A 55181-nucleotide genomic window follows, 5' to 3' on the forward strand; every position below is an offset into this window, starting at 1 on the left:
CCCGAGGCGGCTCTATATAACCGGCTGAGCGCGGCGTGCAACCCCATTCGCGCGCCCATTCCTCTCCTCCGGAGAGGGATTCGCGCCCCCTCCCTCCCCGGAGGGGAGGGTGGCCCCTGGCGCGGAGCGACAGGGGTCGGGTGGGGCCCGGGTGGAGATCATGCTTCGAACCACGGACCCCACCCGACCTCGTTCGGCTGCGCCTCCGAGGCCACCCTCCCCTACGGGGAGGGATTCGCGCCCCTCCCTCCCCGGAGGGGAGGGTGGCCCCTGGAGCGGAGCGACAGGGGTCGGGTGGGGCCCGGGTGGTGAGCTTGCTTCGAACCGCAGGCCCCACCCGACCTCGTTCGGCTGCGCCTCCGAGGCCACCCTCCCCTACGGGGAGGGATGTCACCCCTCCGCGCGCAGCAGTCTCCGAATCACCTTGCCCGTCGTCGTGAGCGGCAGGCTGTCTCGGAAGGCGATCTCGCGGGGATATTCGTGGGCGGAGAGGCGGGTGCGGACGAAGGCCTGGATGTCGGCGGCGAGCGCGTCGGAGGGCGCCACGCCCGCGCGGGGCACGACGAAGGCCTTGACGATCTCGGTGCGCACCGGGTCCGGCTTGCCGATCACGGCAGCGAGCGAGACGGCGGGGTGGCGCAAGAGGCAATCCTCGATCTCGGTAGGGCCGATGCGATAGCCGGCGGACGTGATCACGTCGTCGTCGCGCCCGACGAAGCGGACGTAGCCGTCCGCGTCGGCGATGCCCTGGTCGCCCGTCGTCATCCAATCGCCGACGAATTTGGCCGCCGTCGCCTCGGGGCGGTTCCAATAGGAGAGGAACATCACCGGATCGGGCCGCATCACCGCGATCTGTCCGGCCTCGCCCGGCGCGCAGACGGAGCCGTCCTCACGGATGATCGCGACGCGATGGCCCGGCACGGGCTTGCCGATCGCGCCCGGCCGCACCACGCCGATCGCCGCGCAGGCGGAGAGGACGAGGTTGCACTCGGTCTGGCCGTAGAACTCGTTGATCGTCAGCCCCAGGGCCTCGCGCCCCCAGGCGAGCGTCTCCTCGCCGAGCGCCTCGCCACCGGAGCCGACGGTGCGCAGCCGCAGATCGTGGCGGCCGACGGGGCTCGCGCTCGCGCGCAGCATCCGCAGCGCGGTCGGCGGGATGAAGGCGTTGCGGATCGCGAAGTCCGCCATCAGCCGATAGGCCTCGTCCGGATCGAACTTCTCGAACTTGCGCGCCACCACCGCGACGCCGTGATGGAGCCCCGGCAGGAGCACGTTGAGGAGCCCGCCGGCCCAGGCCCAGTCCGCCGGCGTCCAGAGCCGGTCGCCGGGAGCGGGCAGGAATTCGTGATGCATCGCGACGCCGGGCAGGTGGCCGAGGAGCACGCGATGGGCGTGCAGCGCGCCCTTGGGCATGCCGGTCGTACCCGAGGTGTAGATCATCATCGCCGGATCGTCGGCGAGCGTGTCGACCGGCGCGAAATCGGGCCGCCCGGAGGCGAGCGCCGCCTCCCACGCGATCACCTCCGGCCCCGGCCCGCTCGCCGCGCCGTCGAGGCAGATCACGGTCTCGAGCGCGGGCAGATCGGCGAAGGTGCCGTCGAGCTTCGCCAGCCCCGAGCCCGTCGTGACGAGGACGCGCGCGCCCGCGTCCTGCAGCCGGTAGGTCAGCGCGTCGACGCCGAACAGCATCGCGAGCGGCAGCGCGATCGCGCCGAGCTTGTAGATCGCCACATGCGCGATCGCCACCGCGGCCGATTGCGGCATGAGGATCGCGACCCGGTCGCCGCGCCCCACGCCGCGGGCGGCGAGCGCGCTCGCGAGGCGGTTCGAGGCCTCGCGCAGCATCGCGTAATCGACGACGCTCGTCGCGCCGTCCGGATGCGCCTCGATGATCGCCGGCCGCCGCGGATCGACCGCCGCCCAGCGGTCGCAGACGTCGACGCCGATATTGTAACGCTCCGGAATCGCCCAGCGGAAGGTCGCGGTGAGCGTGTCGTAGTCGCGGGCCTCGCCCAGCATGGCGGCTCTCTTCGGATGGTGGCCGAGTGGGATCCGGGATGTAGCAGAGCCGCGCTCGCGGCGCGAATCCACCGCTCAGCCGGCCCGCCGCAGCTCCGCGAGCGCGGTCGCGAGCGCCACGAAGCCCGCGACCGGGATCTCCTCCGCCCGCATCGTCTCGGAGAGCCCCGCGCGGGAGAGGAGCGTGAGCGGGTCGACGGAGAGGCCCTTGAGGCTCTGGCGCAGCATCTTGCGGCGCTGCCCGAAGGCGGCGCCGGTGACCGCCTCGAGCAAAGCCACGTCGCAGGGCGCGGGCTCCGGCCGCGGATCGAGCCGCACCACGCTCGAGACGACCTTCGGCGGCGGCACGAAGGCCGAGGGCGCGACGTCGAACAGGATGCGCGCGCGCGTGCGCCAGCCGCACAAGACGCCGAGCCTCCCGTAATTCGCCCGGTCCCCCTCGTCCGCGACGATGCGCTCGGCGACTTCGCGCTGGAACATCAGGGTCAGGCTCTCCCACCAGGGCGGCCAGACGCGCGCGCCGACCCAGCCGACGAGGAGCTGCGCGCCGACATTGTAGGGCAGGTTCGCGACGATCCGCGCGGGCCCCTCCGGCAGGTGGGGGCGCGGATCGAAGGCGAGCGCGTCGGCCTCCACCACCTCGAGGCGCCCCGGATAGGCCTGCGCGATCTCGGCCAGCGCCGGCAGGCAGCGCGCGTCGCGCTCGATCGCGACGACCTTGCGCGCGCCGCCCGCGAGGAGCGCGCGGGTGAGGCCGCCGGGACCGGGACCGATCTCGACGACGCTCGCGCCCTCGAGCGGACCGGAGGCGCGGGCGATCCGGCTCGTCAGGTTGAGGTCGAACAGGAAATTCTGGCCGAGCGTCTTCTTCGGCGCGAGCCCGTGGCGCGCGACCACCTCGCGCAGCGGGGGAAGCGCGTCGATCGCGCTCATCGCTCCGCCGCGCCGCCCTCGGTGCCGGCGAGCCTTTCGGCGAGCCGCAGCGCCGCGATCAGGCTGTCGGGCCGCGCGAGCCTGCGCCCGGCGATGTCGAAGGCGGTGCCGTGGTCGGGCGAGGTGCGCACGAAGGGCAGGCCGAGCGTCACGTTCACCGCCTCGTCGAAGGCGATGGTCTTGATCGGGACGAGCGCCTGGTCGTGATACATCGCGAGCGCCACGTCGTAGCCCGCCCGCGCGCGCGCATGGAACATCGTGTCGGCCGGATAGGGCCCCCGCGCGTCGATTCCCTCGGCGCGCAGGGTGGCGATGGCGGGGGCGATCGTCTCGATCTCCTCGCGCCCCATCGCCCCGCTCTCGCCCGCATGGGGGTTGAGCCCGGCAAGCGCGAGCCGCGGCGCGGAGAGGCCGAAGCGGCGCGCGAGATCGCGCGCGACGATCCGCGCCGTCTCGACGATGGTCCCTTGCGTGAGCGCGGCGGGGACGTCCGCGAGCGGGATGTGCACCGTCACCGGCACCACCGCGAGCCCCTCCGACCACAGCATCATGACGGAGCGCGGCGGCGCCTCGCCGGGTGCGACGGCGAGGGTCGCGAGATATTCCGTGTGGCCCGGATGGCGAAAGCCCGCCTCGTAGAGCACGGCCTTGGCGATCGGGTTCGTCACCACCGCCCCGGCGCGACCGGAGCGGGCGAGCGCGACCGCGCGATCGATCGATTCGAGGATGGCCGGCGCGTTGGCGGGATCGGGCCGGCCCGGTTCGGCGCCGACGCGCGCCGCGAGCGGCAGGACGGGCAGCGCCCCGTCGAACAAGGCGGGCGCCTCGCCGATGTCGGAGATCGCGGCGATCGGCGCGTCGGCGCCCCCGAGGCGTTCGGCGAGGCGTGCGAGATGGTCGGGATCGCCGATCAGGGCGAAGGGCGGTACGCCCGCCTGCCTGCGCGCGGCATAAGCGGCGAGCGCGAGTTCGGGGCCGATCCCGGCGGGATCGCCCAGGGTCAGGGCGAGCGGCGCGCGGGCCATCATCGGCTCGCGACGTCCGAATCGAGCGATTGCTGCAGCCCGATCTCGCCGAGGCTCACGAGTTCGAGCCGGAACATCACGGTGCGGTTGTAGCGATCCTTGCCGGTCGCGCCGCGGATCGGCGCGGCCGTCATCGACACGGTAAAGGTGGTGCACTCGTCGGCATAGCCGGCGCCCACGGACAGGCTGGAAATGCGCGGATTGCCGGTGCCGGTCGGGGCGCCGTCGCGGAAGCGGGCGAGATCGAGCGCGATCGAACCGTCGAGGAACCAGTTCTCCGTCAGGTCGATGCGACCGGTCGCGCTCAACCCCTCGCGGGCCCGGTCGAAGCCGAGCTGCGGCTGGCGGGCGAAGTGCGCGTAGGCGAGCGTCGCGCGCGCCGCGCCGATCCGCGCCGTCGCGTTCGCCTCGATGCGGGTGAAATCGAGCGTGTCGCGGTCCAGACGCGCCCGCGCGCCGACCTGCAGCCCGCGCCAGGGCTGGACCGTGATGCCGCCCACGTAATCGGAGAGGCGCTTGTCGAGGCCGCTGCCGGCGCCGGCATCGACGAGCCCGGTCTCGCGGTAGGAATTGCGCCCGGCGAGGTGCGCCGACTGGCCGACTATGGCGTGGACGAACACGCCGTTGTCGCCGTTGAACGTGTACTGGAGCGCGTAATTCGCCCGCACCCCGCCTTCCGCACGGTCGAAGCCGGCGAACTTGTCCCAGGCGAAGAGCGACGAGGTGTCGAAGGCCACGCTCTGCGCGTCCTCGTTCGGGAAGCGGCCGACGAGCGTCTCGTTCGGGCGCGCCACGATCTGCACCATGGGCTCGATCACGTGCGTGCCGCCGAGCCCGCTCGCGGCGAGCGGGAAGCGGTAGTCGAGCCCGACCGCCGGCATCACGCGAGCCGCCGTGTCGTCCCGTCCGGAGACGAAGGCCCGCGCGTCCGCGTTCTGGAAGCCCGTCAGGTTCGGCGAGAACCAGAAGCCGTCGAGCCGGGCATAGGCGAACGGCGTCCACGCCTGGCCCAGACCGTCGATGAAGCGGCGGCGCCAGGAGAGTTCGGCCGAGGCGCGCGCGTAATTGCCCGCGAGCCCGAGCGCCGCGCGTCTGCCGTCCGGCAGATCGAGGAATTGCGCCCGCTCGCGGCTGAGGCTCGTCACGTTCGCCCGCAGCCCGATCTCGCCGCCGAGGAAATCGGGGCCGGTGAAGCGCCGGTCGTAGTCGATCACCGGGTGGACGATCGGCTGGCTCTTCTGGACTTCGTTGCTCGTCAGCACCTTGAAATAATAGCCGCGCGCCTCGAAGAACGAGCGCTCGCCGCGGCCCTGCAGGAAGACGGTCGAGATCGCCTCGCTCAGGCCGGCGCCGCCATAGCCGTAATCCTCGAGGAAGTGCCTGTCGGAGAGGAACGTCGCGTTCCAGCCGAAGCTCCAGCGCGGATTGATCGAGAAGCGCCCGGCCGTGCGGATCATGCCGCGGGCGCCGCCGGCGGCGCCGGCCCGTTGCGGCCGGTTGAACGCCGACGAATCCTGCTCGAAGATGCCGGCCGCGCGGATCGAATAGGATCCCGTCATCAGCCGGTGGCGCCATTCGACATCGCCGAGGAAGCCCTGCCGCGACAGATAGGCGGGGCGGAAGGTGAGATCGTAGTTCGGCGCGAGATTCCAGAAGAAGGGGATCTGCGTGCCGAAGCCGAGCTTCTCCGAGAAGACGAAGGTCGGGGCGAGAAAGCCCGTCTTGCGCCGCACCGTCGGGTCCGGCGACCAGAAATAGGGCACGTTCGCGATCGGGACGCCGAGGAATTCGAGCGAGGCGTTCTCGTAATAGATCGTCTGCTCTTCGCGGTCGTGGATGATCCGCGCCGCCTTCACCTGCCAGAGCGGCGGCCGCAGCGGGTTTTCCGCGCAAGGCTCGCAGGTCGTGTAGGTGCCGCGCTGAAAGACGGTGATGTCGCCCTCGATGCGCTCGGCGCGCGGGGCGGTGAAGCGCCCCGTCGCCGGCCGCGAGCCGGTCAGCACCTCCTGCTCGACGCGCAGCGAATCGATGAAGCCGGTCCGGAAATCGTCGGTGAGCTCGATCACGGAGCCGGTGACGACCGCGCCGTCGGGATCGAGGAGGCGGGCATTGCCCTCCGCCCGCACCCGGCCGGTGCGCTGGTCGTAGACGACGCGGTCGGCCTGCAGCGTGCGGCCGTCGTAATTGATCTCGACATTGCCGACGGCGGACACGGTCTGCGCGACGTTGTCGTAGACGAGCTCGTCCGCCTCCACGAGCATGCGCGCGTCCGGATCGGCGGCGGCGATCGCCGGCTGCGCGTGCGCGCTCGGCGGCCCCGACAGGGCGGCCGTCATGGCGCCGATCGCCGTCGCCATCGACAACGCCAAAGCGATGCGCGCTACGCTCGTCCTCACACGTCCCACTCCGGCCTTCTGCCGATTCGCCCCGCTGGCCATCAGCCGTCTTCCTGATGGAGCAAGGCGAGCACTCCGAGCAAGCTCCCGACGACGGCCGGGAGCCATGCGGCGACGGTTGTCCCCACGAGACCCGAAGCCCCGAGATCTTCCATCACCTCGGTCGCCACATAAAGCAGGAATCCCGCTGCCACGCCACCCAGAACCATCTGGCCGACGCCACCAAACCGGAAGAATCTTAAGGAAACGGAAGCCGCCACGAGAACCATGGCGACGAACAGCAACGGTCGCGCCGTCAGAGCCTCGTATTGCAGGCGGTAGGGCGTCGCGTCGAGCCCCGCGCGCTCGGTCTGGTCGGCGATCGCGCGCAGCTGCCAGAACGGCACCGAGGCCGGCGGGGTGAAGCTCGTGCGCAGCTGCGACGGATCGAGGCTCGAGGGCAGTTCGTAGCGCGCATGCGTCGTCGGCTCGATCTCGGGCCCGAACACCACCGCCTCGTCGAGCGCCCAATAGCCCTCCCGCAATTCCGCCTCCGCCGCCTCGATCCGCTCCTGGAAGCGACCCTCGCGGTCGAAGGTGAAGACCGTCACCCGCGCGATCCGCGTCGAGCCCTCGACGCGCGCCTCCGCCCTCAGGATCGCGGTACCGTCGGGGCTGCGTTGGCGGATCCAGACGATCTCCTCGCTCACCCGGCCGAGCTCGTTCGCGAACAGAGCGGCCTCGCGCACGCTCGCCTCGCGCTTCATCGTCGCAGCGAGCGGATTGTAGGCGAACACCGCGAAGAGACCGATGCCGATCGCGACCGCGACGCCTGGCTGGAGGAATTGCCAGGCCGAGACGCCCGCCGCGCGGGCCACCACGAGCTCGAGCTTGCGCGACAATTGCAGGAGCGCGATCATCGCCCCGAACAGGACGGCGAAGGGCAGAACCTGTTCCGTCACCGTCGGCGTGCGCAGGAGCGAGAGGAACGCGATTTCGCCCGCGCCGACGCCCTCCGTCTCCCCGGCCCCGCGCATCAATTCGACGAAATCGACCGTGTAGACGAGCAGGAACACGGTCGCGAACACGCCGCCGATCGCGCGCAGGAAGCGGGTCGCGAGATAGGTGCCGAAGGTCGCCCCCACGAGCATCGCCGTCAGCCTCCGGCAGCGTCGAGGCGCAGGTGCCCGCCCGACGCGCCCTGCGCGAACGGGCGGCGCTCGCGCCCGCTCCGGCTCGCGGCGAGCACGATCCCGAGCGGCAGCAGGATCGCGAGGATCGGCGCGCCCCAGACGCCGATCAGCCCCCAGGGCGAGCCGACGGCGGCGCTCGAGGCGGCGAAGCCGGCGACGCGCGCGAGCGCCATTCCCCCGACCGCGGCGGCGATGGCGGCCCCCCTCCCCTGTCGCGTCGTCACGGCCTGGCCGAGCGCGGCGAAGGCGATGACGATGCTGCCGAGCGGGTAGAGCCACGCGGTCAGCCGGTCGTGGAGCTCGGCGCGGAACCGCCCGGGCGCCGCCTGAAAGAACGGGTCGGCGGGATCGGGCGCGAAGAGCGCGGCGGTCGATTGCTCGCGCGGCTTGTAGAAGATCGTACCCTGCTCCCCCGCGAAGGCCGCGAGATCCACCGCGTAGCGCTCGAAGGTCACGATCGAGCCGTCCGCGCGCCCCGGCACCAGCCGGTGCACCGAGCCGCGCTCGAGCAGGAGGAAGCTCTGCTCGCCGACATCCGCCGCGATCCCGCGTTCGGCGATGTAGACGAGGATGCGCTCGGGGTCGCGCCGGTCCTGCAGGAAGACGCCGAGGAGCGCGTCCCCCGAGCGCTCGCGGAAGGAGAAGGTGATCCCGCGGTCGAGATCCGTGAACTGGCCCTCCCGCACGAGATTGGCGACGAAGTCGGCGCGGATCTTCGTGATCATGTGGCGGAGCTCGTTGAAGCTCGCCGGCATCAGCCATAGCGTGTTGATCGCCACCACGACCGCGACCACGCCGCCGAGCGCCAGGAACGGCCGCATCAGCCGCAGCGGCGAGGCGCCGGCGGCGGTGGCGACCACCCATTCCGAATCGCCGTTGAGCTTGTTGAGCGTGTAGACGGCCGCGATGAACAGCGCGACGGGGGCGATCACGGTCACGAGCGCGGGCAGGGTCAACCCCGTCACGGCGAGGAAGACGAGGATCGTCTGCCCCTTGCCGGTGACGAGATCGAGCTCCCGCAGCGCCTGCGTCACCCAGATCACGGCGGTCAGGCCCACGAGCACGGCGAGGAAGGCGCCCGTGGTCGTGCGCAGGATGTAGCGTTCGAGGAGGGTCATGCGGCTGTCTGTGCTCCGGACCCGATGCCTACCCCGCCCCGATGGCGCGAGCAAGGCAGCGCGGGGTCGCGGGGCACGCCGCTCGCGCGTCCGTGATGGGCGGCCGAACGCCGAGCCGGCTATTGAGCGGCGTCAATGCGCGCGGCGGCGGCCGGGCGCATGCTCTCGCGAAATCGCCAAGGAGGAGACGCACGCATGATCACGATCACGGACATCATCGGGCTCAGCGACCTCAGCGAGGAGGAGGTCGCGGCGCTCGCCGAGCACGAGCACGTGCCGGAGGTCTTCGCGGCGACGCTCGGGGCCTATCTCCTGCACGAGGCCCACGGCGCCGAGCGCATCCGCGACATGATCCTCGACGACGTGCGCGGAGCGATCCGCCGCCACGACGTCGAGCACGCGCGGCAATTGATCGGGGCGCTCAGACATTTCATGACCGAGCACCCCGAGGCGGCCTTCAAGCCGAGCGCCGCCTGAGCCTCACGCGGCGCGCACCGAGCCGACGAACGCCTCGACGCGGGCGCGGATGGCGCGCGCCTCCTCGGCGAGCGCGCGCGAGGCGTCGATGATCGAGCCGGCCGACGAGCCCGTCTCGTCGGCGAGCGTGCCGACCTGGTCGACCGCGCCGGACACGGCGCGCGCGCCGGTCGCGGCTTCCTGGACGTTGCGCGAGATCTCGCTCGTCGCCGCGCTCTGCTGCGTGACGGCGGCGGCGATCGTCGCGGCGATGCGGTTCATCTCCTCGATCGTCGAGGAGATCTCCCGGATCGAGCCGACGGAGCCCTCGGTGGCGGCCTGCATCTCGGCGACCTTGGCGGCGATGTCCTCGGTCGCCTTCGCGGTCTGGCTCGCGAGCGTCTTCACCTCGGACGCCACGACAGCGAAGCCCTTGCCGGCTTCGCCCGCGCGGGCGGCCTCGATCGTCGCGTTGAGCGCAAGCAGGTTCGTCTGCTCGGCGATCGAGCGGATGAGATCGACGACCTCGCCGATCGAGCGGGCCGCGCCCGAGAGGTCCTGCACGTGCCGGTCGGTCGCCCGCGCGCCCGCGACCGCGCGGGCCGCGATCTGCGAGGAGGCCTGGGCCGAGCGGCCGATCTCGGAGATCGAGGCGGCGAGCTCCTCGCCGGAGGCCGCGACGTGCTGGATGTTGGCCGCCGTCGCCTCCGAGCGGCCCATCGCGTTCGAGACGCTGTCGCGGGTGCGCTCGGCGATGGCCGAGAGCCCGTCGGCCTGCGCGCGCATCGTGCGGAACGCGTCCTCCAGGCTCGCGAGCGCCGTGCGGATGCCGCTCTCGAACTCGGCCGCGAGCCGATCGACGGCGGCGGCGCGCTCGGCGACGCGGGCGCTGTCGCGCTCCTGGGCCTCGGCGAGCGTGCGCTCCTTGGCGGCGGCCGCCTCGGCGGCGGCGATCCCGGCGCGCGAGGCCTCGATCATGCGCTCGAGGGTGAGCACCACGGCCACCAGCACGCCGGTCTCGAGCACCACGATCACCGCGTGCAGGAGAACGCGCGCCAGGCTCGCGCCCTCGGGGAAGACCGCGAGCGGGAGGGCGAAGTTGAACGACAGGTGATGCAGCGCGGTCACCGCAGCCCCCGCGATGAGCGTCCGCCAGTCGCAGAAGCCGGCCAGCATCGCGAGCGCGGCGAAATAGTACATGTGCACGTCGATCTGCCACGGATGGCCGGAGAGCTGCCACACGAACAGCGAGATCTGGCCGACGAGGCCGATGGCGATGGCGATGCGGGTCTCGAGCGCGTCCGGACGGGCGAGCGTCAGGAGGATGCCGGGCGCGGCGAGGGCGAGCGCCACGCCGAGCGCGGCGAGAAGCGAGCCGCCGAGCCCGATCGCGATGCCGGCCGAGACCGCCACATGGGCGGCCATCAGCCCCGAAAGGGCCTTGGCGGTGCTGATCCGCAGGGTGGAGACGTCGAGAGACATGGGTTTCCTCGGCTTTCCTCGGGGTTCTCGAGGCTAGGGCATGCGGTCGGGGGTGGTGCAGGGGGCGAGCGCGCGGGGATCGAGGAGGGCGATCGCGCCCGCCTCGCGCACCGCGGCGGCGAAGGAGCGGGCATCCTCCGCAATCGCGATCGCGATGAAGGGGACGTAGCCCGCGCGCACGACCGCGCCGCCCGCCTCGCCGATGCGCGCGAACGCCTCCGCCTGGCTCGTCCAAGGCGCGAACACGATCGCCGCGCCTTCGCGCGGATCGGCGGGCTCGGCGAGGGCGAGGGCGAAGGGGAGCGCGAGGCTCGCGAGCGCGAAGAGGACGAGGAGGAGGCGCGCCATCGGATCTCCGTCGCGGCCGGAATGCGTCCTCCTACGGTACGCGCACGTGAATTGACTTTAGGTAAACGGGCGCCGCACGGTCGGGCGCCCGCAATCCCTCGTCGGCCTCACCCCTGCGCGTAGCCGCGCTTGCGCAGCTCGCCGGCGATCTCGTCGAGGATCGCGGGGTCGTCGATGGTCGCGGGCATCGACCAGGTGTCGCCGTCGGCGATCTTCTTCATGGTGCCGCGCAGGATCTTGCCCGAGCGCGTCTTCGGCAGGCGCCCCACCGTCATCGCGAGCTTGAAGGCCGCGACCGGGCCGATCTTCTCGCGCACGAGGCCGACGAGTTCCTTCTCGATCTCGATCGGCGAGCGGTCGACGCCGGCCTTGAGCACCACGAAGCCGCACGGCACCTCGCCCTTGAGGCTGTCCTTGATGCCGATGACCGCGCATTCCGCGACCGCCGGATGTCCCGCCAGCACCTCCTCCATGCCCCCCGTCGAGAGGCGGTGGCCGGCGACGTTGATGATGTCGTCGGTGCGCCCCATGATGAACAGGTACCCGTCGGCGTCGACGAAGCCCGCGTCGGACGTGTTGTAATAGCCCGGATAGGTCTCGAGATAGCTCGACCGGAAGCGGTCGTCCGCGTGCCAGAGCGTCGGCAGGCAGCCGGGAGGCAGCGGCAGGCGGATCACGATCGAGCCCATCGTGTCGGGCCCGACCTCACGCCCGCCCTCGTCGACGATCCGCACGTCGTAGCCCGGCATCGGCACGGTGGGCGAGCCGTGCTTGACCGGCAGCGCGCCGAGCCCGATCGGGTTCCCGGCGATCGCCCAGCCGGTCTCCGTCTGCCACCAATGATCGATGACGGGGACGCCGAGGATCTCCTCCGCCCATTCCACCGTCGCCGGGTCGGCCCGCTCGCCCGCGAGGAAGAGGGCGCGGAACTTCGACAGGTCGTAGCGGGCGAGATGCTCGGCGCGCGGATCCTCCTTCTTGATCGCGCGCAGGGCCGTCGGCGCCGTGAACAGGGTCGTCGCCCCGTGATCGGCGATCACGCGCCAGAAGGCGCCGGGGTCCGGCGTGCCGACGGGCTTGCCCTCGTAGAGGATCGTCGTGCAACCGGCGATCAGCGGCCCATAGACGATGTAGGAATGGCCCACCACCCAGCCGACGTCGGAGGCGCACCAATAGACCTCGCCGGGCGCCATGCCGTAGAGCGCCTTCATCGACCAGGCGAGCGCCACCATGTAGCCACCGCAATCGCGCACGACGCCCTTCGGCTTGCCCGTCGTGCCCGAGGTGTAGAGCACGTAGAGCGGATCGGTCGCGGCGACGGGCACGCAATCGGCGAGCGCGCCCTCCGCCTTCGCCGCCGCCACCGCCGCGCTCCAGTCGCGATCGCGGCCGGGGACGAGATCGGCCTGCGCCTGGGGACGCTGGAAGACGAGGCAGCCGTCGGGCTTGTGGTCGGAGAGCTCGATCGCGCGGTCGAGGAGCGGCTTGTAGGCGACGACGCGGCCGGGCTCGAGGCCGCAGGAGGCGGAGAGGACGACCTTGGGTCGCGCGTCCTCGATGCGCGTCGCGAGCTCGTTCGCCGCAAAGCCCCCGAACACCACCGAATGCACGGCGCCGATGCGCGCGCAGGCGAGCATCGCGAACACCGCCTGCGGGATCATCGGCATGTAGACGATCACCCGATCGCCCTTCTCGACGCCCATCCCGCGCAGCACGCCCGCGAGCGCGGCCACCTCGTCGCGCATCTGCCGATAGGTATAGGTCGCGACCTCGCCCGTCATCGGACTGTCGTAGATCATCGCCGCCTGGTCGCCGCGGGTCGCGACGTGGCGATCGAGCGCGTTGTGGCAGACGTTGCAGGTGGCGCCGACGAACCAGCGCCCGAAGATCCCCGCCTTCGCGTCGAAGACATGCTCGGGCGGTGTGTACCAGTCGATCGCCTGCGCCGCCTCGCCCCAGAAGGCCTCGGGATCGGCCTTCCAGCCGGCATAGACGTCGCGATAGGAGCTCGTGGTCGAGGCGGCCATGGGTCTCGTTCCTCCACTCGTTCTTCGTCGTCGTCGCGGCTTCGGGGGCGTCCGCGCTCTCTCGCGCTTACCCCTTTTCGCGCACGCTTGTCCTTGAGACTTTCGGCGTTCGACCTTACGAGAAGACGGGGCGCCGGTGGAGGATTGGAGGAATACCGATCCCCGCGCGAGGCCGAGGAAGCGAGGGGAGGAAGGGCGGCATGCGCGCGAAGACGGGAAATGCGGCGATCGGCCTCCTCTTCGGCCTGCTCTTCGGCCTCCTCGCGACCTCACCCGCGCGGGCCGCGCAGAGCGCCCCCGAACCCGGCCCCGAAGCCGCCCCCGCCCCGGAGGCCGCCGCGAGCGAGCCCGCCCCGCCCGCCTTCGATCTGCGCGGCTATCGCGGCGCGCGCGGCCTCGCCCCGGAGAACACCCTCGCAGGCATCGACCAGGCGCTCGCGGTTGGCGTGACGACGCTCGCGCTCGACATCGTCGCCACCGCCGACGACGTGCTCGTCGCCTATGCCGAGCCCCTGCTCGTGCCCGAGATCACCCGCGATCCGAGCGGCGCCTATATCGAGGAGCGGCTGCCGGTGCGCGGCTTGACGCTGGAGGAGCTGCAACGCTTCGATGTCGGCCGTATCCGGCCGGGCACCGAATATGCCCGCGCCTATGCCGAGCAGATCACCCGCGATCGCGCCCGCATCCCCACCCTCCAGGCCGCCTTCGATCGGGTCGCCGAGCTCGAGGCCCATCACGTGCGCTTCGCGCTCGACATGCGCATCCGGCCCGACCGACCCGATCTCGCCCCCGAGCCGAAGGATCTCGCCGCCCTCGTCGCCGCCCTCGTGCGCGAGAACGGGCTCGAGCAGCGGGTCGTCGTGGAGAGCTACGATTGGCGCCTCCTCGACGCGCTCGCCGAGATCGCCCCCGAGATCGCCCGCGGCTGCCGAACGGCCGAGATCGCCTTCGACACGCTGCGTGCCGGCGAGCCGGGGCCCTCCGCCTGGCTCAACGGCCGCGACATCGACGATTTCGGCGGCTCGGCCGCCCGCGCGGCGGCGGATGCGGGCTGCGTCGTCTGGGCGCCGGACCATCGCGATCTCGATCTAGAGGCCCTCGAAGAGGCCCGCGCGCACGGCCTGAAAGTGGTGCCCGGCCTCGTCAACGAGACCGCCGAGATGCGCCGGATGCTGGCGCTCGGCGTCGACGGCCTGACGACGGACTTCCCCAACCGCCTGCGCGCCCTCCTCGTCGAGCGCGGTCTGCCCGCCCCGCCCCAGGTCCGCATCCCGACCCGCTGAGCCGCGCCCGGCTCCTGGCGGAGGCGACGGCGGCCGAGCGTGTCACGGACCCCGTGCTGTGGCGGCAGCAAACGAGAAATCGGAAAGAAAATCTCGTTTCGCCTTGCAATTTCGCGAGGGAGCGCGTACGTTGAATGACGATCTTTTGGCCGGACAATCGGGCCGTGTCGCGCAGGTTTCAGCCGCGCGGGCGTTCAGAATCTACCGAAACATCGATGGAAGCGAAAGGACGCGCAGCGAGCGCGGCCGCCTATTCGCGCAAACTGAAGACTGGACTACCAAATGACGAACGGCACCGTGAAATTCTACAACGACCAAAAGGGCTTCGGCTTCATCCAGCCCGACGACGGCTCCAAGGACGTCTTCGTGCACGCCACCGCGCTGGAGCGCGCCGGCATGCGTGGGCTCGTCGAAGGCCAGAAGGTCGCCTTCGACACGGCGGAAGACCGCCGCACCGGCAAGATCGCCGTGAGCAACATCCGGGCCGCCTGAGGCCCGGTTTCGTCGACGGACGCGACCCTGGAAGCCACCCGGTCGAACGGGTGGCTTCACGCATTTTCGCTGGCGCTCGCCGCCGGCTACGACCAGAGGACGACGGAATGCATCGCTTCAAGATCGGACAGAGGGTAAGGCTCGTCCGCGGCCCCGTTCCGGACGGACGTTTCGGAGGTGCCGACACCTACGAGATCGTTCGCCTGATGCCGGCCGACCAGACCGGCGAGGTCGCCTATCGCGTCAAGTCCGGCGCGGCCGAGCTCGCCGTGCGCGAGAGCGAGATTCGCCAATGACGGGGTTCCGCGAGAAGAGCTTCACCGATCGCCGGACCGACGCCGCGAGCGCCCGCAAGGCCATGCTCGAGCGCGCCAAGGCCACCGCGAGCGACCCCGCCGCGGCCGAGCGCCGCGCCGAGCGCGAGGCCGCTGCACGGGCGCGCGACGCCCGCCTCGCCGAGCGCGATGCGCTGCGCGCCGCCGAGGCCGAGCGTGCCGAGGCCGAGCGCACCGCGCGGGAAGCGGCCGAGCGCGACCGCGCCGCCGCCGAGGAGGTCGACGCGGCCCGCCGCGAGGCCGATCTCGCCGCCCAGCAGAAGGCGGCCCGCGACGCCCGCTACGCCGCCCGCAAGGCTCGCAAGTAGGGATCGCGGTGCGCGCGCCCCCCGCGCGCACGTCTCCGCATCTCGCCCGGCGTGCCCTTCAGAGTTTGAAAATCTGCCGCTGACTCCTCCGAGCCGTCATTCCGGGGCGCGATAGCCAAGCCCGAAACCTAGATCCACGACGTCGGTTCGAGCGCGCATGCGCGCTCGTTGCGCAGCTTCAGACACACTCACGCGTCGATGGACGCAGCCTATAGGCTGCTCATCCAACGTCGGGAGTCTGGGTTCCGGGCTTGGCTATCGCGCCCCGGAATGACGGGCGGGGAAGGGTTCACGAGCTCTCACTCGAAGAATGGGCGCATGCGCTCGAGGCAGGCGGTGTCGACGGGCATATTCGGGTTCTCGATGAAGTTCGCGGTCAGGACGCGGGCGCACATGAGGGTGCCGAAGAGGTCGTGCGCCTGGCCGCGGAAGGAGACGAGCTGCGCGCGCGGCAGCGTGCGGGCGATCTCGTGCGCGCCTTGCGTGGGGGTGAGCGGATCGGCGTCGCCCGTCAGGATCAGGACGGGAATGTCGCTCGCGACCGGTTCGCCGAAGGCGTCGGGCGCGGTGCCGACGTCCCAGATCGGGCACAAAGCCGCGTAGAGCCCATCGGGCTCGCCTCCCGGAAAATAGAGGTCGTGCGCGGCCGTGACCCGCGCCTCCGCCTCCGCGCTCTCGAAGGGCACGTCCTCGCGGCAGCGCACCGAGAGGTGCATGCCGATCGCGATCCCCTCGACGATGCCCTCGTGCGCGGTCTGGAAGATCGCGGCCGTCTCCTCGTCGGTGATGCCGAGGCGCCCGCGCGCGACCTCGGCGAGTTCGAACAGGAAGCGGGGCACCGCACGCGCCGACGGGCCGAAGGACATGTGCTGGTAGAGTGCGGTGACGACGTCGTCGAAGAAGACGTCCTTGCGCACCACCTCCCCGGACGTGGGCTCGCGGAAGGTCAGCACCATCGGCTCCTCGCCGAGATGCTCGGCGAGCCGGCGCATGGCCGCTTCGAGATCGCCGTAGCGCGCGGCGCAGGCGGGATCGGCGGCGCAGTCTCGGTAGAGCGCCTCGAACAGAGCGGGCCGCGCGGCGGTGCGGCGGGCCTCGCGATCGGGCACGTTGGACAGGGGCGAATCGAGGACGACCGCGCGGATGCCGTCGGGGTCGACGCGCATGGCGTCGAGGGCGAGCCGGGCGCCGTAGGAGGTGCCGAGGAGGTTCCAGCGCGGGATGCCGAGCGCGGTGCGGATCGCGTGCAGGTCGCGCGCGGCGGCACGGGTGTCGAACGCGTCGAGCGCGACGCCGTCCGCGACGAGGCGGGCGCGGCAGGCGGCGAAGCGGGCGGCGAGCGGGTCGGCCTCCGCGAGCGTCGGATCGTTGAAGCGGTTGTCGTCGAGCTCGGTCGCGGCGATCTCGGGACAGGCGAGGCTCGGCTTCGAACGCCCCGTGCCGCGCTGGTCGACGAGCAGGACCGCGCGATTGCGCCTCAATTCCAGCGCCGGGCCGAAGAGCGGGATCAGGTCCGAGCCCGCCTGGCCGGGCCCGCCGGCGAGGACGACGATCGGGTTCGGATCGCTGCTGCGGGTCGGGTTCTCGAGGACGACGACGTGCACGCCGACGCGCGGCGCGTCTGCGGGCAGCCGCCCCTGCGCGTCGAGCGCGTCCCACGACATCGGCAGCCAGGCGACGAGGCAGGCGACGGAATCGTCGGGCGGCGCGCCGATCGTGCAGGGCACGGGTTCGATCGCCACGACGGAGGGGTCGAGCGGGGCGAGCGCCGCGGCCGGGCCCGCGAGGCCGACGGCGAGGGCGAGCGCGCCGAGCGCCGGAAGGCCGATTGTGGTCGCGTCTCGCGGTCGGATCATGGGCTTCCCCCTCTTGGCGCATCGTCGGCGCGCAGGATGGGCGACGCGATCTTAACGGAACGAAACCGCGCCGGCTTTTTCGCCCGCTCCTTGTGTCAGGAGCCCGGTTCCGCCGCGGCGAGCCGCGCGATGTCGTCGATCAGGCCGCGGATGCCGACGGCGCAGGGATCGTCGTTGTCGGATTCCGTGAAGAGATGTTCGAGGAGCCAGGATCTGAGGAGATGGGCCTTGAGGCATAGCTCGCGGATATTTCTGGCCGGATAGCGCGCGATCTCTACGGAAAGCTCTTCGATATAGGACGCGACATCGTCGTGCTGCTCGAGCGGGACGTTCGCCCGCTCGATCGATGCCCACATGGCCCGTGCTTCGAGGAATTGCTCGCGGAGCTCATCCAAGCGCGACCCAGACATGGACACTCCGCTCCGGCATAATCGCCGCACACGCGGCGGATGGGCAGCCTCTCGTTAGGGGATATCAAAGTCCGCTCAGTATTGTAAAGATCCCGCTTCGCTTTATCGTAAAGACCGGCGCCGCCGGGCGGGATAGGAATACAAGTTGTCCCGTGCCGCACGAACGAATGTTGGCCGGTCGACACAACGGGAGCCGCGAACAGGCTCGCCGCGGGCGGTAATCGATTACTCCATTCCCCGAATGGTATAATGTCTCGAAAACAACATAGTAATCGTGCGTTTTGCGGCCGGCCGCTCGACGACCGCCTCGGCGAGGATCGCGCGCGCGGGCTCCTGTGGCATAATGGCGGGCATGACGATTCTCTCGCAGGCAACGACCCTCGTCGCCGGCGCCTCGCGGGGCGTCGGGCGCGGCATCGCGCTCGGCCTCGGCGAGGCGGGGGCGCGCGTCGTCGTCACCGGCCGCTCGAGCGAGGCGGGGCCGCGCACCGACGGCCGGCAGGAGAGCGTGGAGGACGCCGCGCGCGCGGTCCACGCGATCGGCGGGGCGGGCTATCCTTATATCTGCGACCATCGCCGGGAGCGCGAGGTGGACGGGCTCGTCTCCTGGATGCTGCGCCGCTTCGGCGGCATCGAGCTCGCCATCTGCAGCGTCTGGCCGGGCAACGAGGGCTTCGACGGCGAGACCTATGCGGACGGCTCGACCTGGGGCACGCCGTTCTGGCGACGGCCCGCCGCCCATGTCGAGGCCTCGTTGACGGGCGGGCTCGTGCCGGCGCTCTTCCTCGCGCGGGCGGTGGCGCCGGCGATGGTGGCGGCGCGGCGCGGGCTGATCGTGCTCGTGTCCTTCGACACGGCCTCCTATCTCGGCGACATCGCCTACGATCTCGCCAAGGACGCCCTCAACCGCCTCGCCTTCGCCGCCGCGGAGGAATTGGCGCCGCACGGGGTGGGCGTCGTCGCGCTCTCGCCGGGCCATGTCGCGACCGAGCGCGTGGTCGAGGCGGGCCATTCCGAGCACGCGACCGAGACGCCGCTCTTCGTCGGCCGCGCGGTCGCCGCCCTCGCCGCCGATCCCGATCCGCTGCGCCACACCGGCCAGGTGGTCGCCACCGCCGACCTCGCGCGGCTCTACGGCTTCACGGACGTGGACGGGCGGGTTCCGGAGCGGTTCCGAATAGGGTGAGGCCGCTTCAATCGAACAACGTCCCCTGCCGCGTCGCCCCTTGCGCGGGCGCCGGGGGGCGCTCGCGGCGGGGGCGGGCGGGAGGCGGCGCCGTGCGGGAGCCGTCGTCCCCCTCCCCGTCCGCATGGGCGGCGACGCGGCCGTCGGCGAGCTCGATCTCGAGCGCGGCCCCTGGCGCGATGCGGGCGGCCGAGCGCACGGGCCGGCCGTCGGCATCGCGCACGAGGGCATAGCCGCGGGCGAGGACGGAGCGGTGGCCGAGGCTCTCGACGAGCTGCCAGGCGCGCTCGAGGCGCTCGCGCTTGGTCGCGAGGATGCGCGTGGCGCACGGCGCGAGCCGCTCCTCGGCCGCCTCCACACGATCGCGCCCGGTGGCGATCCGCTGGACGATGCGCCCGCGCCCGCCCTCGAGCCGATCGGCGAGGGCGGCGAGGCGGTCGCGGCGGCGCTCGAGCCCGGCGACGAGGGCCTGGCGCGGCCGCTCGGCGATCGCGGACAGGCGCGCCTTGGCGCCCGCGAGGCTAGCATGGGGCGAGCGGCGCTGGAGACGGCGATCGAGGGCGGACAGACGCTGGTCGTGCGCCCGCAGATTCGTCCGCGCCGCCGGCGCGAGCCGCGCCTCCACGAGATCGAGCCGCTGGCGCTGGCGCTCGAACAGGGCCTCGGGCCGCGGCAGCGCGCGCTCGGCCGAGCGCAATTCGGCGCGCAGGCGCTCGACGAGCCGGCGGATCGCCTCGCCGTGGCGGCGCGCGAGATCGCCGGTCGCCGCCAGGAGATCGGCGCGCACCGGCACCACCATCTCGGCGGCGCCCGTCGGGGTCGGCGCGCGCCGGTCGGCGACGAGGTCGATGAGCGTCCAATCGGTCTCGTGGCCCACCGCCGAGACGACCGGGATCTCGCTCTGCGCCACCGCGCGGACCAGATCCTCGTCGTTGAAGCCCCATAGATCCTCGATCGAGCCGCCCCCGCGCGCGACGATGATCACGTCCGGCCGCGGGATGCGACCGCCGGGGGGGAGCGCGTTGAAGCCGCGCAGGCCCGCCGCCACCTCCTGCGCGCAGGTCTCGCCCTGCACGCGCGCGGGCCAGACGAGGACGTGGCGGGGGAAGCGGTCCTCCAGCCGGTGCAGGATGTCGCGGATGACGGCGCCCGTCGGCGAGGTGATCACGCCGACGACGGCCGGCAGGAAGGGCAGCGCCCGCTTGCGCTCGGCGGCGAAGAGGCCCTCCGCGGCGAGCTTGCGCTTGCGCTCCTCGAGAAGCGCCATCAGCGCGCCGACACCGGCCGGCGCGAGCGATTCGACGACGATCTGGTAGGAGGACTTGCCGGGGAAGGTGGTGATTCGCCCGGTCGCGATCACCTCGAGCCCCTCCTGCGGCTTCGTCTTCAGCCGCGCGTAGGTGCCCTTCCAGACGACCGCGTCGATCTTGGCGCCCTCGTCCTTGATCGAGAAATAGCAATGGCCCGACGAGTGCTGGCCGCGAAAGCCCGAGATCTCGCCGCGCAGGCGCACGAAGCCGAAGGCGTCCTCGATCGTGCGCTTGAGCGCGCCCGAGAGCTCGGAGACGGTCCATTCGGCGGCGTTGGAGGTGGGGACGGGCTCGGCCATGGCGGGGACATTGGACGAGGCGGCTGCGCAGGTAAAGAGCGCGGCGGAGCGACGGCGAGACCCTACGAACGAAAAGGGCCGTCCCAGAGGGACGGCGAGACCCTGCAAAAGAAAAGGGCCGTCCCAGAGGGACGGCCCGCCTCGGCAGGTATCGCGCGCGACCCCGATGAACCGGGGGGCTGGGGGGCTGACGTGTCCGGAAAACCGAAGCCGTGCGCCACCGAGGCATGGTTGCTTTTCGCAGCCTATCGGGGCCGGCATTTGGCCCAATCCAGGCGAAAGTGTGATTTCGGAGAAAAACACGCCGATTTCGGTAGCCGCTTGATCCATGTCATCGCAGCGCGCCCATAAACCGGTGTTTCTTTCGATTCATGACTGGCGATGTCGCTCCCCCGATCGTCTTCAGAACCCGCGCGCTCGCGAAGGTCTACACCTCCGGCGAGGTCGCGGTGCACGCTCTGCGTGGTGTCGATTTCGAGGCCCGCGCGGGCGAGTTCATCGTGCTGCTCGGGCCGTCCGGCTCGGGCAAGTCGACCTTCCTCAACATCATCGGCGGGCTCGACCGGCCCTCCTCCGGCGAGGCCTGGTTCCAGGACCGGGACCTCTCCCATGCCGACGACCGCACGCTCACCCGCTACCGGCGCGACCATGTCGGCTTCGTCTTCCAGTTCTACAATCTCGTGCCGAGCCTGACCGCGCGCGAGAACGTGCGCCTCGTCACCGAGATCGCCAAGCGCCCGATGCGGGCGGAAGAGGCGCTCGACATCGTGGGGCTCGGCGCGCGCATGGACCATTTCCCCGCCCAGCTCTCCGGCGGCGAGCAGCAGCGCGTCGCCATCGCCCGCGCCATCGCCAAGCGTCCCGAGGTGCTCTTGTGCGACGAGCCGACGGGCGCGCTCGATTCGGCGACCGGCATCCGCGTTCTCGAGGCGCTGATCCGCGTCAACGAGGCCTTCGGCGCGACCACTCTGGTCATCACCCACAACGCCGCCATCGCCGAGACCGCCCACCGCGTCATCCGCTTCGCCGACGGCCGCATCGTCGCGAGCGAGACGAACCCGACGCGCCGCCAGCCGGCCGAGATCGAGTGGTGAGCGCGATGGGGGTTTCTCACGGGAAAGCAGACTCTCCGGCCTGTCATCCCGGACGCCGAAGGCGATCCGGGACCCATACACTCGACGCCTCGGTCGCAGCCTGCAGGCTGCGTTTCTCCGACGAGCGACGACGCTGCACCGTCGGCGAACGAGCGCGGCATGCGCGCTCGATCGGCCGTCGTGGTTATGGGTCCCGGGTCCGCTTCGCGGCCCGGGATGACAGCCTTGCGCCGAGGCTCGCCCCGGAGGCGTCGCCATGAACGCGCTCGACCGAAAAGTCCTGCGCGATCTGCGGCGGCTCTGGGCGCAGGCTCTGGCGATCGCCCTCGTGATGGCGGCCGGCGTCGCCACGCTGATCCTGGCGGTGGGCGCACACGATTCGCTCTACGAGACGCGCGAGGCCTATTACGAGCGCAACCGCTTCGCCGACGTCTTCGCCGGCGTCACCCGCGCGCCCGAAGCCCTCGCCGACGAGATCGCGCGGATCGACGGGGTGGGGGCCGTCGAGACGCGGATCTCGAACATCGCGCTCCTCGATCTGCCCGACATGCGCGAGCCGGCCTCCGCCATCCTCGTCTCGCTGCCCGATATCGGCGAGCAGCGGCTCGACCTCATCACCTTGCGCTCCGGGCGCCTGCCGCTGCCGGCCGACGAGCGCGAGGTCGTCGTCTCCGAGCCCTTCGCGAACGCCCACGGCTTCTCCATCGGCTCGACCTTCTCGGCGATCCTGAACGGCCGCAAGCGCGAATTGCGCGTCGTCGGCACGGCGCTCTCGCCGGAATTCATCTACACGCTCGGGCCCTGGGACCTGATGCCGGACGATCGGCGCTTCGGCGTCGTCTGGATGTCGCGCGAGACGCTCGCCTCGGCCTACGATCTCGCGGGCGCCTTCTCGAACGTGCATCTGCGCCTCCTGCGCGGCGCCTCGGAGGCGGCCGTGATCCAGGAGCTCGACCGATTGCTCGCGCCCTATGGCGGCGCGGGCGCGCACGGGCGCGAGGACCAACTCTCCCACGCCTTCCTCGATTCCGAACTCACCCAGCTCGAGGCGATGAGCCGGATCCTGCCGCCGATCTTCCTCCTGGTGGCGGCCTTCCTCGTGAACATGACGCTCGCGCGGCTGATCACCCTCGAGCGCGAGCAGATCGGGCTCCTCAAGGCGCTCGGCTATTCGGACATCGCGGTCGGGCTGCATTATTTGAAGTTCGTCTCGGTGATCGCGCTGATCGGGGCCGCCATCGGCGCCCTCGCGGGGACCTGGCTCGGAACCTCGCTGACGCGGCTCTACGGCGACTTCTTCCACTTCCCCTTCCTGATCTTCCGCATGGATCCGGGCGTCTACCTCGTCTCGATCGGCGTGACGCTCGCCGCCGCGATCGTCGGCGCGGTCAAGGCGGTCGCCGACGTCGTGCGGCTCGCCCCGGCGGTGGCGATGACGCCGCCCGCGCCCGCGCGCTACCGGCGCACCCTCCTCGATCGCATCCACGACGCGTTGCGTATGCCGCAATCGGGCGTGATGCCGCTGCGCCATCTCGTGCGCTTCCCCGTGCGCACGGGAGGGGGGCTTCTGGGCGTGTCGCTCGCGACCGCGATCCTGGTCGGCTCGCTGTGGTCCTACGGCTCGATCGAGCACATGATCGACGTCACCTTCCACCAGGCGGAGCGGCAGGACGCGACCATCAATTTCGCCGGCGAGCGCCATCCCTCGGCAGTGCAGGCGGTGGCGCGGCTGCCGGGGGTGATGAATGCCGAACCCTATCGCGCGATCGGCGTGAAGATGCGCCGCGGCCATGTCGAGCGGCGCGTCGCGATCACCGGCAAGCCGCCCGGCGCCGACCTCTCCCGCGTCCTCGACGAGGATTACCGGCCCGTCACGCTCCCCGAGAGCGGCATCGCGATCTCGGACGCGCTCGCGCAGATCCTGAACGTGCGCGCGGGCGACCTCGTCGAGATCGAGCTGCTCGAGGGCACGCGCCGCACGCTGGACGTCCCCGTCGCCATGGTGATCCAAGGCTATCTCGGCCTGATGGCCTATGCCGATCTCGACTATGTCGACGCGCTCGCGCGCGAGGGGCAGCGGGTGACGGGGGTGCACGTCGCCTTCGACCCCGACCAGGCGGACGCGCTCTTCTCCGCGCTGAAGGACATCCCGGCCGCGCGCTTCATCGCGTTGCAGGGCGTCTCGCTCCAGAAATTCCGCGAGACGCTCGCCGAGAACATCCTGATGATGGTCTCGATCTACGTGGTGCTCGCGGCGATCATCGCCTTCGGCGTGGTCTACAATTTCGCGCGCATCTCGCTCTCCGAGCAGGGGCGCGAGCTCGCCTCGCTGCGGGTGCTCGGCTTCACGCGCGGCGAGATCTCCTGGATCCTCCTCTCCGAACTCGCGCTGATCACGATCCTCGCCCAGCCGCTCGGTTGGCTGATCGGCTACGGCTTCGCCGTCGCGATGGTGTCCGCCTTCGATTCGGAATTGTTCCGGGTGCCGCTCGTCGTCGGGCCGGAGGTCTATGCCTACGCGTCGCTCGTCGTGATCGCGGCGAGCCTCGTCTCGGCGCTCGTCGTGCGCCGACGCATCGATCGCCTCGATCTGATCGAGGTCCTCAAGACCCGCGAATGAGCCCGCCCGCCTGCCAGAGACCAGCCCCATGACCCGCCTCCTCGCCGCCATCGCAATCCTCGCCATCGCCGCCCTCACCGCCTGGGCGCTGTGGCCGCGCCCGATTCCCGCCGATCTCGTCACGATCGGCACGGGCGCGCTGACCGTCACCGTCGACGACGAGGGCGTGACGCGCATCGAGGACGTCTACACGGTCTCGGCGCCCACCGGCGGCACCGTCCAGCGCTCGCCGCGACGGGTCGGCGACGTCGTGCAGGCGCGCGACACGGTGCTCGCGGTGATCGAGCCCGCCCAGCCCGCCTTCCTCGACGTGCGGGCCATGCGGGGCGCACAGGCGGCGGTGGCGGCGGCGCAATCGGGCGTGGGGCTCGCTCAGGCGCAGGTCGCCCAGGCGCAGGCCGAGCTCGACTTCGCGCAAGCCGATCTCGACCGGGCGCTCGAACTCGCGCGGCGCGAGACGATCTCCGCGCGCGAGCTCGACCGCATCCGCCTCCAGGTCGCCACCGCCCAATCCGCGCTCGCGAGCGCGCAGGCGGCGCAGGAGGTGCGCGTGCGCGAATTGGAGAGCGCGCAGGCGGCCCTCATCCAGCCCGGTCTCGACGAGGGCCGCGGCACCGGCTGCTGCATCGAGGTGCGCGCGCCGGTGAACGGGCGGGTCTTGCGCATCATGGTCGAGAGCGAGCAGGTGGTGCAGCCCGGCACGCCCCTCGTCGAGGTCGGCGATCCGGGCCGGCTCGAGGTCGTCGTCGATCTCCTGTCGCGCGATGCCGTGCGCGTCGAGCCCGGCGCACCGGCGATCGTCGACGGCTGGGGCGGACCGGCGCTCCAGGGCCGGGTGGTGCGCGTCGAGCCGACCGCCTTCACCCGCGTCTCCGCGCTCGGCATCGAGGAACAGCGCGTGCGCACCGTCATCGCGCTCCTCGAGCCGGAGGCCTATCGGGGACGGCTCGGCCACAATTTCCGCGTCGTCGCGCGCATCTCCGTCTGGCAGGCGAACGACGTCGTCCAGGTCCCGCTCGGCGCCCTCTTCCGCGAGGGAGGCGAATGGGCGGTCTTCGTCGTCGACGGCGAGGACCGCGCCCGCACCCGCCGCGTCGCGCTCGGAGAGCGCACGATGCAGACGGCTCAGGTGCTCGAAGGGCTCGAACCCGGCGAGCGCGTGGTGCTCCACCCGAGCGACCGGATCGCGGACGGCGTCGCATTGGAGCCACGCAATCCCTCCCCGTAGGGGAGGGATGTGCTCCGCGCCAATTACATCACGCCGGAGGACATCTATGGATACAACTTTATGAGAGCAGTTCTATTATTTTATGAGCTGTTAGAACTTCCGCAAACTCTCCATCCAAATTTGCCAATGTCATTTCGTGAACGCATTCTGCTGGTATTGTTGTTCCATCTCTACAGGTTAGATCAAATGTCCACGTTGCGTCTGAGGCAAACAAAGTCCTGTAGCCCATATTGCCAGCCATCCTGGCCGTAGTTTCGCAACAATGATTTGTTGTAGCTCCGCATATGATCACGGTATTTACTCCAGAAGCCCGCAAGATTGAGTCGAGATTTGTGCCAATAAAGCTGCTATTCGTCGACTTTAAAATAACAGGTTCACCTGTAACTTCTTTAGCCTCCGGGATAACAGAAAATCCCTCATTATTGTATCGAAATAAAGAGTTTTTCTCGACAGATGAATGCCGTATGTGAACCACTTTAGAGTTTCTATGGCGAAATGCGTTCAATAATTCACCTATAATTTGAATCGCATCCAAATTGTTCCTCCGTCGTCCTCGCTTTTCCATAATTGTGAAGCCTTGCTGAACGTCGATAACCAACAAGGAAGCACTTGCACAAAGAATCGGCTGCGGCATCCTTTTTCCTCTTCTAGCTCGTGTTATCTTGCTGACGAAAGCGTTCTGGAGTGGTTGTGACGTTTTCGGCTGTATCTCTTCCTGACGGGAGAGCGCCTAGCGATAACCCTTCTCGGCAACTGTGCAATGGGGTTAGGCACTACGCCGGCGGCACAGGCGCGCTCGATCTAGCACCGCTGAAATGGTGCAATTCGAGCAGAGTCGGCGAAAGCCGCAGAGCAACGTCATTTCGCCTTTTCTGAAGGTCTCCGCGAGCGTACCAGGCGACTTCCATTTCTGCCTCTCATTGTTTGCGTTTCCCGCTCGTCTGTTCTCATAGCAGCGTGCGCAAAGCACCCCTTCGAATTGCAGGACGGCTTGCAAATCGGCGAGCTTGTCCTATGAAAGGTTTCGAGGGGCGGGCCGATGCCTCCCCCGCTGCCAGTCGGGACCATCGTCATGAGCAGGGATGATCGCGGACCGCTCCCCATGCAGCTCACGGAGACCGACCGGAGCATTCTCGCGCTCCTGCGCCTCGACGCGCGACGGACCGTCTCGGAGATCGCGGGGCTCGTCGGCGTCTCGCGGACCACCGTGAAGGACCGCATCGACCTCATGCGCGAGCGCGGGATCATCCGGCGCTTCACCGTCGAGCTCGCCGAGGCCGATGCGCCGGACCAGCACGCCCGCGCCTTCTTCCAGCTCCGCCTCCACCGGCCGATGTGCAAGCTCGTCCACGCGACCATCTCGGGCTGGCCGGAGGTGGTCGGCTTCTGGTCGACCGCGGGCGATCTCGACGCCATGGTGCTCGTCGCCGCCGCGTCGGCCGCGGAGATCGACACGCTGCGCGAAAAGCTCGGGCGCCACCCCGAGGTGCGTTCGCTGACGACGATCGTCGTCCTGCGGGAATGGATCAACCGCGGCTCCGGCCTGGGCGGACACCTCGCGAAGGAAGGGATGATGAACGGCGCGGAGGTCTGATCGGCGCTTGCGCGAGATCAAGGACGCCGCGCCTCCCGCGCGCCATTCTCCCTCCATGCGCAAGACCTCCCCCTCCCCCCGCTCCTCCTCTCCTCGCCCCACCGTTCCGCCCGCCTACGCGCTCGAGACGGTGCCCCGCTACACGTCCTATCCGACGGCGGCCCAGTTCGGGCCGGGGGTCGACGAGGGGGCCTATCGCGATTGGCTCGCGGGGCTCGACGGGGGGACGCCGCTGTCGCTCTATGTGCACGTGCCCTATTGCCGGGTGCTGTGCTGGTATTGCGGCTGTCACACGAGCGTGCTCAACGACGATGCCCGCATCGCGCGCTATGCGCGGCGGCTCGAGCGGGAGGCGGAGCTCGTGGCGGCGGCGATGCCGAACAAGGGGCCCGTCGCCCATCTGCATTTCGGCGGCGGCACGCCGACCATTCTCGCGCCTGAAGACTTCGAGGCCGTGATCGCGCGCCTGCGGGCGCTCTTCCCCTTCGTGGAGGACGCCGAGATCGCGGTGGAGATCGATCCGCGCACGCTCACCCCCGCGATGGCGCAAGCGCTGGCGCGGGCGGGCGTGAACCGGGTCTCGCTCGGCATCCAGGACATCGACCCGGAGATCCAGCGTCTCGTCAACCGCATCCAGCCGATGGAGACCGTCGCGGCCACCTTCGCGCTGCTCCGGTCGGTGGGGATCGAGCGGATCAACGTCGACCTGATGTACGGGCTGCCGAAGCAGGACGTCGCGCATGTGCGCGCCTCGATCGCGGCGGTGCTCGCGCTCGAGCCGGAGCGCGCGGCGGTGTTCGGCTACGCCCATGTGCCCTGGTTCGCCAAGCACCAGGCGGCGATCGACGCCGCGCTCCTGCCCGGCGCCGCCGAGCGCCTCGCGCAGGCGCAGGCGGCGGCGGACGCCTTCGCGGAGGCCGGCTGGACGCAGATCGGCTTCGACCATTACGCCCATCCCGACGATCCGATGGCGAAGGCCGCGCGGGAGGGCACGCTCAAGCGCAATTTCCAGGGCTACACGACGGATCAGGGCGAGGTGCTGATCGGGCTCGGGGCCTCCGCGATCGGTGCGCTGCCGCTCGGCTACGCGCAGAACGAGCCGCATCTCGGCAAATGGGCGCAAGCGATCGACGAGGGCCGCATCCCGGTCGTGCGCGGCATCGCGGCGACGCCCGAGGACCGGATGCGGCGCGATGCGATCGAGCGGCTGATGGGCGCCTTCGCGGTCGATCTCGGCGCCCTCGCCCGCGCCCACGGATTCCCCGAGGAGACCTTCGACGCCGATCTCGCCCGGCTGGCGCCTCTGGCCGAGGACGGGCTGTGCGCGATCGAGGGGCGGCAGGTGCGCGTCCTGCCGCATGCGCGCTTCCACGTGCGCAACGTCGCCGCCCGCCTCGACGCCTATTGGGCGCCGGCCGCGACGCGGCATTCGCGGGCGGTTTGACGCGGACGGATCGACGACGCCGATCTAGCGCGGCGCAGCCGACACACCCATATTGGCGCCATGACCAGAACCCGCCTGTCTCGAGCCCTCGTCCTCGGCCTCCTCGCCGCCGCGATCGCGGCGCCGAGCCTCGTCGTGCCCGCCGCCGCGCAGATCGCGCTGCCGCGGACGAGCGACGCGGAGCGCACGGTGGACCAGCTCAACCGCGCCGGCGCGATCCAGCGCCAGATCGGCGAGATGGAGCGCCACCAGCGCTTCGAGAACCAGATGATGCGCGAGCGTCTCAACCGGCTCGAGACGATGCCGCCGATCGCGCCACCGCCCCCGCCGCCCGCCATCCACCGCTGAGAGTCTGCGAGACTTTCTAGTGTTGTCATCCCGGGCCGCGAAGCGGACCCGGGACCCATAACCTCGACGACCGTACGAGCGCGCATGCCGCGCTCGCTCCGCTCCGGTTGGGCAGCTTTCGTCGGAGAAACGCAGCCCACAGGCTGCGACTGACACGTCGTGGTTACGGGTCCCGGATCGCCTTCGGCGTCCGGGATGGCACCGCAACGAAAGATATTCAAAATCTGAGCGCTGCGCTCAGAGCTTGGCGAGGATCGCCTGCGCGCCGGAGGTCTCGGCCTTGCCGGGGGCCTCCTCGACCGCGATCTCGCGCACGACGCCGTCCTCGACGATCATGGCGTAGCGCTTCGAGCGGATGCCGAGCCCGAAGCCCGAGCCGTCGAGCTCGAGGCCGATGGCGCGCGCGAACTCGGCCGAGCCGTCCGCGACGAATTCGAGCTTGCCCTCGTTGCCGAGCGCCTTCTCCCAGGCGCCCATCACGAACGGGTCGTTGACCGCGGTCACCACGATCGCGTCGACGCCCTTGTCCTTGAAGGCGGCGTGGTGCTCGAGATAGCCGGGCACGTGGTTCATGCTGCAGGTGGGCGTGAAGGCGCCGGGCACGGCGACGAGCACGACCTTGCGGCCCTTGAACACGTCGTCCGTGGCGCGGACCTGCGGCCCCTCCGCCGTCATCGCGCGGAAGGTCGCCTCGGGCAGGCGATCGCCGACCTTGATCGTCATCACGTGGTCTCCGAATGTCGGGAGCCGCGGCGCTCGGTGGAGGCCGCGGCGTATCGAGGGGATGCCGCAGGAGCGCGGCTCATCCGGAGAATTGCTTAGGTCCGGCGCGGGCGCAAGTCGCGATCGCGTCGCAGCCGCTCAATAGGTGCGCGCGCTGCGCGCAAGCGCGATCTCGTCGAGGGCCGCCTGCTCGCGGGCCCCGGCCGCGGCGCGTTCGACGCCCCGCTCGCGGTCCTCGAGGATCTCGACCTTCTTGAGCTCCTCGACCGCCTCGGCGAGCTCCGCCTGGGCCCGGTCGAGCGTCTCCTTCAGATCGTCCGCGGAGCGCTTGAGGTTGTCGCGACGCTGCGCGGCCGCCTTGGCATAGGTCGGATAGGCGAAATGCGCGGGATCGGTGATCCCCGCCTTCTGCTCCTCCGATTGGATCTCGCGCTCGAGATCCACCGCCATCCGATCGAAATCGGCGATCATCATCTCGATCTGCGCGACCTTGCGGCGCTTCTCGTCGAGCTGGAAGCGCTTCAAGCGGATGAGCGTTTCACGCGACTTCATCGCAACTCACTCCAGGGGATCCTCTCAACCACGCGGCGTGCCCAAGATCGCCGCGAGACGGCGGTAACCATCGCCGATGGAGGTTGACTCTTCCTTACCCTGCTGGAGAAACCTGTCGAGGTCCGGAACCACGGCGATCGCCTCGTCGACTTCCGCAGAGGAACCCTTGCGATACGCGCCGAGCCGGATCAGGTCCTCCATGTCCGCGTAGGTCGCCATCAGGCGCCGCGCCTCGACGACGGCGTCGAGATAAGCGGGGTCGCAGGAGCGCGGCATCGTGCGCGAGACGGATTTGAGCACGTCGATCGCCGGATAGCGGCCGCGCTCGGCGATGGCGCGCGTCATCACGACGTGGCCGTCGAGAATGCCGCGCACCGCGTCCGCCACCGGCTCGTTGTGGTCGTCGCCCTCGACGAGCACCGTGAACAGGCCGGTAATCGTGCCCGTGCCGACGGGGCCGGGCCCGGCGCGCTCGAGGAGGCGCGGCAATTCGCCGAACACGGTCGGCGTATAGCCCTTCGCGGTCGGCGGCTCGCCGGCGGCGAGCCCGATGTCGCGCTGGGCCATGGCGAAGCGCGTGATCGAATCGATCATGCACAGGACGGACAGCCCCCGGTCGCGGAAATATTCGGCGAGGGCGAGGGTGAGCCAGGCGGCGTTGCGGCGCATCAAAGCGGGCTCGTCGGAGGTCGCGACGACGACGATCGAGCGCGCGAGCCCCGCCTCGCCGAGATCGTCCTGCAGGAATTCCTGCACCTCGCGCCCGCGCTCGCCGACGAGGCCGATGATCGCGACGTCGCAGGCGGCGTTGCGGGCGAGCATCGAGAGCAGCACCGACTTGCCGACGCCCGAGCCCGCGAAGATGCCCATGCGCTGGCCCTCGCAGCAGGTGAGGAAGGTGTTGAGCGCGCGCACCCCGGTGTCGAGCGGGGGGCCGAGCCGGGCGCGCGTGTGGGCGGGGGGCGGCTCGCCGCGGAAGGGCTGCAGCGCCTCGCCCGCCGGCAACGGCCCGCCGCCGTCGATCGGCCGCCCCAGCGCGTCGACGACGCGCCCGAGCCATTCGGGGGAGGGTCGCACCCCCGGCACCGCCGCGCGCACGCGCGCCGCGCAGCCGCGCCGCACGCCCTCGAGCGAGCCGAAGGGCATCGCGAGCGCGCGCTCGCCCGTGAAGCCGATGACCTCGCAGGGCACGAGGCTGCCCTCGCCGATCTCGACGTCGATTCGCCCGCCGAGCGTCATCGCCGAGATCGGCCCGGCGATCTCGACGAGGAGTCCGCGCACGGCGGCGACGCGGCCGTAGACGGAGAGCGCGTCCACGCTCTCGATCGCGCGCCGGGCGGCGACGAGCCGCGAATCGGAATCGGCAATGTCCCGCACCGGCGTCAACCTTCTGTTTACCCGCTTCGTTAAGACTGCACGAGCCGTGAGGTGACCCGCAAGGGCGCTGCACGCGGACAGCGAGTCGAAAGAGTCGCTTGGACGGATTTCTTCATGTGCGACGTGAGCTGTGCAGAGGTGCGAATCCGACGTGCGTTCAGGAATTTATCGGAACTTACGTATGTTCCGCTCTTATTTCCTTGCGCGACGGAATCAGTTCGTTAACCATTGCGGCGTAGCGTCGATTGAGTCGGACGGGTGAGAGCGTTTTTCGGCGGGGGAGACCCCTCGGGAGCGGGCAGCCTCGGCTTGCCTATCGCTCGACAACCAGGCTGGGGATAGAAGGATGCGCGTACTTCTCATCGAAGACGACAGCGCGACGGCGCAGAGCATCGAGCTGATGCTGAAGTCCGAGAACTTCAACGTCTATACGACGGACCTCGGCGAAGAGGGTGTCGACCTCGGCAAGCTCTATGATTACGACATCATCCTGTTGGACCTGAACCTGCCCGACATGTCGGGCTACGAGGTCCTGCGGACGTTGCGCGTCGCGAAAGTGAAGACACCGATCCTGATCCTCTCCGGCCTCGCCGGCATCGAGGACAAGGTCCGCGGGCTCGGTTTCGGCGCCGACGACTACCTGACGAAGCCCTTCCACAAGGACGAGCTCGTCGCCCGCATCCACGCGATCGTGCGCCGCTCGAAGGGCCACGCGCAATCGGTGATCACGACGGGTGATCTCGTCGTCAATCTCGACACCAAGACCGTCGAGGTGGCCGGCGCCCGGGTGCACCTGACGGGCAAGGAGTACCAGATGCTGGAACTCCTCTCCCTGCGCAAGGGCACCACGCTGACGAAGGAGATGTTCCTCAACCATCTCTACGGCGGCATGGACGAGCCCGAATTGAAGATCATCGACGTCTTCATCTGCAAGCTGCGCAAGAAGCTCGCCAATGCGAGCCAGGGCAAGAACTACATCGAGACCGTTTGGGGCCGCGGCTACGTGCTGCGCGAGCCGACCGACGGCGAGGAGCGGATGGCGGTCTGACCGCCCTCCCCGCCTTCGCGCGAGCACGATGCGCCGAGAGCCCCGCCCCGAGCGGGGTTTTTTCGTGCGCCCCGCCGACGGGGCGTCTCGCGCCGAAAGGAGCATGCCCGCACGCCCCCTCGGCGACCCCGAACCCCTTCACCGGGGCGTGAATATCCGGTACGAGCATGCGCTCGCCACGCATCCGGCGGGTGTCGTCGCCGGAGCCTCGATGTTCGATCTCGTCGCCGCCAACCTCACCTCGCCCATCGTCCTGTTCTTCGCGCTCGGCCTCGCGGCGGCGCTGGCGCGCTCGGATCTCGTCGTGCCGGAAGCGGTTGCGAAGGGGCTCGCCCTCTATCTGATGACGGCGATCGGGTTCAAGGGCGGGGCGAGCGTGGCGGCCTACGGCATCGACGCGCGCCTCGTGGGCGCGATCGTCGTGGGCGCGCTCCTCTCCTTCGGCATCCCGGTTTTGGCCTATCGCCTGCTCTCGCTGACGACGAAGCTGCCGCGGGTCGACGCGGCGGCGATCGCGGCGCATTACGGCTCGATCTCGATCGTCACCTTCGTCGCCGGCTCGGAGGCGGTGCGGCTCTCGGGCATGAGCGCGGAGGGCTATCTCGTCGCGGTGGCGGCGGTGATGGAGGCGCCCGCGATCCTCTCGGCGCTCTGGCTCGCGCGCGGGGCGCGCAAGGCCGCGGCGGCGCGCGAGGCCGAGCTCGGGCTCGAGAACGGGCACGGCGGCGACGGCACGCTGATCCGCGAGATCCTGCTCAACGGCTCGATCGTGCTCCTCGCGGGCGCCTTCCTGATCGGCTGGATCACGGGGGAGCGCGGGCTCGCGGTCGTGGCGCCCTTTTTGGTCGATCCGTTCCAGGGCGTGCTCTGCCTCTTCCTCCTCGACATGGGCCTCGTCGCGGGGCGCGGCCTGCGCACCGGCTGGCGCGAGCTCGAGCGCCCGCTCCTCGCCTTCGGCCTCTACATGCCGGTGCTTTCGGCGCTCATCGCCGCGATCGTCTCCTTTCCGCTCGGCCTCTCGACGGGCGGCACGGCGCTCCTCGTCACCCTCGCGGCGTCGGCCTCCTACATCGCGGTGCCCGCCGCGATGCGCCTCGCGCTTCCCGAGGCGCGGCCCGCGATCTACCTTACGATGTCGCTCGGGGTGACATTCCCCTTCAACCTGACGCTCGGCATCCCGCTCTACATCGCGCTCGCGGAATTCATCACATGACCGACGCCATCCCCACCTACAAGAAGAAGCGGCTCGACGTGATCGTCGAGGCGCCGATCCTCAACCGGCTCCTCGATCTGCTCGATCGGCTGGGGGTGACGGGCTACACGGTCGTGCCGGCGCTCGCCGGGCGGGGGCGCGAGGGCTCGTGGTCGCGCGCGGGGCTCGTCTCGGACGCCGGCCAGATGGTGCTCGTCATCGTGGTTCTCGACGAGAGCCGCATCCCCGCGGTGCTCGCCCCCGTCTACAAGCTCCTGCAGCGCCAGATCGGGATCGTGACGATCTCGGACGTCGAGGTGGTGCGCAAGGAGCATTTTTGAAGCGAGACGCGCCACCCCGTGTCATCCCCGGCCGGAGGTCGCGTAGCGACCGGAGGTGAAGGGGACCCAGCGTACAAAACGCTTGCAGAGCAAGCTGTTGCGCCGCCGACGAGGCGGCTGGTCGCCGCCGGCAGGAGCGTGCTTACGCACGCGTCTTCCTGTGCTGGGTCCCCTTCCCCTCCGCACGCTATGCGTGCTCCGGCCGGGGATGACACCTCCAGCTACCATTTGCGAACGCTCACCATTCGCTCCCCTCGAACAGCGCCCGCGCCGCGTCCGTGAAGGCGCGGCGGCTTTCCGCGCGGGTGTAGAACATGTGCCCGCCGGGATAATTCTCGAGCCGGACGCGGGCGGCGATGGCGGCCGGGAGCTGGCGCAGGATCAGCTCGCTCTCGAAATAGGGGGTCACGAGATCGGTGAGCCCGTGCACGACGAGGGTGCGCATCGTCTCGTCGAGCGCCATCGCGGAGGCGAGCGCCTCGAAGGAATTGGGCGACGCGCGCCCCTCGCCGTAGCGCCAGGCGCGGGCGATGGAGCCGTTGAGCACGAGATAGGGGCGCTCGGGCGCGAAGCCGAGCTTCTCGCGATAGAGCCGCTGAGCGCCCGCCGTGAGCGGACCGGTGAGCCCGTCGAGGACCGGGTCTCGCACGCGCGGGAAGGCGGCGCCGGGGGCGGGATCGGGCACCGTCACGTTGGCGTCGTAGAGGCTCGCGATGCGCCCCTCCTCCCGGTAGAGCTCGCGCGCGACGGTGCGCAGGTCGAGCCGCCCGGCATGGGCGCGCACGAGATCGCGCGGCAGCCCGGTGATCTGCGTCACGCGCGCGACGATCCGCGAGAGCGCGTCCTCGTCCGAGAGGCCGGCGAGGAGATCGACGACGAATTCGGTGCGCGCGTAATCCTCGACCGCGGCGAGCGCGGCGCGGTCGATGCCGCCGGCCTTCTCCATCGCCGCGGCGGCGACGGAGGGCAGGAGCGCCATCCGCGGGAGGGGCGAGGCCTGGGAACCCTCCCGGAAGCCGAAATCGAGCACCGGCGACACGAGCACCAGCCCCGAGAGCGCCATCCCCTCCTCGCGCTGGAGACGCTCGGCGAGGCGCGGCCCCCGGAAGCCGCCATAGCTCTCGCCGACGAAGAAGCGCGGCGAAGCGAGCCGCTCCTCGCGCAGCGTGAAGCGCGTGACGAAGGCCGCGAGCGCGGCGATGTCGCCGTCCATCGAGAGGTAGCGCTCGCGCAGGCGGTCGGTCGGGCCGACGAGCCGGCTGAAGCCGGTGCCGATGGGATCGACGAAGACGAGATCGGTGAAGGCGAGCCAGGTGTCGGGATTCTCGACGAGGTCGGGCCGTCGCGAGGGGATCACCGCGCCGTCGGGGAACTCGAGCACGAAGGGCCCGAGCGCCATCAGCTGGAGATAGGCCGAGGCCGCGCCGGGGCCGCCATTGACGACGAAGGCGACCGGCCGCGTGTCCGGATCGGCGCCCTCGAGCCGGTAATAGGTATAGGCGATGTCGGCTTCCTCGCGGCCGTCGTCGGCGGTCAGCGTCAGAACGCCCGCGCGGGCGACGAAGGCGAGCTCGCCGGCGGGGGTCTCGATCGCGTGGCGCGTCTCGACGGGATCGGGGAGGCGCTGCCCGTCGGCGGAGACGGCGCGGGCGCGCGCCTGCGGCTGCGGCGCGACGGTCTCGGGGACGGCGTCTTCGGCCGCGACCTCCGCCTCCGCCTCGTCCGTCGCTGCCGGAGCGGGAGCCGGCGCCGGCTCGGCGATCCCGGGCTCGTCCGGCGGCGGATCCTGCGCAAGCGCGGCGGGCGGCGCGGCGGCGAGCGCCAGCGCGAGGACGAGCCAGGCGGGAAGGGTGCAGGCGACGAGGCGCGGGAGAATCATCGCGGCGGGGCTCCGTGCGTTCGATCCGGGATCATCGGACCTAACGCGCTCGCCCCGCGGATCGACCCCGCTCATCGCCGCAGGGTCGTCACCGCGGCGCGCGTGTCCTCACCGCGGCGCGCGCGTCCTCACCGCGGCGCGCGCTTGGCGAGAATCCGCTGCAGCGTCCGCCGGTGCATGTTGAGCCGGCGTGCGGTCTCCGAGACGTTGCGGCCGCACAGCTCGTAGACGCGCTGGATGTGCTCCCAGCGCACGCGATCGGCCGACATCGGGTTCTCCGGCGGCTCGGCGCGGGTGCCGGGGCGGGCCTGGAGGGCGTTGTCGATCTCGTCGGCGTCGGCGGGCTTGGCGAGGTAGTCGAAGGCGCCGAGCTTCACCGCGGTGACGGCGGTCGCGATGTTGCCGTAGCCGGTGAGGACCACGCCCCGCGCCTCCGGGCGCTTCTCCTTGAGGCGGGTGATCACGTCGAGGCCGTTGCCGTCGGAGAGGCGCATGTCGATCACGGCGTAGGCCGGCGGATCGCCGTCGACCGCCGCGAGACCCTCGGCGACGCTCTCGGCCATGCGCACGACGTAGCCGCGGCTCTCCATCGCGCGTGCGAGCCGGGTCAGGAAGGCGCGATCGTCGTCGACGATGAGCAGGCTGCGGTCTTCCATCGTCTTGTCCGTGCTCGGCGCGCCAGCGGGGGCCTGGACGTCCATCATCTCGGGATCTCCGTTGTGCGGCGCGCTCCCACGCGCCCTGCGTCCTCGTGTCTCGCCGCTCTTACATAGGTCTCCCTTTTCGAGATTCCACGGTGCGACGTCACGGCGCAGTCTCGAATGGGCCGCCGCGGGGCCACGTGACGCGCGCGACCGCGCCGACGCCCTCGCGCATGCCGTTCGTGAGCGACAGGACCGCGCCGGTGCGCTCGATCAGCGTCTTGGCGATGAAGACGCCGAGCCCGTGCCCCGCCGGGTCCTGGTCCGGGCCGCGCTTGTCGGCGCCGCGGGTCGTCACGTAGGGCTCGCCGAGCCGCAGGAGGACCTCCGCCGGATAGCCGGGGCCGTCGTCGCGGATCTCGATCCACAGGGCGCGCTCGTCCCAGCCCGCCTCGACCACGACCTCCCGCTCGGCGAAGTCGACCGCGTTGTCGAGGATGTTCGTGAGCCCGTAGACGAGCCCGGCATTGCGGCGCACCCGGGGCATCGGCCCGTTCTCCGCCCGGTCGATGCGGATCGCGACGCCGATCCCGCGCAGGGGGTCGACCAGCTCCTCGACGAGGTGGACGAGGGTGATGTTCTCGAGGAACTCGCCGCCCTCCCCGTCCTGCCCGCGGGCGGTGAGCTGGCCCAGGATCGCGCGGCAGCGCTCGACCTGATCGCGCAGCAATCCGACGTCCTCGGCGATCTCGGCATCGTTCGCCAGTCGCTTGGAGAGCTCCTTCGAGACGAGCGCGATCGTCGCGAGCGGCGTGCCGAGCTCGTGCGCCGCCGCGGCCGCGAGACCGTCGATCTGCGAGAGGTGCTGCTCGCGGGCGAGCACGAGCTCGGTCGCGGCGAGCGCCTGGGCGAGCTGGCGCGCCTCCTCGGCCACGCGCCAGGCATAGATGCCGGTGAAGCCCGTGCCGAGCAGGATCGCCGCCCAGACACCGGCGACGTAGAGCGCGGGAAAGCCCATCGCCTCCCCCTCGCGCCAGGGCAGCGGCAGGTGGAAGAAGGCGAGCAGCGTCGCGCAGCCGACGACGAACAGGCCGAGCGCCAGGGTGCGCCGCGGCGTCAGCGCCGTCGCGGAGATCAGCACGGGCGCGAGGAACAGGATCGAGAACGGGTTCTGGAGACCCCCCGTGAGGAAGAGGAGCGCGGCGAGCTGGGCGATGTCGAAGGCGAGCAGGAACGTCGCGGCATTGTCGGAGAGCCTGTGGCTTGCGGGGTAATGCACGCGCAGCGCGAGGTTGAGGCCGGCCGAGGCCGCGATCAGCAGGAAGGCGGGGCCGAACGGCAATTGGAAGCCGAGCCCGATATGCACGACCGCCACCGCCGCGCTCTGGCCGATCACCGCGAGCCAGCGCAGCCGTACCAGCGTGTCGAGGCGCAACCGTCGCGCGCTCCCGGTGAGCCGCGCCGGCTCGATCTCGCTCGCCATGTCCACTCTCGTCACTCCCTGCCGCCGAGCGATTCGCTCCCGCCGCGGAGACCGGGTCCCGCCGCCGCCGCGGGAACGGCTGGTTAACGTCGTTGCAAACGCGTCGAAATCGGGATCGACCATTTGCCGAGTTGCAACCATCATCTGGAACCATACAGTAGGCGGTCAAGTTCGAAAGAGACCTGTGCGTCGGCGCCGTCGACGAAGCGGGCGCAACGGCGTGAGACGCGAAAGGTGGGCACGAGGATGGATCTCGCATATTTCTGGTACGAGGCCGGTCACATGCTGCTCGCGCCCGCGCGCGCGGCGAGCGACGCGACCCGCCTCGCCTTCAAGAATCCGGTCAATCCGCTGACCTACACCGCCTACGGGCGCGCGATGGCGGCGGGGTGCGAGCTCTTCGAGCGCTTCACGCGCCGCTACGGGAAGCCCGCCTTCGGCCTCGACGAGACGATCGTCGACGGCCGCGCGGTGCCGGTGGTCGAGCAGGTGGTGTGGGAGCGGCCCTTCTGTCGCCTCGTCCATTTCGACCGTCTGCGGCGCGCCGACGCGCCGGCCGAGCCGAAGGTGCTGATGGTCGCGCCGATGTCCGGCCATTACGCGACGCTCCTGCGCGGCACGGTCGAGACGCTCCTGCCCAACCACGAGGTCTACATCACCGATTGGACGGATGCCCGCGAGGTGCCGCTCGTCGAGGGCAGCTTCGATCTCGACGATTACATCGATTACGTCGTCGGCATGCTGCACATGCTCGGGCCGGACACGCACGTGATGGCGGTCTGCCAGCCGGCCGTGCCGGTGCTCGCCGCCGTCGCCCTGATGGAGGCGGCCGACGATCCGTGCGTTCCGCGCTCGATGACGCTGATGGGCGGGCCGATCGACACCCGCCGCTCGCCCACCGCGGTCAATCTCGTCGCCCAGGAGCGCGGCGTCGAGTGGTTCCAGCGCAATTGCATCGTGAAGGTGCCGCCGCCCAATCCGGGCTTCTGGCGCGACGTCTATCCCGGCTTCTTCCAGCTCTCCGGCTTCATGGCGATGAATCTCGATCGCCACATCACGGCGCATGCGGAGATGTTCAACCATCTCGTCGAGGGCGACGGCGATTCGGCCGAGAAGCACCGCGAATTCTACGACGAATATCTTGCCGTGATGGACCTCACCGCCGAGTTCTATCTGCAGACGGTCGACACGGTCTTCGTCAAGCACAGCCTGCCCAAGGGCGAGATGATGCATCGCGGCCGGCGCGTCGATCTCGAAGCGATCACCCGCTGCGCGATCATGGCGGTGGAAGGCGAACGCGACGACATTTCCGGCGTCGGCCAGACCAAGGCCGCCCTCGAGCTCACGCCGAACCTCCCCGCCGAGAAGAAGCTCTACCACCTGCAGGAGCGCGTGGGGCATTACGGCGTCTTCAACGGGACGCGTTTCCGCAACGAGATCGCGCCCAAGATCGCCGCCTTCATGCGCGCCAACGAGCGCGAGACCGCCTTCCGCGCCCCCCGCACCCGCCTGCGCAGCGTGGCGGGGTGACGTGCACGGGGAAGCGAGGCTCACTCTCCTTCCCCTCCGCGTGTGTGAAGTTTGCAAACTTTGTCATCCCGGGCCGCGAAGCGGACCCGGGACCCATACACTCGACATATCCCTCGCAGCCTGTAGGCTGCGTATCGCCGACGATTCGCGCTCTTCGGTCGCAGAGCGAGCGCGGCATGCGCGCTCGGACGAGCGTCGCGGGTATGGGTCCCGGGTCCGCTTCGCGGCCCGGGATGACAGCCTCCGAAAGATCCGCGAGCGAAGAGGGGTGACGAGGCGCAGGAGAGCGGCGTCTCGTCGCCTCCCATCCCGCCTCGCCCCTCCGGCCACCCCCTCACAAAGGCAGCGCGCCGTCGGACTTGACCTCTTCCATCACCGCGTAGGTGCGCGTCTCGCGCACGCCGGGGAGCGCGAGGAGGACGTCGCCGAGGAAGCGGCGATAGGCGGTCATGTCGGCGACGCGCGTCTTGACGAGGTAATCGAACCCGCCGGCCACCATGTGGCACTCGAGCACTTCCGGCGCGCGCCGCACCGCCGCCGCGAAGCGCTCGAACACGTCCGGCGTCGTCTTGTCGAGCGAGACCTCGACGAAGACGAGGAGCCCGAGGCCGAGGAGGTGCGGATCGAGCCGCGCCGAGAACCCGGCGATCACCCCCTCCTTCTGCAGCCGCCGCAGCCTCTCCCCCGTCGCGGTCGGCGAGAGGCCGATTCGCTCGGCGAGTTCGACCGCGGGGATGCGCCCGTCCTCCTGGAGGATCGCGAGGAGGCGGCGGTCGACCTTGTCGAGATCCGTGTCTTTCACGGCGGAGCCCTTCCATCGGCGCAGATAATCCGGTTCTCGCGAGAATAGCTTCATGGAACCACGGCGCAAGCGCGGATATGATGGGATATCTCACGCTCGCGAACGCCGCTCGCTCCGGAGACTGCCATGGACGCCAAGGTCACCCCCGCTCCCGCCTTCGTCGCCCCCTATGCGGAGGACGACGCCGTCCTCGCCAGGCGCCTCCTGCGCGCGGCCCCGCTGCCGGAGGAGACCGAGGCCGCGGCGGACGGGCTCGCGCGCGACCTGATCGGCGCGATCCGGCAGAGCGAGAAGGGGCTCGGCGGCGTCGAGGAGCTGTTGCGGGAATACGCGCTCACCACCCGCGAGGGGCTCGCGCTGATGGTGCTCGCCGAGGCGCTGCTGCGCGTGCCCGATGCGCAGACGGCCGATCGGCTGATCGAGGACAAGCTCGGCTCGGCCGATTTCGCCCATCACGAGACGCGCTCGGGCGCCTTTCTCGTCTCGGCCTCGGCCTGGGCGCTCGGCATCACCGCGCGCGTGATCCAACCGGGCGAGACGCCGGAGGGCATCGTCCGCCAGCTCGCCAAGCGCCTCGGCACGCCCACGGTGCGCGCCGCGACGCGCCAGGCGATGCGGGTGATGGGCAACCATTTCGTGCTCGGCCAGACGATCGAGGAGGCGCTCGCGCGGGCGGGCTCGGCCAAGGGACGCGTCTATCGCTATTCCTTCGACATGCTCGGCGAGGGCGCGCGCACGGCGGAGGACGCGGCGCGCTATCACGAGAGCTATGCGCGCGCGATCGACGCCATCGGCCGCACCGCCGGCAACCGCCCCCTCCCCGAGCGCCCCGGCATCTCGGTGAAGCTCTCCGCGCTGCACCCGCGCTACGAGGCGCTCTCGCGCGAGCGGGTGATGGACGAACTCGTGCCGCGCGTGCTCGAACTGGCGAAGAGCGCCAAGTCCTACGATCTCAACTTCACGATCGACGCCGAGGAGGCGGACCGGCTCGAACTCTCGCTCGAGGTGATCGCCGCCGTGCTCGCCGCGCCGGATCTCGCCGGCTGGGACGGGTTCGGGCTCGCGATCCAGGCCTATCAGAAGCGCGCGGCGGCCGTGATCGACCACGTCGCGGCGCTCGCCGCGCATCACGATCGCCGGCTGATGGTGCGCCTCGTGAAGGGCGCCTATTGGGATACGGAAGTGAAGCGCGCGCAGGAGCGCGGGCTGCCGGACTATCCCGTCTTCACCCGCAAGGCGATGACGGATCTCAACTACATGGCCTGCGCCGACCGGCTTCTCGCCGCGCGCCCGCACCTCTTCCCGCAATTCGCGACCCACAACGCGCTGACCGTCGCCGAGATCGTGGCGCGGGCGGGCAACGCGGAGGGCTACGAGTTCCAGCGCCTGCACGGCATGGGCGAGGCGCTCTACGCCCGCCTGCTCGAGCGCCGCCCCGGGATCGGCTGCCGGGTCTATGCGCCGGTCGGCGGGCATCGCGATCTCCTCGCTTATCTCGTGCGGCGCCTCCTCGAGAACGGCGCGAATTCCTCCTTCGTCTCGGTCGCGGCCGATCCGAACGTGCCGGTCGAGAGCCTGCTGCGCCGGCCGCAGGAGATCGTCGGCACGCCCGAGCGCGCGCGCCACGGCAAGCTGCCCCTGCCGCGCGATCTGTATGGGCGCGACCGCGCCAATTCGCAGGGCGTCGAGCTCGGCGACGCCGCATCGCTCGCGCGCCTCCTCGCCGAGATCCGCGCGGGCGGCGAGAGGCCGGCCGAGGCCGCCCCGATCGTCGACGGCGCCCGCCTTTCGGGCGAGGCCCGACCGGTCGTCTCGCCGATCGATGGGACGAGCGTCGTCGGCACCGTCGTCGAGACGCGCGAGGCCGACGTCGCGCGCGCGATCGCGGCCGCCCGCGCCGGCGCGCGCGCCTTCGCCGGAGCGGGCGTCGAGGCGCGCGCGGCGATGCTCGCGCGCACGGCCGACCTGATGGAGCGCGACCGCGGCCGCCTCCTCCACCTCCTCCAGGCGGAGGCCGGCAAGACGATCGACGACGCGCTCGCCGAATTGCGCGAGGCGGTCGATTTCTGCCGCTTCTACGCGCTCGAAGCCAGGCGCCTGATGGGCGCGCCGACCCTGCTGCCGGGGCCGACCGGCGAGACGAACGCGCTCGCGCTTCGCCCGCGCGGCGTGTTCGTGGCGATCTCGCCGTGGAATTTCCCGCTCGCGATCTTCGTCGGCCAGATCGCCGCCGCGCTCGCCGCCGGCAACGCGGTCGTCGCCAAGCCCGCCGAGCAGACGCCGCTCGTCGCCGCGCACGCGGTCGCGCTCCTGCACGAGGCCGGCGTGCCGAAGGGCGCGCTGCATCTGGTGCCGGGCGACGGGCGGATCGGCGCGGCCCTCGTTGCGCATCCGCGCATCGACGGGGTGGTCTTCACCGGCTCGACCGAGGTCGCGCGCCTCATCAACCGCACCCTCGCGGAAAAGGACGGGCCGATCGTCCCGCTCATCGCGGAGACGGGCGGCATCAACGCGATGATCGTGGACGCGACCGCGCTCCCCGAGCAGGTCGCCGACGACGTGGTGATGTCCGCCTTCCGCTCCGCCGGGCAGCGCTGCTCGGCGCTGCGGCTGCTCTGCGTGCAGGAGGACGTCGCCGATCGCATGATCGAGATGATCGTCGGCGCCGCGCGCGAATTGAAGGTCGGCGATCCGCGCGACGTCTCGGTCCAGATCGGGCCGGTGATCGACGCGGAGGCGAAGGCGCGGCTCGACGGGCTCGTCGCCGCCTCGCGCGCGCGGGCGAAGAAGGTCTGGCTCTCGGGCGAGGCGCCGGCGCAGGGCACCTATGTCGCGCCCCATCTCTTCGAGATCGGCAAGCCCCAGGACCTCGGCGAGGAGATCTTCGGCCCCGTCCTCCACGTGGTGCGCTGGCGCGCCGACCGGCTCGACGCGCTGCTCGACGCGATCGATTCCACCGGATACGGGCTCACCCTCGGCGTGCATTCGCGCATCGAGACGACGGTCGAGCGGGTGGTCGCGCGGCTCTCGACGGGCAATGTCTACGTGAACCGCAACATGATCGGCGCGGTCGTCGGCGTGCAGCCCTTCGGCGGCCACGGCCTCTCGGGCACCGGCCCGAAAGCCGGCGGCCCGCATTATCTCCTGCGCTTCCTCACCGAGCAGGTGGTGACGATCAACACCGCCGCCGCGGGCGGGAACGCGGCGCTGATCGCAATGGAGGATTGACGCGCCTGCGCGCGCAGGACTCGCGCGGTGGCGGCGCCACGGATGCCGTCCCCGGCGGGAGCGCGGGGCGCGGGCGCGCGACCCGTGCGCTCAGGCGCAATACAAGCGATAGAGCGTCCCGATCAGCTCGCGCGCCTCGGGCGAGGCGAGGCGGTAATAGATGGTCTGGCCGTCCCGGCGGGTGGTGACGAGGCCGAGCGCGCGCAGCTTCGAGAGGTGCTGGGAGAGCGCGGATTGGCCGAGCCCCACCGCCTCGGCGAGCTGACCCACCGAGACCTCCTCCTCCATCATCCGGCACATCGCCATGAGACGCTTGGGATGCGCGAGCGCCGCCAGGAGCTCGGCCACCTTGTCCGCCTTCGGCTCGAGAGCCGCCAGATCCCCGCTCGACGCCACGCCGTCACCCCGTCCCTTCGCGAGGGCCGAAGATGGCGAGGGCATGGCCTCGACGCAAGAGGCGCGGGCGCGCAGCAGGGGATCGGGCGTGTCGAGCATGTCAGTCGCGCTCCAGATAGGGGCGGATGCCGGAGAGATCGTAGCCGGCGCTCGCGGCGCGGCTCATGATCTCGTCCGCGGGCGCCTCTCCCTTCTGCGAGAGCGCCCAGACGGTGCAGGAGCGGGTGCCCGAGCGGCAATAGGCGAGCACGGGCTTCGGCAGCTCCTCGAGCGCGGCGCCGAAGGCCGCGACGTCGTCCATGGTCATCGCGCCCGAGACCACCGGCACGTGGCGATAGGCGAGGCCGAGCCGGCTCGCCTCCGCCTCGATCTGCGCGCTCGATGGCTGATCGGGGCTCTCGCCGTCGGGGCGGTTGTTGACGATCGCCGCGAAACCCGCCGCCTTGAGGGCGGCGAGGTCTTCGAGCGCGATCTGGGGGGCGACGGCGAGGTCCTCGGTGACGGTGCGGATGTCGGCAGGCATGGGCGGTCGCTCCGGTTGAGAATCGGTCCCTCGGGTCAGAACAGCCCGAGGCTCGACGCCAACATGGCCGCCGCGACCGCCACGATCAATGCCGCGAACACCCGCTCGAGCGCCCCGCGCCTGGCCGACAGCCCCTTGGCCGAGCGCGTGCCGATCATGCCGCCGGCGAAGGCGCCGGCGACGAAGAGCGCCGCGAGCGTCCAATCGACGAGCCCCGACAGCGCGTAGCTCGCCGCCGTCGTGGCGCCGAAGGCGGTGACCGCGACGAGCGAGGAGCCGACCGCGTAGAGCATCGGCATGCCCGTCGCGAGCAGGAGCCCCGGCACGATCAGGAAGCCCCCGCCGATGCCGAACAGACCCGAGAGCGCGCCCGCGCCGAGCCCGATCCCGACGAGCCAGAGCGCGTTCTCGCGCCCGAGCCGCACGTCGCCGTCGCCGACGGCGCTCTTGCGCCGCAGCATCAGCGCCGCGACGACGAGCATCAGGATCGCGAAGCCGCCGATCAGCACGTCCCCCGGCAGCATCTTGCCGACCTGCGCGCCGCCTGCCGCTCCGACCATGCCGGAGACGGCGAAGAGCGCCGCGCAACGCCACTTGACGGTGCCCGCGCGGGCATGGGCGGCGAGGTTGATCGCCGCGCTCGCCGCGACCGCCACCGCCGCCGTGCCGATCGCCACGTGCGCGCTCGGCACGCCGACGAGATAGAGGAGGAGCGGCACCGCGAGGATCGACCCGCCCCCGCCGACGAGGCCGAGCACGAAGCCGACGAGCGAGCCCGAGGCGATGCCGAGCGCGCCCGCGACGACGCTCCCTTGGGCTATGGCGAGCGCGCTCATTCCGCGGCCGCCATGCCGTCGCCGCGCGCCGGCGCCTTGAGGCTCCGGTTCCACGGCATGTGGACGAGGACGCGCGCGAGGCCGCAGAAGCCGGTCGCGCCCGCGACCATCAGGCCCGCGCCGACGAAGGCGGGGATCGCGAGGAAGCCGGGCGCGAGGAAGACCCCTGCGAGCGTGCCGAAGAAGGCGAACGCGCCCGCCCCGAGCTGGACCTGGCGCTGCAACTCGAGCGGTTGCGAGGCGTCGGCGACGACGGGCAGCCCCGCCTTGCGCCAGGCGTCGATGCCGCCCTCGACGACATAGGCGTCGCACGCCTCCCCCGCCTTCTCGGCGAGCTTGGCGGCGGCGCCGAGCGTGCGCATGCCGCTCTTGCAATGGAACAGGACGACCTGCCCGGGCCGAGCGGGCAGCGCCGCCGCATCGATGCCCGAGAGCGCGACGTTGCGCGCGCCGGGGATGCGCTCGCGCGCATGCTCGTCGCGCTCGCGCACGTCGACTAGGACCGCGCCCTGGTCGATGAGGGCCTTCGCCTGGGCGGGGGTGATGGTGGGAAGGGACATGGGGGGCTCCGTTCGTGGCCTGCGGATCTCGGGTTCGAGGACATCCGGATCCTTCCGGAGGTCCAAAAGCTGTTGCTAAATTAGAGATCACTTATATATCCGTCAAGAGCGCTCGGCCTCCCCGACGCGAGAAAACGGAGGAACCCATGACGCACGATCTCGACGCCCCGATCATCCACGCCTTCTTCGACGAGCCGACGAACACGGTGAGCTACCTCGTCGCCGACCCGCGCACGAAGGAGGCCGCGATCATCGACCCGGTGCTCGATTACGACCACAGGGCCGGCACGGTGACGACCGATTCGGTCGAGGCGATCCTCGCGCGCGCGTTGGAAGAGGGCTATCGCGTCGTTTGGGCGCTCGAGACCCACGCCCATGCCGATCACCTGTCGGGCGCTCCCTACGTCAAGGCGAAGACCGGAGCCAAGATCGGCATCGGCGAGCACATCAAGGAGGTGCAGCGCATCTTCCGCCCGGTCTTCAACGCGACGGACCTGAAGACCGACGGATCGGATTTCGACCACCTCTTCGCCGACGGCGAGACCTTCCCGCTCGGCGCGCTCGAGGTGAAGGTGCTCTACGTGCCCGGCCACACGCCCGCCGACGTCGCTTTCCAGATCGCGGACGCGGTCTTCGTCGGCGACACGTTGTTCATGCCCGATTACGGCACGGCGCGAGCCGATTTCCCCGGCGGGGACGCGCGCCGGCTCTACGCCTCGATCCAGCGGCTCCTGGCGCTGCCGCCGCAGACGCGGCTGTTCATGTGCCACGATTACAAGGCGCCCGGCCGCGATCACTACGCCTGGGAGACCACCGTCGCCGAGCAGCGCGCCGCCAACCGACACGTGCACGAGGGCGTCGGCGAGGAGGAGTTCGTCGCCATGCGCACCGCCCGCGACGCGACGCTCGCCGCGCCGGTCCTGCTCCTGCCCTCGATCCAGGTCAACATCCGCGCCGGCCGGTTCCCGGCCAAGGAGGCGAACGGCGTGCACTATCTGACGATCCCGGTGACGTTCAAGAAGGACGCGCACGCGGCGTGAAGGGGGGCGGCGGGTGGGCGCGACCCGTCTTCGCATCATCCCGCGTTTCGCGCCCGCGCCTCCCCCGTTATGCTCGCTGAAAACGGCACGGGAGGAGAGCCATCGTGAGCGCGCAGCAGAGAACGAGCGCGCCGCTTCTCGACGAGGAGCGGCTCGCCGCGCATCTCGCGCAGGCGATCCCCGGCTTCGGCCGGCTCGTCGCGACGCGCAAATTCGCGGGCGGGCAGTCGAACCCGACCTTCCTCGTCGAGGCGGAAGGCGGGCGCTACGTCCTGCGCCGCAAGCCGCCGGGCGTGCTGCTCGCCTCCGCCCACGCGGTCGAGCGCGAATATGCGGTGATGGCGGCGCTCGCGGACAGCGCCGTGCCCGTGCCGCGCGTGCGCCATCTGTGCGAGGACGCGGGCGTGATCGGCTCGGTCTTCTTCGTGATGGACCATGTCGAGGGCCGCGTCTTCTTCGACCCGCGCCTGCCCGATGCCGCGGCCGACGAGCGCGCGGGCCTCTACGACGCGATGAACGCGACGCTCGCGGCTTTGCACGACGTCGATCCCGGGGCCGTCGGGCTCGGCGCGTTCGGCCGGCCGGGCGGCTATTTCGCGCGCCAGACGAAGCGCTGGAGCGAGCAATACCGCGCGAGCGAGACGCAGAGCCATCCCGCGCTCGACGCAGCGATCGTCTGGCTCTCGGAGAACGTGCCCGCGGACGACGGTACCTTCTCCATCGTCCACGGCGATTTCCGCCACGACAACATGATCTTCGCGCCCGACGCGCCGCGGGTCGCCGCGCTCATCGATTGGGAATTGTCGACGCTCGGCCATCCCCTCGCCGATCTCGCCTACCAGGTCGCGCAATGGCGCTGCCCGGCGGGGGGCCCCTTCCCCGGGCTCGGGGGAATCGATCGCGCGGCGCTCGGCATCCCCTCGGACGAGGCCTATATCGCGGCCTATGCGCGCCGGCGCGGGCTCGCCGACCTGCCGGATTGGCGGTTCGCGATCGTCTTCGCGCTGTTTCGCATCGCCGCGATCCTCCAGGGCGTCTATCGCCGCGCGCTCGACGGCAACGCCTCGAACCGCGAGAGCGGGCTTTCGATGGGCACCATGGTTCCGCTCCTCGCCGGCCTCGCGGCGCAGGAGCTCGAGCGGGCGTGACCCCCGCGCTCAGGGCCCCGGCGCGGCCTTGTCGTCGAGGAAGCGCAGGGCGGGCAGCGAGATGCGCATCCCCTGGACGACGACCTCGCGCCGTCGCGGCGCCTCGGCCCGCTCCTCCGCGCCGAAGGGAACGGCGCGCCCGGACGTTCGGCTCCCCGCGCGCTGCGTCCGCTCGCGGCGCGTCGCCTCGCGGGCACGCGGGTCGATCGCTGTCGTGGTCCGCCGGTCCTGCATCGTGTTCCCTCTCCCCGCCGTGTCGCGATCCGTCGACGAGCGACGGGCTTACGACTTTTGATTGCCTCCGAAGGTCAACGCAAACGAGGGCACGATGATAGTGGCGGCGCGGGCCGGCGCTCTCTTGCCGCAGCCGCTCTCCCGCATATCCCCGCTATCCACAGGCCGGGCGCGGTGGCATCATGCGGATCCGTCGCGCCAGCGTCATGCGGGCAGGGCATGATCTACGACGGAAGTCGTAGGCTCCGGGGCTCGCCGCGGCGGTTCGAAAACGGGGATATGGCGAGGCCGTTTCGCGCACCGGAACCCGCGAGGCGGTCCGGAACTTGCTTGGCTGTTCGCGCCGTCGAGCGGAGCCCTGCGGCCGAGCGCCGTTGCCGCGACGACGAGAAGGCGTGATCGGAGCATCGTCGACCCCGGTGAATGCCGGGAAGAGGCGCGGCTGCGGATCGGGGATTGGAGCGCTCGGTCCCTGTCGGACCGGCGGTCCGGCGAGCGGGGGTCTCGATGAGCGGCGCGTCTGTGGGCGGGCAGGCCGGTTCGGTGGTCGTGGACGAGGGCGCCTCGGCGCCCGGCGCAGCCCTGCGCACGTCGGCCACGCCCCTCTTTCCCAGGCCGCAGCCGCTGCCGCGGACCCTGTTCGTCACGCCGGAGATGTCCGGCCTCGTCAAGGCCGGCGGACTGGGCGAAGTCTCGGCCGCGCTGCCGCGCGCGATGCGCGGCACGATCGACGCGCGCGTGCTGATCCCCGGCTATCGCGAGGTGCTCCAGGCCCATCCCGCCATTCCCGTCGTCGCGCGGCTGCCCGGCTATCGGGGCCTGCCGCCCTGCTCGATCGGGCGCATCGGCACGCCGGACGGGCTCGAGATCTACGTCGTCCTCGCGCCCGAGCTCTACGACCGCGAGGGCTCGCCCTACGGCGACGGCGACGGGGTCGATTGGCGCGACAACGACGTGCGCTTCGCGCGGCTGGGGCTCGCCGCCGCCGAGATCGCGGCGGGCGTGCCGGCGCTCGACTGGAAGCCCGATCTCCTGCACCTGAACGATTGGCCGTCGAGCTTCGCCTGCGCCTATTGCACGTGGCTCGGCGTGCGCGCGCCCTCCATCCTGACGGTGCACAATCTCGCCTATCAGGGCTTGTTCTCCCCCGCCCGGATGGAGCGGCTCGGCGTGCCGATCGAGGCCTTCGGCCTCGACGGGGTCGAGTTCCACGGCAAGCTGTCCTTCCTCAAGGCCGGCCTGTCCTATGCCGATCACGTGACCACCGTGTCGGCGACCTATGCCCAGGAAATCACCACGCCGGAATTCGGCTGCGGGCTCGACGGCCTCCTGCGGCTGCGCGCCGAGGAGGGCCGCCTCACCGGCATCGTCAACGGCATCGACGCGAGCTTCGACCCGCGCAACGACCCCCATCTCGCCAGCCCCTTCGATCTCAACGCCTGGGAGGGCAAGGCTGCGAACGCACGGGCGGTGCGCGAGGCCTTCGGTCTCGCGGTCTCGAGCGGCCCGCTCTTCGCCGTCGTCTCGCGGCTCGTGCACCAGAAGGGCGTCGACCTCGCCATCGACGCGGCCGAGGCGATCGTCGAGGCCGGCGGGCAGCTCGTCGTGACGGGGCGCGGCGAGGGGCGCTTCGAGACGGAGCTGCGCGCGCTCGCCCGCCGCCATCCGGGCGCCGTCGGCGTGCGCATCGGCTACGACGAGGGCGAGGCGCGGCGCATGTATGCGGGCTCCGACTTCCTCCTGATGCCCTCGCGCTTCGAGCCCTGCGGCCTGTCGCAGATGTACGCGCAACGCTTCGCCTCGCTGCCGATCGCCCACCGCACCGGCGGGCTCGCCGACACGATCGACGACGGGCTCACCGGCTTCCTGTTCGAGACGCCACGCCTCTCGCCCTTCCTCGACGCGATCCGACGCGCGCTCGATTCCTTCCGCAGCCGCTCGCGGCTCGACGCGATGCGCCGCGCGGCGATGACGCGGCCGATGGGTTGGGACGGATCGGTGCGCGGCTATGCTCAGGTCTATCGGCGCGTCGGCGTCGGCTGAGCGACGGCGATCGCCCGCGATCGCGACCTCACGCCACGTTACGAATGACGAAAATCGTAATTCGTAAGCATCCCTCACGTTGTGGAGCGCGCACGGCCGACCGGCCTCCCCGTGCGCCGAAGCCCTTGATCGTCTTGGCGTTTTTCGCGCACGACCCGCACGGGGCCGCGCCGGGGGCACTCCAAATCACCCAAAGGTCAGGTATTCCAACGGGTTGAACGTAGACGGCCATTGGGGTTTAAGCACCCCGATCCGTGAACGGGCGCGTGCCGCGCGCCCGATCGCACGAGCGCAACACCAGGGGGTCCGCTCGCGGGCCCCGTCGACACCGAAAGAGGCCAAGCTCATGGCACGCAAGAAGATCGCCCTCATCGGTGCCGGCCAGATCGGCGGCACGCTCGCCCATCTCGTCGGCCTCAAGGAGCTCGGGGACGTCGTCCTGTTCGACATCGCCGAGGGCGTGCCGCAGGGCAAGGGCCTCGACATCGCCGAGTCCGCGCCCGTCGACGGCTTCGACGCCGCCTACAAGGGCACGCAGGACTATGCCGACATCGCCGGCGCCGACGTGGTGATCGTGACGGCGGGCGTGCCGCGCAAGCCCGGCATGAGCCGCGACGACCTTCTCGGCATCAATCTCAAGGTGATGGAGGCGGTCGGCAACGGCATCAAGCAGCATTGCCCCGACGCCTTCGTGATCTGCATCACGAACCCGCTCGACGCGATGGTCTGGGCGCTGCAGAAGTTCTCGGGGCTGCCCGCCAACAAGATCGTCGGCATGGCCGGCGTGCTCGACTCGGCGCGCTTCCGCCACTTCCTCGCGGAGGAGTTCAAGGTCTCGGTCGAGGACGTCACCGCCTTCGTGCTCGGCGGCCACGGCGACGACATGTGCCCGCTCGTGCGCTACTCGACGGTCGCCGGCATCCCCCTGCCCGATCTCGTGGCGATGGGCTGGACGACGCAGGAGCGCCTCGACGCCATGGTCGAGCGCACCCGCAAGGGCGGCGGCGAGATCGTCAACCTGCTCAAGACGGGCTCAGCCTATTACGCGCCGGCCGCTTCCGCGATCGCGATGGCCGAGAGCTACCTCAAGGACAAGCGCCGCGTCCTGCCCTGCGCCGCCCATCTCTCGGGCGAGTACGGGCTCGACGGCCTGTTCGTCGGCGTGCCGATCGTGATCGGCGCCAACGGCGTCGAGAAGGTCGTCGAGGTCTCCTTCACGCAGGAGGAGAAGGCGATGTTCGAGAAGTCCGTCGCCTCGGTGCGCGGCCTCGTCGAGGCCTGCAAGGGCATCAACCCGGCGCTCGCCTGATCTTCGAGAACGCCCTCTCACCGCGCCAAGACGCGATCCCGTGACGAAGAGGTTTCCATGAACATCCACGAATACCAGGGCAAGGCGCTGCTGAAGGAATTCGGCGCGCCCGTCTCGCGCGGCATCGCGATCTTCTCGGCCGAGGAGGCGGAGGCCGCCGCCAAGGAGCTCGGCGGGCCGCTCTGGGTCGTCAAGAGCCAGATCCATGCCGGCGGGCGCGGCAAGGGCAAGTTCAAGGAGCCGCAAGCCGGCGAGAAGGGCGGCGTGCGCCTCGCGAAGTCGGTCGAGGAGGTGAAGGAATTCGCCGCGCAGATGCTCGGCAACACCCTCGTCACCATCCAGACCGGCCCCGAGGGCAAGCAGGTCAACCGTCTCTACATCGAGGACGGCTCGGACATCGAGAAGGAGTTCTACCTCTCCGCCCTCGTCGACCGCGAGACCGGCCGCGTCGCCTTCGTCGTCTCGACGGAAGGCGGCATGGACATCGAGGCGGTCGCCCACGACACGCCCGAGAAGATTCACACCTTCTCGGTCGACCCGGCGACGGGCGTGATGCCCTTCCACGGCCGCATCGTCGCGAAGGCGCTCGGCCTCGAGGGCGCGCTCGCCAAGCAGGCGGGCGACCTCGTGGCGAAGCTCTACGCCATGTTCGTCGGCAAGGACATGGAGATGCTCGAGATCAACCCGCTGATCGTCACCAAGGACGGCCAGCTGCGCTGCCTCGACGCGAAGGTCTCCTTCGATTCGAACGCGAGCTTCCGCCATCCCGAGCTCGCCGAATTGCGCGATCTCACGGAGGAGGACGAGAAGGAGATCGAGGCGTCGAAATACGACCTCGCCTACATCGCCCTCGACGGCACGATCGGCTGCATGGTCAACGGCGCGGGCCTCGCGATGGCGACGCTCGACATCATCAAGCTCTACGGCGAGGAACCGGCGAACTTCCTCGACGTCGGCGGCGGCGCCTCCGAGGAGAAGGTCACCGCGGCCTTCCAGATCATCACCGCCGATCCGAACGTGAAGGGCATCCTCGTCAACATCTTCGGCGGCATCATGAAGTGCGACGTCATCGCCCGCGGCGTGCTCGCGGCGGTGAAGACGGTCGGGCTCGAAGTGCCGCTCGTGGTGCGGCTCGAGGGCACGAACGTCGAGGAAGGCAAGCAGATCATCCGCAATTCCGGCCTCAACGTGATCCCCGCCGACGACCTCGACGACGCCGCCCAGAAGATCGTCGCCGCCGTTCGCGGGGCGTGAGGAGCACGGCCGGCGCGACGGGAGCGAGCCATGGGATCCATCACGGTCGAGGTCGACGAGAAGGTGCTCGAGAAGGTCGCCGCCCACGCGGCGGCCCGCGGCACGACGCCCGACGGGCTCGTGCGCGACTATCTCGAGCGCCTCGCGCAGGCCCCGGCCGCGGTGGAGCCGGACTTCGAAGAGGCCCGCCGTCGCATCCGCGAGCTTCGCGCCAAGTCGACGCTGGAGGTCGGTCCGATCACGTGGACGAGGGATGATCTCTATGATCGTTGACGCCATGATCGACACCAACGTCCTCGTCTACGCGGCCTCCCGAGCGGAGGCCGACGCGGAGAAGTCGCGAATCGCGGGTGAGCTGATCGAGCGTCGCCGTGTCGGCGTTTCGGCTCAGGTCCTGCAGGAGTTCATAGTCACGACCACGCGGAAGTCGGCGCGGAACTGGACGCTGGCCGAGGCCCTCGATTGGCTCGATGCGCTGGGAACGCTCCCTTGCATCGACGTCGACGCGGCGCTCGTGAGGCACGGCGTCGGCATCGCGACCACGCACCGGATTTCCTACTGGGACGGGGCGATTCTCGCCGCGGCGCATGCGCTCGGCGCGCCCGTCCTCTACACCGAAGACCTGAACCACGGGCAGCGCTACGGCGCGGTCCAAGCCATCAACCCATTTCGCCCGAACTGAGGCTGCCCGGCCCGGAGGCTCACTTGTCCATTCTCATCGACGCGAACACCAAGGTCATCTGCCAGGGCTTCACCGGCAAGAACGGGACCTTCCATTCCGAGCAGGCGCTCGCCTACGGCACCAAGATGGTCGGCGGCACGAGCCCCGGCAAAGGCGGATCGACCCATCTCGGCCTGCCCGTCTTCGACACGGTGCGCGAGGCGCGCGAGAAGACCGGGGCGGACGCCTCCGTCATCTACGTGCCGCCCCCGGGCGCCGCGGACGCGATCCTGGAAGCGGTCGACGCCGAGATCCCGCTGATCGTCTGCATCACCGAGGGCATCCCCGTCCTCGACATGGTGCGCGTCAAGCGCGGGCTCGAGGGCTCGTCCTCGCGCCTGATCGGACCGAACTGCCCCGGCATCGTCACGGCCGGCGAATCGAAGATCGGCATCATGCCGGGCAACATCTTCAAGAAGGGCTCGGTCGGCGTGGTCTCGCGCTCGGGCACGCTCACCTACGAGGCCGTCTTCCAGACCTCGAACGAGGGGCTCGGCCAGACGACGGCGGTGGGCATCGGCGGCGATCCGGTCAAGGGCACCGAGTTCATCGACATGCTCGAGATGTTCCTCGCCGACGACAAGACCGAATCGATCGTCATGATCGGCGAGATCGGCGGCTCGGCCGAGGAAGAGGCGGCGCAGTTCATCGCCGACGAGGCCAGGCGCGGCCGCAAGAAGCCGATGGTCGGCTTCATCGCCGGCCGCACGGCGCCTCCCGGCCGCCGCATGGGCCATGCCGGCGCCATCATCTCCGGCGGCAAGGGCGGCGCCGAGGACAAGATCGCGGCGATGGAGGCGGCGGGCATCGTCGTCTCTCCGTCACCGGCGCGCCTCGGAAAGACCCTCGTCGAGGTGTTGAAGAACTGGAAGGGCTGAGCCCCCTCCGCTGACGAGCGGCCGCGCTTTCCGTGCGGCCGCTCGCGACACGCCCGCGCCGACGACGGGGGGAGGCGGCGCAGGTCCCAAGGGTTCACTCGAACCCCAACCCGTCACATGAGGCGCTTTCCGACACGCGCCGCAGACCGGACGAACGACGCCATGGCACGCCAAGACGCCAATCAGGGTTTCCTCGCCACCTCCTTCCTCTCGGGCACCAACGCCGCCTATATCGAGGACCTCCACGCGCGCTACACGAAGGACCCGCACTCGGTCGACGCCGAGTGGCAGGCCTTCTTCGGCGCGTTGAAGGAGGAGAGCGCGACGGTCGCCAAGAACGCCGAGGGCGCCTCCTGGAAGCGGCCGAACTGGCCGATCCCGATGAACGGCGAACTCGTCTCCGCGCTCGACGGCAATTGGGCGCAGCTCGAGAAGGGGCTCGGCGAGAAGATCCAGAAGAAGGCGCAAGGCAAGGGCGTCGAGATCAGCCAGGCCGAGGTCCAGCAGGCGACGCGCGACAGCTTGCGCGCCCTGATGATGATCCGCGCCTATCGCATGCGCGGCCATCTGCACGCCGATCTCGACCCGCTCGGCTTCGAGAAGCGCGTCTCGGACGAGGAACTCTCCCCCTCCCATTACGGCTTCTCGCCCGAGGACTAC

Annotated in this window: 51 protein-coding genes (1 of these 51 running past the window's edge); 26 read left to right on the top strand and 25 right to left on the bottom strand. The window is 70.5% G+C overall.

Features of this window, described 5'->3' with window-relative positions:
- Window positions 1-390 precede the first annotated feature (390 nt).
- From ACK4UM_RS01780 to lptF, 6 genes are all read right to left on the bottom strand, one after another.
- Window positions 391-2019 carry an AMP-binding protein gene (locus ACK4UM_RS01780; RefSeq protein ID WP_409794756.1) on the bottom strand — a complete coding sequence of 543 codons (1629 nt, stop codon included), beginning with the start codon at window positions 2017-2019 and terminating at the stop codon, window positions 391-393.
- Between the two features lie 75 nt (window positions 2020-2094).
- Window positions 2095-2952 carry a 16S rRNA (adenine(1518)-N(6)/adenine(1519)-N(6))-dimethyltransferase RsmA gene (gene rsmA / locus ACK4UM_RS01785; protein ID WP_409794758.1) on the bottom strand — a complete coding sequence of 286 codons (858 nt, stop codon included), beginning with the start codon at window positions 2950-2952 and terminating at the stop codon, window positions 2095-2097.
- Entirely contained in the window at window positions 2949-3980 is a 1032-nt protein-coding gene (gene pdxA / locus ACK4UM_RS01790; protein WP_409794760.1) for a 4-hydroxythreonine-4-phosphate dehydrogenase PdxA, read from the bottom strand. Before pdxA ends, rsmA begins: the two co-directional genes overlap by 4 nt.
- Window positions 3977-6373 (bottom strand): LPS-assembly protein LptD, encoded by a 2397-nt coding sequence (locus ACK4UM_RS01795; protein ID WP_409794762.1) that lies wholly within the window; start codon window positions 6371-6373, stop codon window positions 3977-3979. The genes pdxA and ACK4UM_RS01795 overlap by 4 nt, the downstream gene beginning before the upstream one ends.
- A gap of 41 nt (window positions 6374-6414) precedes the next feature.
- The gene (gene lptG / locus ACK4UM_RS01800) at window positions 6415-7503 is read right to left on the bottom strand and encodes an LPS export ABC transporter permease LptG (protein ID WP_409794764.1); all 1089 of its coding nucleotides are present in this window, start codon (window positions 7501-7503) and stop codon (window positions 6415-6417) included.
- 5 nt (window positions 7504-7508) lie between these two features.
- Window positions 7509-8663: an LPS export ABC transporter permease LptF gene (gene lptF, locus ACK4UM_RS01805; protein WP_409794766.1), complete on the bottom strand. Its 1155-nt coding sequence runs from the start codon at window positions 8661-8663 to the stop codon at window positions 7509-7511.
- A 195-nt stretch (window positions 8664-8858) separates the two neighbouring features.
- Between lptF and ACK4UM_RS01810 the strand changes: the two genes are divergently transcribed.
- Window positions 8859-9140 (top strand): hypothetical protein, encoded by a 282-nt coding sequence (locus ACK4UM_RS01810; RefSeq protein WP_409794768.1) that lies wholly within the window; start codon window positions 8859-8861, stop codon window positions 9138-9140.
- 3 nt (window positions 9141-9143) lie between these two features.
- Here ACK4UM_RS01810 and ACK4UM_RS01815 read toward each other — a convergent pair whose 3' ends face one another.
- The 3 genes from ACK4UM_RS01815 to ACK4UM_RS01825 form a co-directional block, all read right to left on the bottom strand.
- Window positions 9144-10601: a methyl-accepting chemotaxis protein gene (locus ACK4UM_RS01815; RefSeq protein ID WP_409794770.1), complete on the bottom strand. Its 1458-nt coding sequence runs from the start codon at window positions 10599-10601 to the stop codon at window positions 9144-9146.
- Between the two features lie 33 nt (window positions 10602-10634).
- Window positions 10635-10949, bottom strand: coding sequence for a hypothetical protein (locus tag ACK4UM_RS01820; RefSeq protein WP_409794772.1), 315 nt, complete (start codon window positions 10947-10949; stop codon window positions 10635-10637).
- Window positions 10950-11056: 107 nt separating this feature from the next.
- A complete protein-coding gene (locus tag ACK4UM_RS01825; RefSeq protein ID WP_409794774.1) occupies window positions 11057-12976 on the bottom strand; it encodes a propionyl-CoA synthetase in 1920 nt (639 codons plus the stop codon).
- A gap of 200 nt (window positions 12977-13176) precedes the next feature.
- On the opposite strand from ACK4UM_RS01825, the gene ACK4UM_RS01830 reads away from it, so the two are divergent.
- From ACK4UM_RS01830 to ACK4UM_RS01845, 4 genes are all read left to right on the top strand, one after another.
- A complete protein-coding gene (locus ACK4UM_RS01830; RefSeq protein WP_409794777.1) occupies window positions 13177-14259 on the top strand; it encodes a glycerophosphodiester phosphodiesterase family protein in 1083 nt (360 codons plus the stop codon).
- 282 nt (window positions 14260-14541) lie between these two features.
- Window positions 14542-14751 carry a cold-shock protein gene (locus tag ACK4UM_RS01835; protein WP_409794779.1) on the top strand — a complete coding sequence of 70 codons (210 nt, stop codon included), beginning with the start codon at window positions 14542-14544 and terminating at the stop codon, window positions 14749-14751.
- 107 nt (window positions 14752-14858) lie between these two features.
- Window positions 14859-15047 (top strand): hypothetical protein, encoded by a 189-nt coding sequence (locus ACK4UM_RS01840; RefSeq protein WP_409794781.1) that lies wholly within the window; start codon window positions 14859-14861, stop codon window positions 15045-15047.
- Window positions 15044-15394 carry a DUF6481 family protein gene (locus tag ACK4UM_RS01845; protein WP_409794782.1) on the top strand — a complete coding sequence of 117 codons (351 nt, stop codon included), beginning with the start codon at window positions 15044-15046 and terminating at the stop codon, window positions 15392-15394. Before ACK4UM_RS01840 ends, ACK4UM_RS01845 begins: the two co-directional genes overlap by 4 nt.
- Before the next feature lie 299 nt (window positions 15395-15693).
- Here ACK4UM_RS01845 and ACK4UM_RS01850 read toward each other — a convergent pair whose 3' ends face one another.
- Entirely contained in the window at window positions 15694-17250 is a 1557-nt protein-coding gene (locus ACK4UM_RS01850; protein ID WP_409794784.1) for an alpha/beta fold hydrolase, read from the bottom strand.
- A gap of 95 nt (window positions 17251-17345) precedes the next feature.
- Window positions 17346-17660, bottom strand: a complete 315-nt coding sequence (locus ACK4UM_RS01855; RefSeq protein ID WP_409794786.1) for a hypothetical protein — start codon at window positions 17658-17660, stop codon at window positions 17346-17348.
- A gap of 352 nt (window positions 17661-18012) precedes the next feature.
- On the opposite strand from ACK4UM_RS01855, the gene ACK4UM_RS01860 reads away from it, so the two are divergent.
- Window positions 18013-18846 (top strand): SDR family NAD(P)-dependent oxidoreductase, encoded by an 834-nt coding sequence (locus tag ACK4UM_RS01860; protein WP_409794788.1) that lies wholly within the window; start codon window positions 18013-18015, stop codon window positions 18844-18846.
- 7 nt (window positions 18847-18853) lie between these two features.
- Here the strand turns inward: ACK4UM_RS01860 and xseA are convergent, their stop codons facing one another.
- A complete protein-coding gene (gene xseA, locus ACK4UM_RS01865; protein WP_409794791.1) occupies window positions 18854-20455 on the bottom strand; it encodes an exodeoxyribonuclease VII large subunit in 1602 nt (533 codons plus the stop codon).
- 371 nt (window positions 20456-20826) lie between these two features.
- Between xseA and ACK4UM_RS01870 the strand changes: the two genes are divergently transcribed.
- From ACK4UM_RS01870 to ACK4UM_RS01880, 3 genes are all read left to right on the top strand, one after another.
- Window positions 20827-21549: an ABC transporter ATP-binding protein gene (locus ACK4UM_RS01870; protein WP_409794794.1), complete on the top strand. Its 723-nt coding sequence runs from the start codon at window positions 20827-20829 to the stop codon at window positions 21547-21549.
- A gap of 256 nt (window positions 21550-21805) precedes the next feature.
- A complete protein-coding gene (locus ACK4UM_RS01875; RefSeq protein WP_409794797.1) occupies window positions 21806-24169 on the top strand; it encodes an ABC transporter permease in 2364 nt (787 codons plus the stop codon).
- A gap of 28 nt (window positions 24170-24197) precedes the next feature.
- A complete protein-coding gene (locus ACK4UM_RS01880; RefSeq protein WP_409794800.1) occupies window positions 24198-25397 on the top strand; it encodes an efflux RND transporter periplasmic adaptor subunit in 1200 nt (399 codons plus the stop codon).
- A gap of 58 nt (window positions 25398-25455) precedes the next feature.
- Here ACK4UM_RS01880 and ACK4UM_RS01885 read toward each other — a convergent pair whose 3' ends face one another.
- A complete protein-coding gene (locus ACK4UM_RS01885) occupies window positions 25456-26031 on the bottom strand; it encodes a cysteine hydrolase family protein (protein ID WP_409794803.1) in 576 nt (191 codons plus the stop codon).
- Window positions 26032-26499: 468 nt separating this feature from the next.
- Here ACK4UM_RS01885 and ACK4UM_RS01890 point away from each other — a divergent pair, with 468 nt between their 5' ends.
- The 3 genes from ACK4UM_RS01890 to ACK4UM_RS01900 are packed head-to-tail and all read left to right on the top strand — an operon-like array spanning window position 26500 to window position 28783.
- On the top strand, window positions 26500-26991 hold the full coding sequence (locus ACK4UM_RS01890) for an Lrp/AsnC family transcriptional regulator (RefSeq protein ID WP_409794806.1): 492 nt from the start codon (window positions 26500-26502) through the stop codon (window positions 26989-26991).
- Between the two features lie 7 nt (window positions 26992-26998).
- The gene (gene hemN, locus ACK4UM_RS01895) at window positions 26999-28435 is read left to right on the top strand and encodes an oxygen-independent coproporphyrinogen III oxidase (RefSeq protein WP_409794808.1); all 1437 of its coding nucleotides are present in this window, start codon (window positions 26999-27001) and stop codon (window positions 28433-28435) included.
- Between the two features lie 60 nt (window positions 28436-28495).
- Window positions 28496-28783, top strand: coding sequence for a hypothetical protein (locus ACK4UM_RS01900; RefSeq protein ID WP_409794811.1), 288 nt, complete (start codon window positions 28496-28498; stop codon window positions 28781-28783).
- A 237-nt stretch (window positions 28784-29020) separates the two neighbouring features.
- Here the strand turns inward: ACK4UM_RS01900 and ACK4UM_RS01905 are convergent, their stop codons facing one another.
- From ACK4UM_RS01905 to fliI, 3 genes are all read right to left on the bottom strand, one after another.
- The gene (locus ACK4UM_RS01905; protein ID WP_409794813.1) at window positions 29021-29506 is read right to left on the bottom strand and encodes a peroxiredoxin; all 486 of its coding nucleotides are present in this window, start codon (window positions 29504-29506) and stop codon (window positions 29021-29023) included.
- A gap of 138 nt (window positions 29507-29644) precedes the next feature.
- The gene (gene fliJ / locus ACK4UM_RS01910) at window positions 29645-30058 is read right to left on the bottom strand and encodes a flagellar export protein FliJ (RefSeq protein WP_409794816.1); all 414 of its coding nucleotides are present in this window, start codon (window positions 30056-30058) and stop codon (window positions 29645-29647) included.
- Between the two features lie 24 nt (window positions 30059-30082).
- A complete protein-coding gene (gene fliI, locus ACK4UM_RS01915; RefSeq protein WP_409795153.1) occupies window positions 30083-31426 on the bottom strand; it encodes a flagellar protein export ATPase FliI in 1344 nt (447 codons plus the stop codon).
- Between the two features lie 355 nt (window positions 31427-31781).
- Here fliI and ctrA point away from each other — a divergent pair, with 355 nt between their 5' ends.
- The 3 genes from ctrA (at window position 31782) to ACK4UM_RS01930 (ending at window position 34016) form a co-directional block, all read left to right on the top strand.
- Window positions 31782-32483 (top strand): response regulator transcription factor CtrA, encoded by a 702-nt coding sequence (gene ctrA, locus ACK4UM_RS01920; protein ID WP_409794819.1) that lies wholly within the window; start codon window positions 31782-31784, stop codon window positions 32481-32483.
- A 211-nt stretch (window positions 32484-32694) separates the two neighbouring features.
- Window positions 32695-33696, top strand: a complete 1002-nt coding sequence (locus ACK4UM_RS01925; RefSeq protein ID WP_409794823.1) for a sodium-dependent bicarbonate transport family permease — start codon at window positions 32695-32697, stop codon at window positions 33694-33696.
- The gene (locus tag ACK4UM_RS01930; RefSeq protein ID WP_409794826.1) at window positions 33693-34016 is read left to right on the top strand and encodes a DUF190 domain-containing protein; all 324 of its coding nucleotides are present in this window, start codon (window positions 33693-33695) and stop codon (window positions 34014-34016) included. The genes ACK4UM_RS01925 and ACK4UM_RS01930 overlap by 4 nt, the downstream gene beginning before the upstream one ends.
- 238 nt (window positions 34017-34254) lie before the next feature.
- On the opposite strand, the gene ACK4UM_RS01935 is transcribed toward ACK4UM_RS01930, so the two are convergent.
- The 3 genes from ACK4UM_RS01935 to ACK4UM_RS01945 form a co-directional block, all read right to left on the bottom strand.
- On the bottom strand, window positions 34255-35895 hold the full coding sequence (locus tag ACK4UM_RS01935) for a S10 family peptidase (protein ID WP_409794829.1): 1641 nt from the start codon (window positions 35893-35895) through the stop codon (window positions 34255-34257).
- A 128-nt stretch (window positions 35896-36023) separates the two neighbouring features.
- The gene (locus tag ACK4UM_RS01940; protein WP_409794832.1) at window positions 36024-36599 is read right to left on the bottom strand and encodes an ActR/PrrA/RegA family redox response regulator transcription factor; all 576 of its coding nucleotides are present in this window, start codon (window positions 36597-36599) and stop codon (window positions 36024-36026) included.
- Between the two features lie 100 nt (window positions 36600-36699).
- Window positions 36700-38019 (bottom strand): ActS/PrrB/RegB family redox-sensitive histidine kinase, encoded by a 1320-nt coding sequence (locus ACK4UM_RS01945; protein ID WP_409794835.1) that lies wholly within the window; start codon window positions 38017-38019, stop codon window positions 36700-36702.
- 246 nt (window positions 38020-38265) lie between these two features.
- Here ACK4UM_RS01945 and ACK4UM_RS01950 point away from each other — a divergent pair, with 246 nt between their 5' ends.
- Entirely contained in the window at window positions 38266-39549 is a 1284-nt protein-coding gene (locus tag ACK4UM_RS01950) for a polyhydroxyalkanoate depolymerase (protein ID WP_409794838.1), read from the top strand.
- A gap of 334 nt (window positions 39550-39883) precedes the next feature.
- Here the strand turns inward: ACK4UM_RS01950 and ACK4UM_RS01955 are convergent, their stop codons facing one another.
- Window positions 39884-40351 carry an Lrp/AsnC ligand binding domain-containing protein gene (locus ACK4UM_RS01955; RefSeq protein ID WP_409794841.1) on the bottom strand — a complete coding sequence of 156 codons (468 nt, stop codon included), beginning with the start codon at window positions 40349-40351 and terminating at the stop codon, window positions 39884-39886.
- A gap of 126 nt (window positions 40352-40477) precedes the next feature.
- On the opposite strand from ACK4UM_RS01955, the gene putA reads away from it, so the two are divergent.
- Complete coding sequence (gene putA, locus ACK4UM_RS01960; RefSeq protein WP_409794843.1) at window positions 40478-43579, top strand: bifunctional proline dehydrogenase/L-glutamate gamma-semialdehyde dehydrogenase PutA; 3102 nt, start codon at window positions 40478-40480, stop codon at window positions 43577-43579.
- A 90-nt stretch (window positions 43580-43669) separates the two neighbouring features.
- Here putA and ACK4UM_RS01965 read toward each other — a convergent pair whose 3' ends face one another.
- From ACK4UM_RS01965 to ACK4UM_RS01980, 4 genes are read right to left on the bottom strand one after another with little or no spacing between them, the layout of a single operon-like run.
- Window positions 43670-44020 carry an ArsR/SmtB family transcription factor gene (locus ACK4UM_RS01965; protein WP_409795156.1) on the bottom strand — a complete coding sequence of 117 codons (351 nt, stop codon included), beginning with the start codon at window positions 44018-44020 and terminating at the stop codon, window positions 43670-43672.
- 55 nt (window positions 44021-44075) lie between these two features.
- Entirely contained in the window at window positions 44076-44498 is a 423-nt protein-coding gene (locus tag ACK4UM_RS01970) for a TIGR01244 family sulfur transferase (RefSeq protein ID WP_409794846.1), read from the bottom strand.
- A gap of 35 nt (window positions 44499-44533) precedes the next feature.
- Entirely contained in the window at window positions 44534-45334 is an 801-nt protein-coding gene (locus ACK4UM_RS01975; protein WP_409794849.1) for a sulfite exporter TauE/SafE family protein, read from the bottom strand.
- The gene (locus tag ACK4UM_RS01980; RefSeq protein ID WP_409794852.1) at window positions 45331-45894 is read right to left on the bottom strand and encodes a rhodanese family protein; all 564 of its coding nucleotides are present in this window, start codon (window positions 45892-45894) and stop codon (window positions 45331-45333) included. Before ACK4UM_RS01980 ends, ACK4UM_RS01975 begins: the two co-directional genes overlap by 4 nt.
- Before the next feature lie 146 nt (window positions 45895-46040).
- Here ACK4UM_RS01980 and ACK4UM_RS01985 point away from each other — a divergent pair, with 146 nt between their 5' ends.
- Both ACK4UM_RS01985 and ACK4UM_RS01990 read left to right on the top strand, forming a co-directional pair.
- Window positions 46041-46934: an MBL fold metallo-hydrolase gene (locus ACK4UM_RS01985; protein ID WP_409794855.1), complete on the top strand. Its 894-nt coding sequence runs from the start codon at window positions 46041-46043 to the stop codon at window positions 46932-46934.
- Window positions 46935-47038: 104 nt separating this feature from the next.
- Window positions 47039-48082: a phosphotransferase family protein gene (locus tag ACK4UM_RS01990; protein WP_409794858.1), complete on the top strand. Its 1044-nt coding sequence runs from the start codon at window positions 47039-47041 to the stop codon at window positions 48080-48082.
- Window positions 48083-48091: 9 nt separating this feature from the next.
- Here the strand turns inward: ACK4UM_RS01990 and ACK4UM_RS01995 are convergent, their stop codons facing one another.
- The gene (locus tag ACK4UM_RS01995; RefSeq protein ID WP_409794861.1) at window positions 48092-48316 is read right to left on the bottom strand and encodes a hypothetical protein; all 225 of its coding nucleotides are present in this window, start codon (window positions 48314-48316) and stop codon (window positions 48092-48094) included.
- 507 nt (window positions 48317-48823) lie between these two features.
- On the opposite strand from ACK4UM_RS01995, the gene glgA reads away from it, so the two are divergent.
- The 7 genes from glgA to ACK4UM_RS02030 all read left to right on the top strand — a co-directional run.
- Window positions 48824-50359 (top strand): glycogen synthase GlgA, encoded by a 1536-nt coding sequence (glgA, locus tag ACK4UM_RS02000; RefSeq protein WP_409794863.1) that lies wholly within the window; start codon window positions 48824-48826, stop codon window positions 50357-50359.
- A gap of 346 nt (window positions 50360-50705) precedes the next feature.
- Window positions 50706-51668 carry a malate dehydrogenase gene (gene mdh, locus ACK4UM_RS02005; RefSeq protein ID WP_409794866.1) on the top strand — a complete coding sequence of 321 codons (963 nt, stop codon included), beginning with the start codon at window positions 50706-50708 and terminating at the stop codon, window positions 51666-51668.
- Window positions 51669-51725: 57 nt separating this feature from the next.
- Window positions 51726-52922, top strand: a complete 1197-nt coding sequence (sucC, locus tag ACK4UM_RS02010) for an ADP-forming succinate--CoA ligase subunit beta (protein ID WP_409794869.1) — start codon at window positions 51726-51728, stop codon at window positions 52920-52922.
- A 30-nt stretch (window positions 52923-52952) separates the two neighbouring features.
- Window positions 52953-53195: a hypothetical protein gene (locus tag ACK4UM_RS02015; RefSeq protein WP_409794872.1), complete on the top strand. Its 243-nt coding sequence runs from the start codon at window positions 52953-52955 to the stop codon at window positions 53193-53195.
- A complete protein-coding gene (locus ACK4UM_RS02020) occupies window positions 53185-53604 on the top strand; it encodes a PIN domain-containing protein (RefSeq protein WP_409794874.1) in 420 nt (139 codons plus the stop codon). The genes ACK4UM_RS02015 and ACK4UM_RS02020 overlap by 11 nt, the downstream gene beginning before the upstream one ends.
- A 23-nt stretch (window positions 53605-53627) precedes the next feature.
- Window positions 53628-54521: a succinate--CoA ligase subunit alpha gene (gene sucD, locus ACK4UM_RS02025; protein WP_409794877.1), complete on the top strand. Its 894-nt coding sequence runs from the start codon at window positions 53628-53630 to the stop codon at window positions 54519-54521.
- A 162-nt stretch (window positions 54522-54683) separates the two neighbouring features.
- Window positions 54684-55181, top strand: the beginning of a protein-coding gene (locus tag ACK4UM_RS02030; RefSeq protein ID WP_409794880.1) for a 2-oxoglutarate dehydrogenase E1 component. It continues 2469 nt past the right edge of the window; 498 of the gene's 2967 nt are visible here — the first part of the coding sequence; its start codon is at window positions 54684-54686; its stop codon lies beyond the right edge, outside the window.

Origin of the sequence: Salinarimonas sp., assembly GCF_046292825.1 — a bacterium.
GTDB lineage: Bacteria > Pseudomonadota > Alphaproteobacteria > Rhizobiales > Beijerinckiaceae > Salinarimonas.

Excerpts from the sequence above, each read along its gene's own strand:
- ACK4UM_RS01825 (WP_409794774.1), bottom strand. The coding sequence starts at position 12,976 with ATGGCCGCCTCGACCACGAGCTCCTATCGCGACGTCTATGCCGGCTGG.
- ACK4UM_RS01845 (WP_409794782.1), top strand. The coding sequence starts at position 15,044 with ATGACGGGGTTCCGCGAGAAGAGCTTCACCGATCGCCGGACCGACGCC.
- ACK4UM_RS01965 (WP_409795156.1), bottom strand. The coding sequence starts at position 44,020 with ATGCCCTCGCCATCTTCGGCCCTCGCGAAGGGACGGGGTGACGGCGTG.
- ACK4UM_RS01905 (WP_409794813.1), bottom strand. The coding sequence starts at position 29,506 with ATGACGATCAAGGTCGGCGATCGCCTGCCCGAGGCGACCTTCCGCGCG.
- glgA (WP_409794863.1), top strand. The coding sequence starts at position 48,824 with ATGAGCGGCGCGTCTGTGGGCGGGCAGGCCGGTTCGGTGGTCGTGGAC.
- ACK4UM_RS01980 (WP_409794852.1), bottom strand. The coding sequence starts at position 45,894 with ATGTCCCTTCCCACCATCACCCCCGCCCAGGCGAAGGCCCTCATCGAC.
- ACK4UM_RS01890 (WP_409794806.1), top strand. The coding sequence starts at position 26,500 with ATGCAGCTCACGGAGACCGACCGGAGCATTCTCGCGCTCCTGCGCCTC.
- ctrA (WP_409794819.1), top strand. The coding sequence starts at position 31,782 with ATGCGCGTACTTCTCATCGAAGACGACAGCGCGACGGCGCAGAGCATC.
- ACK4UM_RS02015 (WP_409794872.1), top strand. The coding sequence starts at position 52,953 with ATGGGATCCATCACGGTCGAGGTCGACGAGAAGGTGCTCGAGAAGGTC.
- ACK4UM_RS01855 (WP_409794786.1), bottom strand. The coding sequence starts at position 17,660 with ATGTCTGGGTCGCGCTTGGATGAGCTCCGCGAGCAATTCCTCGAAGCA.
- ACK4UM_RS01880 (WP_409794800.1), top strand. The coding sequence starts at position 24,198 with ATGACCCGCCTCCTCGCCGCCATCGCAATCCTCGCCATCGCCGCCCTC.
- fliJ (WP_409794816.1), bottom strand. The coding sequence starts at position 30,058 with ATGAAGTCGCGTGAAACGCTCATCCGCTTGAAGCGCTTCCAGCTCGAC.
- ACK4UM_RS01840 (WP_409794781.1), top strand. The coding sequence starts at position 14,859 with ATGCATCGCTTCAAGATCGGACAGAGGGTAAGGCTCGTCCGCGGCCCC.
- ACK4UM_RS01945 (WP_409794835.1), bottom strand. The coding sequence starts at position 38,019 with ATGGCGAGCGAGATCGAGCCGGCGCGGCTCACCGGGAGCGCGCGACGG.
- ACK4UM_RS01835 (WP_409794779.1), top strand. The coding sequence starts at position 14,542 with ATGACGAACGGCACCGTGAAATTCTACAACGACCAAAAGGGCTTCGGC.
- mdh (WP_409794866.1), top strand. The coding sequence starts at position 50,706 with ATGGCACGCAAGAAGATCGCCCTCATCGGTGCCGGCCAGATCGGCGGC.
- ACK4UM_RS01875 (WP_409794797.1), top strand. The coding sequence starts at position 21,806 with ATGAACGCGCTCGACCGAAAAGTCCTGCGCGATCTGCGGCGGCTCTGG.
- ACK4UM_RS01995 (WP_409794861.1), bottom strand. The coding sequence starts at position 48,316 with ATGCAGGACCGGCGGACCACGACAGCGATCGACCCGCGTGCCCGCGAG.
- putA (WP_409794843.1), top strand. The coding sequence starts at position 40,478 with ATGGACGCCAAGGTCACCCCCGCTCCCGCCTTCGTCGCCCCCTATGCG.
- ACK4UM_RS01885 (WP_409794803.1), bottom strand. The coding sequence starts at position 26,031 with ATGCCGCAGCCGATTCTTTGTGCAAGTGCTTCCTTGTTGGTTATCGAC.
- pdxA (WP_409794760.1), bottom strand. The coding sequence starts at position 3,980 with ATGATGGCCCGCGCGCCGCTCGCCCTGACCCTGGGCGATCCCGCCGGG.
- ACK4UM_RS01820 (WP_409794772.1), bottom strand. The coding sequence starts at position 10,949 with ATGGCGCGCCTCCTCCTCGTCCTCTTCGCGCTCGCGAGCCTCGCGCTC.
- ACK4UM_RS01985 (WP_409794855.1), top strand. The coding sequence starts at position 46,041 with ATGACGCACGATCTCGACGCCCCGATCATCCACGCCTTCTTCGACGAG.
- ACK4UM_RS01975 (WP_409794849.1), bottom strand. The coding sequence starts at position 45,334 with ATGAGCGCGCTCGCCATAGCCCAAGGGAGCGTCGTCGCGGGCGCGCTC.
- ACK4UM_RS01815 (WP_409794770.1), bottom strand. The coding sequence starts at position 10,601 with ATGTCTCTCGACGTCTCCACCCTGCGGATCAGCACCGCCAAGGCCCTT.
- sucC (WP_409794869.1), top strand. The coding sequence starts at position 51,726 with ATGAACATCCACGAATACCAGGGCAAGGCGCTGCTGAAGGAATTCGGC.
- ACK4UM_RS02020 (WP_409794874.1), top strand. The coding sequence starts at position 53,185 with ATGATCGTTGACGCCATGATCGACACCAACGTCCTCGTCTACGCGGCC.
- ACK4UM_RS01970 (WP_409794846.1), bottom strand. The coding sequence starts at position 44,498 with ATGCCTGCCGACATCCGCACCGTCACCGAGGACCTCGCCGTCGCCCCC.
- ACK4UM_RS01870 (WP_409794794.1), top strand. The coding sequence starts at position 20,827 with ATGACTGGCGATGTCGCTCCCCCGATCGTCTTCAGAACCCGCGCGCTC.
- ACK4UM_RS01900 (WP_409794811.1), top strand. The coding sequence starts at position 28,496 with ATGACCAGAACCCGCCTGTCTCGAGCCCTCGTCCTCGGCCTCCTCGCC.
- ACK4UM_RS01935 (WP_409794829.1), bottom strand. The coding sequence starts at position 35,895 with ATGATTCTCCCGCGCCTCGTCGCCTGCACCCTTCCCGCCTGGCTCGTC.
- xseA (WP_409794791.1), bottom strand. The coding sequence starts at position 20,455 with ATGGCCGAGCCCGTCCCCACCTCCAACGCCGCCGAATGGACCGTCTCC.
- ACK4UM_RS01810 (WP_409794768.1), top strand. The coding sequence starts at position 8,859 with ATGATCACGATCACGGACATCATCGGGCTCAGCGACCTCAGCGAGGAG.
- ACK4UM_RS01950 (WP_409794838.1), top strand. The coding sequence starts at position 38,266 with ATGGATCTCGCATATTTCTGGTACGAGGCCGGTCACATGCTGCTCGCG.
- ACK4UM_RS01860 (WP_409794788.1), top strand. The coding sequence starts at position 18,013 with ATGACGATTCTCTCGCAGGCAACGACCCTCGTCGCCGGCGCCTCGCGG.
- ACK4UM_RS01850 (WP_409794784.1), bottom strand. The coding sequence starts at position 17,250 with ATGATCCGACCGCGAGACGCGACCACAATCGGCCTTCCGGCGCTCGGC.
- rsmA (WP_409794758.1), bottom strand. The coding sequence starts at position 2,952 with ATGAGCGCGATCGACGCGCTTCCCCCGCTGCGCGAGGTGGTCGCGCGC.
- ACK4UM_RS01780 (WP_409794756.1), bottom strand. The coding sequence starts at position 2,019 with ATGCTGGGCGAGGCCCGCGACTACGACACGCTCACCGCGACCTTCCGC.
- ACK4UM_RS01930 (WP_409794826.1), top strand. The coding sequence starts at position 33,693 with ATGACCGACGCCATCCCCACCTACAAGAAGAAGCGGCTCGACGTGATC.
- ACK4UM_RS01830 (WP_409794777.1), top strand. The coding sequence starts at position 13,177 with ATGCGCGCGAAGACGGGAAATGCGGCGATCGGCCTCCTCTTCGGCCTG.
- lptG (WP_409794764.1), bottom strand. The coding sequence starts at position 7,503 with ATGCTCGTGGGGGCGACCTTCGGCACCTATCTCGCGACCCGCTTCCTG.
- ACK4UM_RS01925 (WP_409794823.1), top strand. The coding sequence starts at position 32,695 with ATGTTCGATCTCGTCGCCGCCAACCTCACCTCGCCCATCGTCCTGTTC.
- lptF (WP_409794766.1), bottom strand. The coding sequence starts at position 8,663 with ATGACCCTCCTCGAACGCTACATCCTGCGCACGACCACGGGCGCCTTC.
- ACK4UM_RS01940 (WP_409794832.1), bottom strand. The coding sequence starts at position 36,599 with ATGATGGACGTCCAGGCCCCCGCTGGCGCGCCGAGCACGGACAAGACG.